The following is a 54,565-nucleotide window of genomic DNA, read 5'->3' on the forward strand; positions in this document are numbered from 1 at the left end:
AGGCCCTGCTTTCATGCGCTCTCAGCGCCGAGACCACTCCAACGAGAACCCAAGTCCTATAACCCGACGCCAAGTTCGGTATGACAACGGCTTCTGAGAACACCATGCGGCTGGCTGTCCGACGCGGCACTCGCTACTCGGGGTGGCGCCGGGAGTGGGATTTCGGTCCCCGTATCAGCACCGATGCACGGCAGGTAGTCGCTGCGCTAGCGGCCAGGAGCGGTAGCACAAACAAACCGCCCGGACTACCGGCACGCAGGACACACAGCGTTGATGCGCTGTCCGTCTTCCAGGACCTCGGGACTTCCCGATGGCCCTGGTAGGCGGAGAGAGCACCGCGAACCGCGACACCACGTTGCACCAAACCCCCTTCACCTGCCGGGAGTTCACGTGATGAATGCTGCACCTACCACCGTGGCCCGGAAGCGGCCGAAGCGGACCCGTACCAAGAACATCAGCCAGCGCGCCGCGCTCGCTCTGTCGACCGTGGACCCGCACCGGATGGACCTGGACCACCCGACGACACCATCGCTGAAATGCCCGGACTGCAACACCTGGTGCCCGATCACGCCCGTGCGGGGCACCGCGACGTTCGTGCTCGTGCCGCACCACACGGAGCCCGCTGGCTCTCCCGGGCCGCGGACGTGTTGCGGGACCAACCGCCTCCTCGATCTCGACCTGGCCGACTTCGCCACCGCGCTCGAAGTGTGGGAGCGACACCGGGCCGAGTCCGCCCCGACGCAGTCCGGGTGCGACACCCGCGCACTGCACAAGGCCAAGGCGCGGGCCGCCCGGCGCACCCGCACCCCGGAGCCGGCGTACCGGGCCTACACCGCCCACCGCGATGGGTGCGCGACGTGCACCGACACCACGCGGTGCCCGACGGCCCGACCCCTCATCGGTGCGCTCCACTTCGCTTTCGCCGCCGCCGCAGCTCGACAACGCCTGGACGAGGCGATCCCGTCGGCCGGCTCCCGCCGCGCCACGAAGGTGCTGCCCAAGCCCGTGGTCCCGGTGGCCCCGGCCGTGATGCACGTACTTCCGCCCGTACCGAGCGCGGAGGCTGCCCGCGAGACCTACAAGGCCCACCGCCGGCGCTGCGCGGCCTGCACCGGCACCGCCCACTGCATCGACGGCACACGGCTCGCCGCCCTCACCGCCCGCCTGCGGCACGAGGAACCACAGCGCAAGCAGGTCCGCGAGCGGACGGCCAAGCAGGACGCGGCGTTCGACCGGTACCAGGCCAAGATGTTCCCCGAACGCCGCGCGGAGCAGTGGGCCCGGGTCGGGCCGGCCACCCGGCGCGTGGACGACGACCGCGAGCAACTCCCCGCAGGCGGCGCGCCCACCGAGCACGACATCCCGATCGAGCCGCTGGGCATGGCCTACAAGGTCCTCGCCCACCTCGGCCCCGACTGTGAACCGCTGTCCGACGAAGCTCGGTGGCAGGCCCACCGCCGCGGTGGCGCGAGCATGCCGCTGGCCCCCGGCCTGCGCCTGGTCTGGCACGCGGACCCGCAGATTTTCGCCGTCGCGCAGAGCTCAACGCGGATCGAAACCACGATCACCCCCGACACCGTCGGCCAGGTCCTTGCGATCCTCGCCCACCACCAGGCCTGACACCACACTCAGCGACCACGCCCCGCCCGCACTGCACCATGCGGGCGGGGCGTCGCATGCCAACCCGCCACTTCGGCACCGGAGTTGCCGATCGTGTCCCGCCCGCACCGCGCGGGCGGGACACGATCGAGAGCGCCGGACCACCGACGCGCTCAGGACATCACTTGAAAGGGCCGCGCATGACCGAGACCGAGATCGAGACACCCGAGAGCATCCGTCTCACCGCCGACGTCGTCGTCACGACGCCGGACGGCCTGGTGCTGCTCATCGAGCGCGGCTGGGAGCCCTACGCAGGTGCGTGGGCGCTGCCCGGCGGACACGTCGACGAGGGAGAGGACGGCGACGTGGCGGCGGCGAGGGAACTCCTGGAGGAGACCGGCGTGAGGGTGCTTCCCGCCGAACTGCGCGAGGTCCGCGCGTTCCACCGGCCGGGCCGTGACCCGCGCGGCCGGTACGTGACCCTCGCATACGCCGTCATCGTCCCCGCAGGCACCCAGGCCCGGGCCGGGGACGACGCGACCGCCGCCCGCTGGTGGCCCGTCGACGCTCTGCCGCAGCTCGCGTTCGACCACGCGGACATCATCAGCGCCGCCGTCGCCTGACCACACGCCCCGCCCACCGAGCCCCGCCCGCATGCACGACGCGGACGGGGCTCGGCCACGCCCGTCCCGCAGAGAACCAACGTTCGGAGAGGAAGCCCACGATGAACACGCAGACCGTTCCGCAGATTTCGGTCGCCCAACTGGCCCTGGCCCGCGCGGAGGCGGAGTACGGCGACCTCGACGCCGGGTCCCGGCCCGGCACGCTGACTTTGGCCGACTACGTCGAGCGCGCCGTCACCACCCTGACCCACCCGCGCTGCGCCGGCCGCGAGTACGACGTGACCGTGCCGCTGGTCGACGCGTGCGGGCGCTGCTGGACCTGCTGCGGCTGGACCCAGCGCAGCGAACCGCTGATGCGCACCGACGGCCCCTCGTACGGGGCGCCGATCCCGCTCGTCTCGGTGATCGCGGCCTACGGCCCGCTGCACCCCACCGCGTGAGCCCCCAGGTTGCCTGTCGCCCCCGCCTCGAGCGCGGGAGCGGCGGGGAGCCTCGGGACCACCCGCAGGCCCGCCCCTTATAGAGGAGCGGCAACGTGACCACCATCAAGACCCAGACCCTGGCCCGGCTTCACGCCGCGTTGTCCACGGTCCTCGCAACGGCCCGCGACCACGGCCCCGTCCTCACCGGCGGGGCCGGCGGCGCCCTGGTCGGCTACGCCGCGGTCGGCAACCTGCACCCGCCCCTGCTGCTGCGGATCGCGCTCGCCGGCATCACCGGCATCTACTTCGCGATCATCCTCGACGAGGCCTCCATCAGGGCCTCGGCCGCGCTGCACCGCCGACGCTCACGCACCGACCACACCACCTCGGACGAGACCGAACTGACCCAGGCGTGCGTCCGGATGGAAGCAGTCGCCCAAGCCGACGAGAACGTCCGCACGGAGCGCGAGGCGGCCTACGCCGCACACATTCACCTCGACGCCGGCGACGTGTGGCTGGGCAACGCGCATCTGTGGCAGGGCCACCACCAAGGCGCGAGCATGCACCTGGCCCCCGGTATCCGCCTGATCTGGCACGCCGCCGCAAACAGCGCGGCGAACACCTTCACCCTCGCGGTCGCCGAGACCGCGACCGAGATGCCCGTCGCCACCGCCGAGCAACTCAACACGCACCTCGCCCGCCGACGCGCCCGTGCGTTCAGCTCCGAACCGCTGTCGTCCTGGGAACTCCTGGTCTGACCACCCACAACCCCTGCCGGCCGACCTCGGCATGCCTCTCGATTGCGCGCCCGGGCGGTGACCACACCACCCGCCCGGGCGTTGCCCTCGCCACCAATGCCCACGAGAACCGACACCCCGCGCGGGTGCCGGTTGTCGCGGCCGTTCGTGCCGAAACGCAAAGCGGTCGCCGGGATGGACCCCCGACGACCGCGAACAGGCGCCAACTGAAAGGAAGTTGCCTGTGAACCGCATCGTATCGAATGACAACCCCCCGCCCCCTTCCCGGCCTGCCGACAGCTCCCGAGACGGCGGCCGGATCGACTTCGACGAGGCGCTGCGCCGGGTCCGTGAGGACGCCGAGCGCCGCCGGACCGAGAAGCGGTGACGGCCGTGAGCGACGAGGACATGGCCGAGTTGGAGCGTCTGCGCGCCAAGGCCGCGGCGGCCCTGGCCGCCGCCGAACGCGCGGCCGACGCCCTGGCCCGCGCGCAGATGGCCGCCCGCTGAACCGCCCGCCCTCGGGGCCGTGTCACCGGAGTTCGGTGGCACGGCCCCGTGCACGTACCGATCACCGCACCCACGACACAGGCCGCGCCCGCCGCGGCCGGAGAGGTACTCCATGGACTGGCGCCACGTCGCTGCCTGCCGTGACGAAGACCCGGAGCTGTTCTTCCCGCTCGGCAACACCGGCCCCGCCCTGCTCCAGATCGAGGAGGCGAAGGCCGTGTGCCGCCGCTGCCCCGTGATGGAGCAGTGCCTGGGCTGGGCGCTGGAGTCCGGCCAGGACGCGGGCGTGTGGGGAGGGTTGAGCGAGGACGAGCGCCGCGCGCTCAAGCGCCGCGCCGCCCGCAACCGCGCCCGCGCCGCGGCCTGACCCGTCGGCTACCGGCGGCGGCCACCAGGACGACGGCATCGAAAGGGATCCGGCGGCACCGACCGCCGCGCCCCGGCGGTCCGACCCGCCCCGGTCCCTCCCGCCCCGGCGACACGCGCCCACCGACACCCGACCGAAGTACGTCGCGGGCCGGTGACCCAATCACCGACCCGCGACCCGGCGAACACCCCGACACCACTGAGGAGTCACCGTGAACACCCTGCCCGGGCCCGGCGCCCGACGCATCGACGCCCCACCCCCCGCCACCACTCCGGCCGCGATGGCCGGCCGCCTCCAGGCACTGCTCGGCATCCCGATCGAGTTCTTCGAGGGCATGCCCGGCACCGGTACCGAGGGCCGGGCCCGCGACCTGCTCGACGTCGACCCCTACCTCGCCGTCCGCGCCCCCGCCCTGATGAACACCGTGATGCGCGGCCGCGAACCGGCCCTGGACACGGCTCTGATCATCGTCGCCTCGCCCGAACTGAGTACCGATCACATGGACCGTGCCGCGTGAGCGCCGACGTCGTGTTCGCGATCGTCTGGGCCGTGATCGTCGTGGCCATGCTCGTGAGCATCCCCTTCATCCTCTACGCCCCCGTCGATCGCAACGACGAGGAGCAGGGCTGAACCCCAACACCGCGCATCGGCCCCTCGGCCGACGGCTGCCCACGCCGCTGTGCCCCCGCCACGTCGGGCGTCGCAGCGGCATGGAGAACCGGAGCGCACAACCCCTTGAGGTGGACGTCCGGCCGCCCACCGAAACCACCAGAATGGTCCGCACACTCGACGTCGTCGTGACCCCCCGCACCCTCACCACCCGCCAATTCCTCGACCTGGAACTGATCGACCACCGCGAGGACCGCGCCCGCGTCGAGGTCGACAAGAACGGCGCCGCAACCATCTCCGCCGGCGAGATCTGGAGCATCCCGCCCGCCGCCGCCCGCCTCCTCCTCGACCGTGGGTGGCTCTCCCGCACCCCGCACGCCAACGACGTGTGGATCTCGGCCGCCGGCCGCATGGCGCCCGCCTGGCACTGGCACCGCGAGCAGAACCTCCCCGCGCGCCTCCTCAAGGGCCTCTACCTCGACGCCGCGCTCACCGCCGCCGACACCGCCCACCGCCGCCTCGAACACCACGCCCGGCCGCGCCCGGCCTGACCCACCCCCGGGCGTGCCCGACCCCCACCGGGCACGCCCACCCCCGCAGCCACGCCGAAACGAGGACCCGTGGCCACCGACCACCGGGCCACCCACCTGACCCCCGAACAGATCACCGCCCTACACGACCGCGCACGCCACGAGGCCGGCCCGTTCGTGAACCCCCGGATCCTGAACGAGCCGATCCCCAACGCCGAATGGGTCGCCGCCATCCTCGGCCGCCCGTACACCGGCCCCCGCTCGATCACCTGGACCGAGCGCTACACGCTCCACCTCGCCGCTCAGGCCGAGCCGACACCGCCCGAGCCCCCGAGGGCCGCCGCGGCTCTGGCCCGGTACCGGGCGCAGGAGGACGCACGCCGCACCGCCGCCGCCGTGGAACACGCCCGCCTCGCCCAGGACTGGGCGACCGCCGCCGGCGTGATGCTCGACCGCCACGGTGTCCGGGTCGAGGCCCGCCACAACTACACCTCACACCGACACCTCGACGGCTACCGGCAAGGCGTCGACCACGTGTACCTCCTCGACCCCCTCACCGCCGGCCGGCTCCACCGGGACGCCCGCCGCGTCCTGTGCTGGACCCCCAGCCGAGCCGCAGACCTCCAGGTGTTCGACGACGTCGACAGCGGCGACCCGCCCACCTGCCAAGCGTGCCTGCGCTTCCTGCGCCGGCTCACCGCCCGACCCGACGCCACCCACGGAGCCCCCAAGACCCGACACACCCTCCCCGCCGACGATCTGGCCAGGAGTAGCCATGGCACAGCCCACCATCCGCCGGATCACCATCGTGCACCCCGACGGCCGCAAGGAGTACAAGCCCTACAGCGACGGCGCGCGCGATCAGGACGCCGCGCTCGGTCTCTTGGTGAGGATCCGCGACGGGAAGCTGCCGGTGCACACGTTCCACTGCCTGATGTCCGACGGCAGTACCCGCTAGGCACACGACCCGACCCGCTGCGCCCCGGCCCGGCGGATGCCGAGGACTGGGCCGGGCCGGGATGGTCCCGGCCGACCAGGACGCCCGGTGTACGGGGCGAAGATCGCGGGCCCGGCGACCGACCAAGGACGCACCGGGCCCGCGCGGCGAACACCACCGTAATCAGAGGAGATCACCGTGGACACCAGCATGCCCGCTTCCCGACACATCGATACCCCGCTCCCCGCCACCACTCCGGCCGCGATGGCCGGCCGTCTCCAGGCGTTGCTCGGTATCCCGATCGAGTTCTTCGAGGGCATGCCCGGCGCCGGTACCGAGGGCCGGGCCCGCGACACGCGCCGGGCCGTGTGACCTCCGCCCTGCCGCCGCGTGCCACCCATCCACCGTCGATCCCGACCGGAGAAGAACACCGATGACCTACGTCCTGATCGCCCTGATGTGGCTGTTCCTCGCCACTGGCCTGTGGTTCGTCGTGTGGGTGCTGTTCGGCTGCCCCGTCTCTCGAGACCGCCCCGACACCGACACACCGGACGCCACCTGCCGCTGCGGCCGCACCTCGCCGCACTACCCGTGCGGCGACCACCCCCACCCCTCCGCCACCGATTGCGCTGCGCGGCTCCCGCGCCGCGCCGCCCGCTGACCACGCAGCCCACGGCTGACGGTTGCCCGATCCGCCGCGCCCCCGGTTCCCGGGTCGCGGCGGTGAGGAGAGCCGGCCAAACCGGGAGCTTCCGGCTCCACCGGTCCACCCATTTTCTCGTCCTCGGAAACGGAGTACGTCATGCTCACCCCCACCACTACCCCGGTACCCGATCCGCTCCCGGACCGGGAGAAGAAGGGCAAGAGGCGGCCGAAGCCGTTCTCGCGCGGCGAGAGATGGCTGCTGGTCCTGTGTGTCACGCTCGCGGGCGGGGTGTCCGGGCTCGGTCTGGTCTCCTCCTACAGCGCCGTGGAGGCCAAGGCCGCCGCGCCGCTGTCCGAGGGCGGCTGGGCGTTCACCGACCCGTGGATGCTGCCGATCGGCATCGACCTGAGCATCCTCGGCTTCTCCCTGGTCAACCTGCTGCTGATCCGCTCCGGGCGGCGACTGGCATGGGTGGCGTGGGTGCCGCGCGCGGGTGCGGGGGTGACGATCTGGCTGAACTGGGCGTCGTCGGTGTCGCTGCCCGCGCAGCTGGGCCACGCGGTCCTCGCGAGCCTGTGGGTCGTCTTCTCCGAGATCGCAGCCCACCTGTACGCCTCGCACATCGGCGAGGCGGACGAGCGCGAACGCATGGAGGGCGTGCGGCTGTCCCGCCGTCTGCTCTCGCCGATCGCCTCGGCGCGGATCGCGCGGCAGATGACGCTGTGGGAGATCCCCTCCTACGAGATGGCGCTGCGACGCGACCAGGAGCGCCTGGTCTATCGGCAGATGCTCCGCAAGGAACACGGCAAGAAGTGGCGCCGCACGGCACCTTCGGACGCGCTCCTGCCGATTCGCCTCGCGCGCTTCGGACTTTCGGTCGACGAGGCCTTGGACGTGCCGGCCGACGCGGCCGAGCGCGAGCGCCTTCGGGCCGAGCGTGAACGCTTTCGGCAAGCCGAGAGCGAGCTTCGCCGAGTCGAAAGCGAGGCCCGGATCCGCACCGCGCACCTGGAGGCGGAAGCCGCCGCGATCCGCGCGGAAGGACAGCTCGCCCTCACGCGAACCGAGGCGCAGAACGCGACTTCGGCCGAGCTTCGGCGAGCCGAGGAGGAGCTTCGCCTGCGGGAAGCCCGGGCTCAGGCGGACGTCGCGCGGATCGCGGCGGAGGCCGAGGCGGAGGCCGCCCGTACGCGCCGTGAGGCGGAGGAAGAGCAGCTCAGGTGGGACGCCGACAGGCTGCGCGCCGAACTGGAGGCGAAGGCGCTGGAGTCGGCGGAGGCCGCCGAGGCCCGCGCCCGTGAGGCAGCCGCCGAGGCGGAGCGCGAGCGGGCCGAGGCCGAGGCGGCGAAGGCGGCCGAGGAGGCTGCCGAAAGCCGGGCGCGGGCCGCCGAAAGCGAACGTGCCGAGGCCGAAAGCAGGGCGAAGGCCGCCGACAGCGAGGCCGAGTGGGCAGCCGCGCAACTGCGGATCGCCCGCGACCGCCAGGACGCCGCGGCGGCCGAGGCGAAAGCCGCGGAGCTCGAAGCCGAAGCCCGCATGACGCCGACCGAAAGGGACGTCCGCCGGGTCGCCGACATGATCCGCGAACTCGGCGACGACGCGCTCACGTTGGAGGCCATCGCCGAAAGCCTCGGCGTGTCCGTCACCACCGCGCACGACCGCCGCAAGCGCGCCCGAAAGCTCCTCGGACTCTCCGAAACGGTCCCGGCCTGACCCGAAGAACGCGTTGCCGACGGTTCCGCCGGCCCCCGAGACGCAGCTATCGCCTCGGGGGCGGGCGAAGGCGCCGTGCGCCGCACCAAGCCTTTCATCCGAACACCGAATCCGGCAGCGGCCCGAGCCGTGTGCCGTTCATCCGATCCACCGAGAAGGGGACTCTTCCCATGGCTGACGACCAGCCCTACTGGACCTCCGACGTGCTGCTGCAGCCGGGGGGCATGGCGGTCTACACCGAGCAGGTACGGCTGATCTTTCGGGCGCACAAGGGCGAGTTCCGCAGCCTGGCGGCCGAGGTGTACGGCGACCTGGTCGCCGATCCGATGCCCGGCGACAACGCGGCGCAGACCCGGTTCCATGCCTGGCAGGTTGCGCGACTCCTGCGAGGGATGGAGCGTCACACGCAGGCGGTGGTGGCCCTGGCCAAGCAGCTGGACGCCACCCACCGGCGCGTATACGTCGAACTCCCCAAGGCCCGCGCGGAAAAGGCGGCGCAGCGGGCGGCGGCGAAGGAACTGCACACCGCGCGACGCGCCCAGCGGCCGTCGGTCGAGCAGGCGCCCGGGCGTCCGGTGCGGGAGGAACTCGCCTCGCCGGACGCCGAGGTCCCCGCGTTCGACCTGTTCCCGCAGGGGTCGAAATGAGCCGTACGGAGGAGCAGCAGCGGGTGCGGCGGGCCGAGCACTGGAACGGCCGGCAGAAGGCCGCGAAGAGCGACAAGGAACTCGCCGAGGTGATGATCGACCGCGCGAAGTCGGCCGGCGTCAAGGCCGAGGAACGCGGCGACAAACAGGTCTGGTACTCGCTCGCGCGGGCCCTCGACACCTGGTGCCGCGAACACGAGGCGTGACGAGAGAACGTCAACGACAACGTCAACGACAACCCCCCGGCTCCGGTTTCCCGGGGCCCAACCTGCGCGCGCGACGTGCGCGCGCGAGGCTCTCACACCGGTCACTGTCCGTCAACTTCGAGAGGAGGGGAAATGAGCGACTCCGACGACCGGGACACCCCTGCCGAACCCCCCGGCGCGGGCGTTCCCAACAACGTCGTCAACTTCCCACAGATCGGTCTGCGGCCCTCGATCGACACGCCCCCGACGCCGTCGTCCGAACCCGCCGACACCCCGCCCGAGCCCCCCGAACCGGAGGCGCGGGTATGGCCGATGCTGCGCGGCGGTGGCCGGTTGATGCGGCAGCCCGCCGTGCTGCCCACTCCCCTGCCCACCGGCACGGGACCGGCGGAATCCTCCGCCGGCGCGGCCGCACCCGGCGCCGCGGATTCGTCCGGGAGCCTGGGCGAGGCGGGGCGTGACCTGGCGGCGATGTCGGTGGTCACCGTCGCCGGGGTCTCGGTCGCCGCGCTGCGCGGCACCTATCACGTCACCGGGTGGCTGAAGGCCAAGACCGAGGAGCGGCGCGAGGCCAAGGCCAACGCCAGGAACGACGGCAAGGCCGACGGCAAGGCGAAGAGCCTGCTCTCCCCCGCGTCGTTGGCGGCGAAGCTCAAGCGTCGCGAAGCCGGTGGCGGTGGGTCGGCGCGGCGGCCGTCGGGGACCGGCGGTCCTTCGACTTCCCGCTCCGGCGGGCCTGCGTCGGGCCCGGGACGCAAGCCCCCGGGACGGGGCATCGGCGGGACGTCGGGCCCCGGAGGCTTGGGGAACCCGGGCCGGGCTCCCGGATCGAAATCGGGCTCGCCGGTCGGAGCCAAGACCGGGCGTGCGACCAAGCCGGGGCCCGGCGGCCGCGTTTCCGGTTCCGGGGCCGCCTCGGGCGCCGCGACCGGCGGCAGGTCGGGCCCGGGGCCGGGGAAGCCGGGCGGGCCCGGCGGCCCGCGCGGGAGCCGGAGTTCCGGTCCGCGCGCTGCCCTCGGCGGCCCGGTCCGCAAACCCAAGCCGCCCAAAGACCCCCCGGACAAGGCCCCCAAGGCCTCGGCCGGCAAGGACCCCGCGAACGGCACGCCCAAGAAAGCCGATGCGGCCGGACCCGGGCGCGGGAGCGGCGGTCGCGGGCGCGATCGCGTACGCCCGAAGTCCGGTCCCTCGCTCGGGAAGTCCCGGGTCAAGGGCGCGACGAACACCCAGGGCGGGGACCGCCCCGGCGCGAACCCGCCGAAGGCAGCGAAGCCGAAGACGGCGCAGGCCTCGAAGGGACGGCCGCCGCGCAGGCCACCGACCCCGAAGACCCGGGGCCGGCACCGGGAGGGGCCCGACGAGCCCGTGCGCAACTCCCCCAAGGGGGCGCCCAAGAGCCGCAGGGCGAAGCAGGCCGCCGCGCTCCGGGAGCGCGCGGCGAAGCGGTACCGCGGGTGGACCGGCGGCCTGGCAGTCGAGAGCAGGTACCGGCGACGGCTGGGCGTGCCCGAGGGCGAGATGGCCCCGAATCCCCCGAAGGGTTCGCGCAGGGCTCGCGGCAGGGCCCGGTGGGCCAGGTCGATCGTGGGCAAGGCCGCCCGAAGGAGCCGGCAGCGCGCCGCAGACGTCGCCCCGCGCGGGTGGCCCCGGTGGGCGCGGATCAAGGCCCGCGTACGCGCCCTGCGCACCCGGACCGCGACCGACCGCCCCGGCGGCGGCGCGACCGCCATGAACCGGGGCCTCAGGGACCGGCCGACCAAGTACGCGGCCGCGCGGGCCCACGAACCCAAGTACCCGATCCCCGGGAAGCGGGGCGCCGAGAACACCCCACCGAGGGTGGACCTGGCGGGGGTGGTGCCGCCGAGAAGGCAACGCCCACCCAGGCAGGCCCCGAAACCGAAGCCCAAGGAGGCCCCGAAGAGCACGCCGCCGCCCAAGCCGGCGACGCAAGCCGAGAACCCCCGACCCGAACACGAACCGACCGAAGCGACACCGACCCAGGAGGAACACGCGCGGCTGTTCGACGAGACCGACGCCCCCTTCGAGGAGCCCGAGCGGCCGTACCGAAACCCCTTCCGGGACGGCCCCACCCGGGGCCGCCCCACCCAGGGCGGCCCCACCCGGCAGCGGCCGGGACGGCAGAGCACCCCGGGGATGGTCGTGCCGCCCGGCCTGCGCCGCTACCACGAGATGGCCCTCGAGCGCCTGTGGGACCCACCGCCTCCGCCTCCCGCGCCGACCGCTCGAGCGGCCATCGCCACCGCGCCGGCCAGGGCGGCCATCACCGCCGGCCCGGCCAGGAAAGGAACTGCCCCCATGCCCGTGCCCGCCACACGCTCGACCGCCGTCGCCGCCCCGGGCGGCGACTCGGACCTGACCATCCACGAGCTGATCGACGCCGACCGCGACACCGCCAGGGAAATCCTCGACCGCGTCCCGGAGGCGCGTGAGGTGGTCAAGTTCGCCGAGGAGCTGCACCGCTGCCTGGAGCGCCTCAAGACCGTCGTGAAGGCCCGCAAGGTCCCCGGCTCGCTCGCCGCGAACGTGCACCGGCTCCTCGAACTGGCCGAGCAACTCGAATCGACGGCGGACGAGTTGACGGCCGCGCTGCCCCGCGCGTCGGAAGCGATCGGCACCGCCGGCGACAACGCCGCCGCCCGCCACCGCGCCCCCGCCGACCGGACCCGCGACCTGGGACACAGCGCGCCCGCCGAGGCCGACTACCACAAGGAGTAGCCCATGTCCGACCTCGTTCCCGTCGCCGCCCAAAGCCTCGCGGCCACCGGCGGCGGCGACGCCACCCGCTACGGCTCGCTCATCGAGCAACTCGAGAACGCCGCCGAGGGCATGCGCCGCGTGTCCGAGGCGATCGACACCGCGTTCGCATCCGTCGGCGACGGCGCAGCGAGCGTGAAGCAACTCGCCGACACCGCCGCCGCATTGCGCGTGGACGCGTCCACCGTCGGCGAGCACCGCGACGCGGCCACCTGCATGAGCGCCGCCCACGGCAAGGCCGAGTCCCTGGTCGCCCAGGCACAGGAGATGTCGACGCAGCTGCGCCGGACCGCCGCCGAACACCGCGCCGACTACGGCCCGGTGACCGAGGCCGTCCAGGCCATGCCCGTCGCGATGGCCGACCGCTCCTTCTACGCCAACCACTGACCCGAACGATCCCCAGGAGAAAGAGTCCCGCCGTGTTCAAGCACGCGATCGACCGGGCCCGCGACCGGGCGGGCCGGGTCGGAACCCTGGCCGGCACCGCCGCCCTGACCGCCGGCATGTGCGACCCGGGCACCGTCGCCTACGGAGCCCCGGCGGTCGCCTGCACGGCCGGCGTCGCGGTCGCGGCGAGCCTGCGCCCGTGGCGCGAGAGCGTCCAGGCCGAGATCACCACCGTCTACCTCACCCCCACCGCGCTCCTCCTCGCCGAGATGGCCGCGTTCCGGTTGATCCCCGGCGTGCACTGGGGCGAGGCGGTCGCGGCCGCCGTCTGGACCGGGCTGACCTGGTGGGCCCGCCCGGCCCGCACCGCCCTGTTCATGATCGACATCCCGCCCACCGGCGGCGAGGCCGAACCGGCCTCCACCGCCCTGGAACTCGCCGCCACCCCCGAGGAGATCCTGGTCGCCTGGTGGGCGGCGGCCGTCTCCCGCGAGGGCGGCGCCGCCCCCGGAACCCACCTCGAATACCCCCAGGTCGACGGCCCCAAGGACTTCGAGGCCGAGATCGTCGCGGACGAACGCGGGATGCCCGTCCCCGACATCCCGGTGGCGAGGATCAGCGCGCTCACCGACATCCCCATGCACCTGATCACAGTCGGCCCCGTGCCCGGCTGCGGCGCCGGCCGCAAACACATCACCGCCGGCGCCGTCCGCCGCGCGCGGGACGACATCAACACCCGATGGGAGCGGCACGTCGCCTCCAAGGCCATGCCCGGCTCGGTCATCACCGACATCCGCTACGGCTCCACCAAAACCCCCGACAACCCCACCGCAGGAGAAATCGCGTCATGACCCTCACCCCCATCCCCGGCGTCCACGCCGACGTCGACCTCGTCGAACTGTCCGTCGAAGTCCCCGCGGGCGGCATCATCACCTACGACCTGCGGCGCCTGTGCTCCGCCCTGGGCGTCACCGACCCCGCCTGCCTGGCCGTCGAGACCGACGGCCTCAACCGCGCCCTGATCACCGTCTACAGGAACCCGCCGCTGGCGAACATGCCGTACGCCGTCGGCGAGGACCTCGTGATGGACGCCCAGGGCTACATCACCGTCGGCCTCTACCACGACGGCCGCCCCGCCCGGATCCGCCTGTACGAACCCGGGTCCGGCGCACAAAGGTCCGTCATGTTCGGCACCACCGGAGCGGGCAAGTCCCGGAGCCTGCAACTGCGCCTGGCCGCCGAGAAACGCTCGGGGATCGTGTCCTGGCTCGCCGACCTCAAGGGCGGCCAATCCGTGCCCGAGGCCAAGGGGCAGGTCGACTGGCACACCACCACCCAGGAGGGAGCGATCCTCATGCTCCTGTCGGCGGTGGCCGTCATCGAGGAACGCACCCGCCGCTACGCGGCCATGGGCCGCTCCTCCTTCGCCATCAACGACCCCGACCCGCTGCTCATCGTCCACATCGACGAAGCGAACCGCCTGCTGGAGAAGGGCGCCCCGTACCGCGACCTGGCCGCTTTCCTCGTCAAGGAACTCGGCCGCACGGGCAGGTCGGTGGGTCTCGGAGAGGACGCGGCGGCGCAGGCCGGACACATCGAGGAACTCGGAGGCAGCGACACGCTGCGCGCCATGTTCAAGGAAGGCGAGGTCGTACTGCTGCGCTGGAGCAGCGGCATGATGGCGTCGCTGGTCTCCGACGGGCTCCTGCCCGCCGGTACCCAACTCGCGGTCATCCCCAAGCGCACCGGACCCCCGCGGCTGCGCAGCCGGTTCGACGTCGACGACGACGCGTCGGCGCCGTCGTCGACCGCCGGCACCGCCTACCTCCTGGGGTCCGACCGGCCCGGCGCCGTCATGCGGTTTTTCCAGGTCGGCAGCCGCGTGCCGGTCGACGGCCTGGACCCGCTCATCGTCGAGTTGTACGGACCGGGCGAGCCCCGCCGCCTCGAACAGGCGTCGTGGGAAGCGGCCGGAGAGGCGTACGAGGCCCGCCACGAGGATGAGATCCCCGCCCACCTGCTCGCCCAACTCAACGGCACCACCGGCGACAACGCCAACGGTGACGGTGACGGTGACGACGCGGAGGACGGCGAAGCCCGGCCCGTGAAGAAGGGCGGCGCGAAGGGCCGGTTGCGGATGCCGAAGGCCGCGCCCGCGACCGCGCCGCCCGCCGTCAAGCCCACCCTGGCCGCGCGCATCCTGCGCGTCCTGGAGGCCGGGCCGCTCACCCGCGCGGACATCCTCGCCGCCGTCAACAACGACGGAGGCGACCAGGTGACCGCTGGCAGCGTCGCCACCAACCTCACCACCCTCACCAAGAACGGCCGCACGGCCAACCCGGAACGCGGCGTCTACACCCTCGCCTGACCCGGACGAACACCTCCGAGGCCCGATCACCGCCCCAGCCCCGAACCCCGGGGACGGCGCGGCGATCGGGCCTCGGCCGCACCACCCACCCGACCCGTACACCCCGTGAAGGAAACCTCGTGACCGACAACGTCCCGAACCCGTTCCACGACGACGACAACGACAGCCAGGAGCAGCCGAGTCCGGCCCGCGAATCCTGGTGGCAGCACGTGCGCCGCCCGGAGGGGCCGCTCGCGGCTCGGCTGCGGGACCTGCGGGAGGCGCCCGACCTGGGCTGGCGGTACATGGCCTCCTGGATTCGCGTCGCCATCGGCACCGTCGGAATCCTGGCCGGCGCCGTGGTCCTGGTCGCGATCGCCGGAGGCATCGGCGACTGGGGACAGGACCACACCCGACCCGGCTCACTCCCCCGCAACCTGCTGCTGACCGTCACCGACCCGGTCCGCCACTACCTCGACACCCACACCCGAAGCCTGCCCCTGGACGCCGCCACCACGTTCTCGCTGTGGGCGTGGACCGGCTTGGTCGCGCTGATCCTGGCCGCCTGGGGATCCACCGGCGGCCGCCTGACCTGGCTCGGATGGGGCGCCGCCACCACCGCGATGACCTGGGCGGGCACCGACGCGCCCGGCCGTGAAATCGCCGCCGCCATCGCCGTCCTCGCCTGGACCCTCGCCTCCGTGATCGCCCTGCAGGGCCTCACACTTCGCCCGATCGTCTTCAACACCGTCACCAACCAGCACCGCCCGGCCGTGACCGCCCCCTCCGCCCCGCCGGCCGATTTCTTCCCGGCGGACACCGACCGGCACCGCACCCGCTTCACCGACTGACCGGCCCTGCCCCCACGGTCCGGCCGCTGCACCCAATACCCGGGCGCAGCGGCCGGCGCCGCGGGCGCACGACCCACCCGACCCCGACCACCCATCCCACCCGGGAGTGATTCCGTCATGCCCAAGAACACCCGAACCCGCTTGGTGCGCGCGGCCGTTGTCATGGCCGGCGCTCTCGTCCTGGCCCTGACTCCGGCCGTTGCGTACGCGGCCGACACCACGGCGCCCGCGACCGCCGGGACCGGCGGCAGCGCGGTGTCCATCACCACCGGCGTGCTCGCCGTCTGCACGGCCCTGTACCTGTCCTGGAAACGCGGTGTGCTCCTGCTGGTCCTGCTCGGGATCGCCGCCGGGGCGATGCTCTCCGGCACCGAGTTCGCCGGGACGCTGTCCGACCTCGTCGACCGCCTCGCGCACGCCGCGATCGACGCCGTGACCGCCGTGTTCGCCTGACCCGGCCGATCCCCATGCCCCCGGAACCCAGGGTCCGGGGCCGTGGAGGACGGCCGGCATCCCACCGCCCGCCCGGCGGCCACCTCGTGTGGTCACACCCTGCCGACCCAGCGACGGAACGGAACACCGCATGGACCGCAAACCGGACCGCAGGCTCGCCGCGGCGATCGAACGCGACAACCGGCTCGAGGACACCGGCATGCACGGCGACGACAGGGCGACCTGCTGGACCCACCAGGCATGGGCCCAGGACTGCGCGGACGACCCGATGCACACCAACCCCAGCGCCCTCCACCGCCCCCGCCCGGCCTGACCACCCGAACCGAAACCGGAGAAAACATGTACGCGACGCCCACGACCAGCTAGGGCTTCGTGCTCACCATCGGCGACGAGTTCGACCTGGACGACGTCCCCCTCTGCTGCGACCAGGACATGCCCGCCGTCGACGGCGACCGCGCCTACCTCACCCGCAGGTGCGGCATCTGCGACACCACCCTCATGGTGACGCGCGGCGACGAGCTGATCTTCGACATCGACTGACCCGCCCGGGCCGCGTCGACCGACCCGGAACCTGCCCCGGGCACCGCGCTCCACCGAGGGGCAGCGACCGGCGCCGCAGGCCCTGGGACGGCGACCACACGAACGACCCGAACCCCACGACGAGGAGGCGCACCCCACGCCTGGACAGCCGGGTGCGCCTCCGTGACCCGCCCCACGACGAGAGGGGATCGCCACCATCATGCCCATCCACACCCCGCAACGACAGCGCTCCCGCGCCCTGTTGCTGACGGCCGCCGCATTACCGCTGGCCCTCGCGGTCGCCGACGACGTCCGCGTGCGCCGTCGCCTCGAGGCAGCCGGACGCGACGAACTCACCGGCATCCCGCGCCGCCAGGCCCTCGTCGACCACGGCAGTCGACTGCTCGCCACCGGCCGCCGCGCCGACGACGTCCTGGTCCTGCTCGTGGACTGCGACCGCTTCAAGCAGATCAACGACCACCACGGACACGACGCCGGGGACCGGGTCCTGGTCACGCTCGCGGGGCGCCTGCACCGCTGGTGCGCCGCCCGCCGCGGCCTGGCCGCACGCCTGGGCGGCGACGAGTTCGGCGCGATCGTCCGCGTACCGCGCACCGACACCGACCGCGAACTCCTCGCCCTGCGCGCCCGGTTGAACAAGCCCGTCCCGCACGCCGACACGCTCCTGGAGGTCTCCTCGTCCGTCGGCGCCACCCACGCCGCCGACCTGCCCGGCCGGCCGTGGACCGCGCTGCTGCGCGCCGCCGACGTCGCGATGTACCGCGTCAAGACCGGCGAGACGGAGTTCCCGTACCTCGGCACGCAGGCCGACGCGGCGACGGCCACCGTCAACGGCCGCCGCCCCGGCCGACCGGGCACGCACCTGGCCGCCGCACCACCCGCCTGATCCCCGACGCACCCACAGGAGACGACCTTTCATGCCCGACATCACCTGGACCCCCGCACGGCGTTCCGCCGAGATCTCCTTCCTGCGCGTCGAGGCCGAACGCTGCGACGCCGCCCGCGAGGACGCCCGCAACACCGCCGACGACCCGAACGCGCGGCCCGCCGACCGGGACTTCTCCCGCCGCGCGATCACCGCCCACCAGGACAACGCCGACCACTACCGCGCCACGGCACACGCGCTCGAAAGCGGCGCCGACCCGGTCGAACTCGGCTACACGTCCTGACCCCACGCGAACATCGCCCACCCGCAACCAGTCACGGCACGCGGGCCCACCGTCCCGACCGGCCCCGACAGGGTCCGGTCCGGGCGGCGGGCGCACGACCACCCGACCCCCACCACCATCCGATTCCCGTCACGGGAGTGATCTCGCATGCCCGAACCCACCCACCACCGCCCGGCACGCGCCGCCGACGACACCGCACCCGACATCACCGCCGACCGGCACGACGACCTCACCCGCTCCCCCGAGTGGATGGCCGGCGAACGCGAGGCCGACGAGCAGATCGCCCGCGGCGAAACCACCTTCTTCGAGGACCTGGACGCGATGCTCGCCCACCTCGACGGCGAACCCGCGCCGACCCCGGGGATCCGGATCGTGTCGTTCGGCTACGGCCACCCCACGCCGCCGCCCGCCGCCGAAATCGTCTGCGACCTTCGCAGGGCGTTCCGCAACCCCCACCACGACCCGGCGATGCGCGGCCGCACCGGACTGGACGAGGACGTCTACCGGCACGTCCTGGCCACCCCCGGCGTCGAGGAACTCACCGCCGCCATCGCCACCGCAGCCCTGAACCTGCACACCGCCATCGGCCCGATCACCGTCGCCACGGGATGCGTCGGCGGCAGGCACCGTGCGGTCGGTGCGGCCCGCAGGATCGCGGAACACATCGTTGCCGCCGCAGTCGCGGTCGACCTGGTCCACCGCGACGTGCACCTCGACGTCCTGCCCACCACCCACCACGCCGACCACGACTCGGCCCCGACGGAAGCCGCGGATACCGAAACCTTCGACCTGCGCGCGCTGTTCAGCATCGATGCCGAACCGATCCCGGTGCAGGACCTGAGCGAGGACCGGCTGCGCTGGGCCCTGACGCTCGCCCGCGAGGAGATCGCCGCCCACACGACGAAGTGGGACGAGATCGAGGACACGTTCGGCGACGAGGTCCAGTGCACGCCCGGCTGCCACGGCTCGCGCCTGACCGACTGCTGCGAGGAATGCGCCGCCGAGACCGACGACGCGTAGCGACAACCCCCGGTCTCCGGGGCGGCCACCGACCATCACGACGCGGCCGCCCCGGAGCCCCACCCACATCCGATCCGTCGATCGAGAAAGGGCACCTCATCGTGAACGCCATAGCCCCCGCACGTCCAGACCCCACCACCGCCACCACACGCACCGACCTCGCCCGCCGCCTCGAACTCGCCGCCCGGCGCGGCGACACCGACGAACACGCCCTGATCCTCACCGGCCTGCGCACCGCCGGCCTGGGCACCCTCGCGGCCGACCTCACCGCCGCCTTCCCGACCGACAAGGAGGCCGGCCGATGACCGCGCCCCGCGACGCCGACAAGCGCGTCGACCACGTCCTGGGCGCGCACGGCGCAGCCGCGCTCGTCAACGCCTGGATCACCGCCCTGATGCTCGACGACCACCTGCCGCGCCCGGTCGCCACCCGCATCGCGTGCGAACGCGTCGCCGACCTGTCCCCCTGGCTGATCGCCGCCCCCGGGCAGACCTGGCGCCTGCGCGAGGAGTTCGAACCCACCAGCGACTTCACCCCGGAGCTGATCCGGATCGTCGCCGCTCGTCGCCCGCACGGCCTCGACGCACGCGCCGGCCAGGCCGGCGTCCTGATGGCCGACGCCGAACACGACCCCCGCGGCACCGTCGGCGGCTGGCTCGACATGGACGACTTCGCGATTTTCTACGCCCTCGAGGACTGGCCCCACCCACGTGTACGCCACATCCGCGACGACGGGATCGTCATCGCCGTCTCCCAACGACGCCCCACGACGGACGCGGACGGGGACGGCGATGGCGATGGCGATGGCTGACGAGTTCAGGGCCGACCTGTACATCACCGACACCACCACCGGCCTCGAGGAATACGGCGACACCGTCTCCCTGTGACGCGCCCCCGCACCCACGCGGCGACGCGCCCGCCCGCACCTGCCCGCACGGTCCCGACCGCGCCGCCGCCCGTATCCCGGTGTCGATGGCGCGGTCCGGGCCGTGGGCGCACGAGCCCACCCCCGACCACCATCCACGAGACGAGGATCGTCGTGATCGAGACCGTGCCCGAACCCACCATCGGCGCCACCGACCCCGCCAGCGACGTCCTGGACGCGGCCGCCCGGGCCACCGAACGATGACCGAGACCACCGAGACCGGGATCGAGGTCTACGCGTACAGGCACGCCCCCTGGTACCTGCTCACCCGCCGCCAGCTGCGCAGGCTCGGTCTCAGCCCCGGCAAGGGCCGTCAGGAGATCGCCGCCGAAATCCGATGGCGACGCGGGCTGCGCGTCGCCTACCTGTTCGACGTCGGACGCGCCGAACGCGTCCGACCGATGACGAAAGCCCAGGCCCGCGCGCTGGACGCCGCCATGCGGGCCCGTCGAACCTGCGCCGGCTGCCGCGTGGTCCAGGACTACTGCATCCCGACCTCACGCGGCATGTGCGTGCCGTGCTTCACCGGCGAAACCGTCGTCGACGACGACACACCCCCGCCCTGGTGACACGCGCCGCTCCCCCGGCCCCTGCCCACACGGTCCCGACCGCGCCCCGCCGCCTCGCGGCGTCGGCGGCGCGGTCCGGGCCGTGGGCGCACGAGCCCACCCCCGACACCACCCACGAGACGAGGACCGTCGTGATCGAGACCCTGCCCGAACCCACCACCACCGCACCCTCCGCCGGCGCGCACGGCCACCCGGCCGACGTCCTGGACGTGGACGCCCTCCTGGCCTGGGGCGCGGCCCAACAGAGCCCGGCGATACGGACGTTGGCCGAACGCGCCGGCAAGGCGCTGTCCGACCTCGCCGCGCGACGCGAGCGCCAGGAAGCCGTCCACGCCGCGCAACGCCGCCTCATCGACGCCGAACTCCTGCTCGCCCAAGCCCAGCGCGACCTGCGCGCCGCCAAGATCGGAACCGGCGCGACGTCGACCACCACCCCGCCCCCGCTCCAAGCGCCCGGGGGCGACCCCGGAACGGCGCAGCGGCGCGAGGAAGGCCGACGGGCCCGGGCGTGGGCCGCACGCGAAGGGATCGCCTGCCCCGATCGAGGCATCGTCCCCAAGCACGTCCTGGAGGCCTACCGCAGGGCCGACCCGGTCGCCGGGGCCGGAGAATGAGCGCCGACGACGCCGGGACACGCCCCGACCCCGTCGTCGACCACGCGGGCTTGATGGCCGCGTCGCGTCGCGGGATCGAGAACCGCGTCGCCGACCGGCGCGCCGCCGACCGGAACGCGGTCCTGCTGCTCGCCGGCATCGGACTGACCGCGCCGGTGCTGTCGACGCTGCCGACCGTCACCGTTGCCCGCAGTGCCGGAGCCGGACTGGCCCTGGCCGTCGTGCTCCTGGTCGCGGTCCTGCTGCCCTGCACCGGCGGATGGCCGCGTCGGGCCGGCGACCCCGACGCCGCGCTGCCATCGATTTGGCCGGGCGAGACACCGCATGGGCTCGAGGCCGAGTACGAGCGCCTGGGCCGGATCACGGCCGCCCAGTACGTGCTGGTCAGGTTGGCGCTGATCGTGCTCGCGCTCACCGCGTCGATCACCGCGATCGCCGCGTCGACCGTGTAGTCGGCCGAGCCCGTTGCCCCCGGGAACCGCCCACGTGGCACCGGGGGTTTCGAGCGCGGCCGAACCCGGCCGGGCAGTCCCTCGCAGACGGGACCCACCACGTGAACAGCTACCGCCTCGACTTCATCTCGGCCGACACCGCTGCGGGCGTCGAACTCGTCGCCGACAGCACCCGGTTCGACGCGACCGACGACACCAAGGCCATGCGCGACGCCACCCGCCTCCTCAAGGCCTGGGGCAAGCCGCGCACCACCACCGAGCGCCGAACCGGCCGCCTGTGGGCGCTGCGCGACCGCAACAAGGTGCTCGTCGGCAACGTCTGGCAATAGCCCGCCCCGGCCGGCCGCCCGACCCGCGCGATCGTCCGCTCCCGCGAACCGACTTGACCGGGCCGGCGGAGTCGAGCGTCCATGGCCGCCACCGCACGGCCGGACACACGCCACCCCGGAAACACCCGCACAACCCCGGAACCGACACCGATCCGAAGGAGATCGCACGATGAACACCCGATACCGGCGCCACGTGGCGGAAGCCGAACGCCTCGCCGGCATGGCCCACCACCACACCTACGGCGACGGTGAGGACGCCACGGTTGGGCAAGCCCTCGCCACCGAAGCGCTCGCGCAGGCCACCCTCGCCCAGACCCTGGTCCTTGCCGCGCTGCTCGAAGCCGTCAACACCTGCCCCCACCTGCCGGCGCGGGTGGGCAAGGTTGTCGGCGCCGGCACCGCCCACCCTGAGGAAGTCGCCGCGCGAGCCCACTCCGACGCGGGCTGACCCGGCCGCGCCCGTTGCCCCCGGACCCGCAGCGGTCCGGGGGTTTCGAGCGCGGCCGAACCCGGCACCGCGCCCGCTCGACCCCGACGACACACCGGCCGCGCGGCCGGTCGCCGAGCTCGCCGCGTGGGCGTCACGCCTGCGAGGCCACGCACTCGTCGTCGCAGGCCTCGACGTCCAGGACCGCCTGCCTGCTCGCCCGCCGTCCGGGGATCCGGCCGGCGGCCCACCGAGCACCGCTTGCCACCGAACGCGAACGCGTCCGCACGGCCCCGAACGCCGGCACCATCCCGCGCTGCGATCCCCGCCGCAGTTCAGGCCACACGAGCACACCCACCCAGCCGCCCGCACTCCACGCCGCCCCGCAATCGCCGCCCCCGCGAACGGACTTGACCGGGCCGGCGGAGTGGAGCGTCCATGGCCCCGCCCGGCCGGACATCCCGCCCGGGCCGTGGCGAACCCACAACCCGACACGATCGAAGGAGTACGCGATGAGCGATGCAACCCGGTACCAGGCCCGGGCCGTACGCCTCACCGAACCGCCCCGCCACGGCGGTCACGGCGACGGCGACGACCCGGCGGCCGCTCGGCCTTCGGTCATCGAGACGGTGACCCGCGCCGTCGCAGGCAGGCGGTGAACGGCCGTGACGCTGACCATGACCGACCTGTTCTGCGGCGCGGGCGGCAGTTCCACGGGTGCCCTGCAGGTCCCGGGGGTGTCCGTGCGGCTGGCCGCGAACCACTGGCGGCTCGCCGTCGAGACCCACAACACCAACCACCCCACGACCGACCACGACTGCGCGGACCTCTCCCAGGTCGACCCGCGCCGCTACCCCACCACGGACATCGGATGGTTCTCCCCCGAGTGCACGAACCACACGAACGCCAAAGGGAAGCGGCGCGCGGCGGCCCAGACGTCGTTGCTGGACGAGCCGCCGCTGCCGGACGAGGCGGCCGTGCGGTCGCGGGCGACGATGTGGGACGTCGTCCGCTTCGCCGAACACCACCGCTACCGCGCGATCGTGGTGGAGAACGTGGTCGAGGTTCGGGACTGGGAACTCTTCGGTGCGTGGCGCGCCGCCCTGCAGGCGCTCGGGTACTGCGTGCACCAGGTGTTCATGAACAGCATGTTCGCCGCCGCGCTCGGCCCGGCCGCCCCGCAGTCCCGGGACCGCTGGTACGCCGTCGCCCACCACGGGCCGTCCCCGTGCCCGGACCTGGACAGGTGGACCCGACCGACCGCGCACTGCCCCGCGTGTGACCGGCCGGTCCGGGCGGTGCAGGCGTGGAAGCGCCACGACCGCCCCGGCGGCAAGTACCGCGCCCAGTACGTGTGGCGGTGCCCGACCGCGCGCTGCCACGTCGAGGTCCACCCCGCGGTGCGGCCGGCGGCCGACGCGATCGACTGGACGGTGCCGGGTCAACGCATCGGCGACCGCCCGCGCCCGCTCGCCGCCAAGACGCTCGCCCGGATCCGGGCGGGGCTTGCCAAGTACGCCCGCCCGATCACCCTCGAAGCCTCGGGCCACACGTTCGAGCGCAGGCCGGGGGTCCGGACGCGTCCGGTGGACGCGCCCCTGACGACGCAGACCACGAGCATCACGAAGGCACTGGCGTACGGGCCGCCCGCCGCCGAACCCCGGGGCGGCGGTGACCACGGGCCGCTGAGCTCGCCGGTGCCCACGGAGCACACATTCGGGAGGCCCCTCCGGCCGGTCACCGCAGCCGAACACACGCTCGTCATGCGCAACAACACCCCGCGCGGCGACGCGGCCCAGATGTGTACTCCCGCGACCGAACCCCTGCGCACCCTCACCACCGCCGGGCATCAATCCCTGATCACCTGGCCGCCGTTGCTCATTCCCTCGGGCGGAACGTGGAACGAGGCCGCGCTACCGGTCGACGAGCCGATGCGCACCCGCACCACCAGCGAGACCGACGCGCTGCTCGTGCCCTACTACGGCAACGGCAAAGCGCGGCCGATCGGCGAACCCGCCTCGACCGTCACCACCATCGAACGCCACGCCCTCGTCGTCGCGGACCTCGACGTCCAGGACTGCCTGTTCCGGATGCTCGCCGTCCCCGAGATCCAGGCCGCCATGGCCTTCCCCGACGAGTACGTACTCCTCGGCACCAAACGCGAACGCGTCCGCATGGCCGGAAACGCCGTCACCCCACCCAGCGCCCGCGACCTGATCGCCGCAGTCGTCCACGCCCTCACGAGCTGACACACCCGCCCCGAACCCCCAGCCCCCGCGCGCCCGCACGACGCGACCGGGCCGGCGGAGCCGACCACGGCCAGCCCCGGAACCGCCGCACACCCCGGAGCGCCCCGCACGACCACAACCCGACACCGGACCGAAGGAGCAACAGCGATGAGCAGCGGAGCCCGCCACTACGTCGAGGCCGAACGCCTGGCGAAGATCGCCCACCAGTACAACCAGGGCAACGACCCGGTGAAGGGCCGGGCGTGGGCCACCGAGGCGCTCGTGCACGCCACGCTCGCCAACGCCGCCGCCGAGGCCGCGCGGATCACGCCGGACGACGTCGACCCGGGTACCTGGACGGACTGGCACCGGGTGATCGACGACCGGCTCGCCCACCCCGAGCCGATGGCCATGCGGGACCACTGCGACCAGGGCTGACCCGGCCGCGCCCGTTGCCCCCGGAACCGAAGCGTTCGGGTCCGGGGGTTTCGAGCACGGCCGAACCCGGCCGTCGCATCCCGTCGAACCTCGGGAGTCACGTTGACCACCACCCTCGAACGCACCGTCCCCGCCCGGGCCGCCGAGCCCGAGCGGCCGCACATCGTGTGCCTGTGCGGATCCCTCCGGTTCACGGCCGAGTTGGCCCGGGAGAACGCGCGACTGACCGCCCAGGGCCACTTCGTCCTCGCCCCGGCCGCCGTCGGCCTGGACCGGCCCTCACCCCTGTGGGCCACCCCCGACGCGGTCACCGCCCTCAAGGAACGCCTGGGCCGCGTCCACCGCGCCAAGATCGAATTCGCGCACGAAGTGGTCGTCGTCTGCCCCGACGGGTACATCGGCGACGACACCCTGAAGGAGATCGCCCACGCGAAGAGCCTGGGCAAGCCGATCACCTACCGCGACACCCGCGCGCCCGCCGGTACCGTCCGGCCGCCCCGGCCGGAACCGGCCTCGTCGGCGCCGGTGTTCGCCGCCGACTTCGTCCAAGCGCTGCGCGAGGTCCGCCCACACTGCGGCGAGGACGTGACACTGGAACTCACCCGCGGGATCCGGCTGCAGGCGCGCGGCGACCGGCTCTACGTCGTCGCCTCCGGCCTGTACACCCTGGGCGCCACCGTGATCGACACCCCCGGCATCGGCACCTGGGACGCGCACGTGCCCCGCACGGCCGTCGACGCCCTGACCACCCTGGCCACCACCGACGACGCGTACCTGGAACACGTCCCCGCCGAAACCGACCGGGACGGCACCTCCGCCCTCGTCGTCCACCTCGGCGCACAGCAATACACCGTCGAACACCACTACATCGGCGACTACCCGAACTGGCAGCCCCTGGTCGCCGAGGCGATCGCCGCCGGCCCCGCCCTCGACCGCGAGGTCGTGCTGTACGCCAACCAGCTCGCCAAGTTCACCCTCGACGAGTTCCTGCCGCTGGTGATGTGGGGCGGCAGCGACCCGGCACAACCCCTCGCCGTCACACGCGGCACCCACCACGTCGGCCTGATCAAACCCCAGCGCCGCGTATACGCCCCGGGCCCGGACGAGATCCGCGACGCCTGGCGGCACATCCTCACCGACACGGGCACCGCCCGATGATCCGCGCCGACGACACCGACCTCGGCGACCGCACCAGCCTGAACCTGCTCGCCGCCGAAGCCGCGATGTACTCGCGCGGCCCCGGAGTCACCGTCCTGCACACCCTCGCCGCCGGCCGAGGCCGCCTCACCGAGGGCGACGTCGACCAGGCGCTGGCCACCCTCGACGAACTCGCCGCCAACATCGCCGCCCGCGACGGCGTCCGCGGCCACGCCCACGCCCACGCACTGCGTACCCGCCTCGCCGACGTGCGCGGCGCGACACCGATCGACCTGACCACCTGAATCCGCCCCGGGGCGACCGCACGCCGCGACCAAACGAGCGCGGCCGCCCCGGGCCCAACCCCGCCCCCACGAAAGGGGGGCGGATGGAGGGACCCATCGTGACCGCCACCACCACCCACCGTCCACCCACACCCACGTCCGCCACCGAATCCGACCCGACCGAGCCCCTCTACCGCGAACGCGCCCACCTGGTGGCCGACCTCGCCGCCCGCTGGCGCTCCGTCCTCGTCGAACGCGCACCCGACCTGCCCCAGTTCGCCATCGTCTACATCCACACCGTCGCCGGCCAGATGAGCTGGCACATCAACCCCACACACCTCGACCTGTTCGGGCACGTCCGCGTCGTCGACGCCGACCACCCGCTCGCCCAATGGGACGGCCACACCACCACGCAGAAATACGCCAGGCTGCGAGCCCTGCGCAGCACCCTGCCCAGCGCCCCGCCCGCAGTCGTCGGCGAGCGGGTCTCGTACAGGGACGGCCGAGGCCACACGTGGATCACCACCGACAACGACCACGGCCGGCTGCGGTCGCGCACGCCCGACCACGCACCGGACCGCCACGACACCCTCACCGCGGTCCTCGCCGCCACCGGAACGCTCGTCGCGTTGGGCAACGCCCAATGACCGCGCCCGCGCCTCGGCGTCACCGACGATCGCGCCGACACGGCACCGTGTCCTGCGCCTCCACCAACTGCCCCCACCCCGCCTGCCGGACCGCCATGTACCACTACGACAAGCGCCGCGCGCTCGCCCGCGCCCGCGGCGAATGGCAATCGTTCGTCGACAGCGACCCCACACGCACACACCTGGAATCCCTTCGCGCCGCAGGCCTGCCCAAGACCCGCATCGCCGCCCTCGCCGGCGTGAACATCAAAACCGTGAACCGGGCCCTGGACCCACACCGGCCCCGCCTGCACCACGACACCGCACAGCGACTGCTCGCCGTCACCGTCCCCACCGACCCCGTCCTGGGCACCCGGCCCGAAAGCGTCGTCGACGCCACCGGCACCCGCCGCCGCCTCCAAGCACTGATCGCCCTGGGCTGGTCCCGACCAGCCCTCGCCGAACACACCCCCCGCTCCGCCGAGATGCTCGGCATCCTCGCCCGGGCACGACACGTCGAGGCCCGATCCGCGCTCGACATCCGCGACCTGTACAACCGCCTGTCCATGACCCCCGGCCCCAGCCGCCGCGCCCGCGCCGAGGGCGTGCAACGCGGCTGGCCCACTCCCCTGGCCTGGGACGACCACACCATCGACGACCCGGACGCCCGCCCCGTCGGACACCCCGCCCACGAACCCGACACCGAAAGGTAGGGCTCCCATGACCACGACCATCGATCGCACCGAGACCCCCTTCACCGGTCGGTCCTGGTGCGGCCCTCTTCGCGAGGCCGCCCGTACCCGTCGCGATCTTGCCGGGGGCCGGTGATGAGTACGTCGACGAAGATCGAGTGGACGCGGGGCGACGACGGATCCGCCGGCGCGACCTGGAACGCGGTCACCGGATGCACCGAGGTGCCCGAGGGCTGCGACCACTGCTACGCGAGGACGTTCGCCGAGCGTTGGCGCGGTGTCCCGGGGCACCCGTTCACGCAGGGCTTCGACGTCCGGTTGTGGCCGGACCGGCTGAGCAAGCCGCTGTCGTGGCGCAAGCCGCGGCGGGTGTTCGTGAACTCGATGTCCGACCTGTTCCACGACCGGATCCCGACCGAGTTCATCGCCCGCGTGTTCGCGACGATGGCGCTGAGCTCCCGCCACACCTACATGGTGCTGACGAAGCGGGCCGCGCGGATGCGGACGGTCCTGTCGAGCGGCGACTTCCGCGAAGCCGTCGCCGAACACGCCACCGACACCATCGGGAACACCCCGCCCCATCTCGGAGGTTGGCGGCTCGACCTCGGCGGGCACCGGCTCGCCGGCGACTCCGGACACGGCGGCGGCTGGACGGTGACACCCACACCGCACGGTCACCTCTGGTCCCCGCCCTGGCCGCTGCCCAACGTGTGGATCGGCGTGTCCGTGGAGACGCAGAAGTGGGCGGACATCCGGATCCCCCACCTGGCCCGGACACCCGCCGCGGTGCGATTCCTCTCGTGCGAGCCGCTCCTGGGCCCGATCGACCTCTCAGCCGCCGACGTCGACTGGGTCATCGCCGGCGGCGAATCCGGGCCGGGCGCCCGGCCGATGCACCCCGACTGGGCCCGCTCACTACGCGACCGATGCCAAGCCGCGAAGGTGCCGTTCTTCTTCAAACAGTGGGGCGGCCGCACCCCCACGGCCAACGGCCGCGAACTCGACGGCCGGACATGGGACGACCACCCCCGCACCGGAGGCCGACCATGACCCGCACCCGCGCCCGCACCCACGCCTCGAGGAGGACGAACACCCACGACAGCACAACCGGCTGCACCCAGCACTACCGCGGCCGCCGCACCTGCCGACACTGCCGCGCCGCACACACCACGCCCCCCGCAGCCCGGGCCGGCGACGGCCGGTTCGGGCTCGCCCCTCCCCTGGTCCGCACCCTGCGATCGGTCCTCACCGAACACACCACCCCCGACGGTGACCACCTCGTCTGGCACCGCCCCGGCGCCGTGCCGCCACCGCACGTGTCCTGGCAGGGCCGACGCCTGACCATCCTCACCGTCTCCTGGCTCGTCCACCGCCGGCGACCACCCCGAGGACTCCTGCGCCGCGCCTGCAGACGACCCGACTGCGTCGCCCCCGCACACATCACCGACCGCCACGACCGGAACGTGCAAGACGCCGTCCTCGGTCTCCCCATCCGCGACCTCGACCCCGACAGCGTCATGCCGAACACCCGCCTCCCCCACCGGTGGACCCCCTGATGGGAACCGACCGGCCACCCGCCTACACCCTCCCCACCACCTACGAACGCGGCTCCGGACGCATCACCCCACCGCGTGATCGACTCGCCATGGGCGAGGCCGCCTGGTTCTGCAACGACTGCGGCGCCGAACGATCCATCACCACCCGCAGCCCCGACGAGAGCGCCGCGCTCACCGCCCAATGGCACGCCCACACCTGCGACCCGCTCCCCGAACGGTGGATGGTCGCCCCCAGCGACATGCCCTGCGACCTGTGCGGCCGATACACGCGGAGCCGATCCGCGCGCGGCGGAAGGCCGTGCCACCCCGTCTGTGTCGCGCGTCGAACGGCCCGACACGCGGCCACGGCCAGCGCACCCTCGCGTGCGACACCCGAACGCGCGGCCGCTCGGCGGCCGGACCGCACATCCGGGCCACGCGGCGGCACCTGATCCGGCACCGCCCGAGCACCTTGGTAGACACCACCCCAAAAAGGGCCCTCACGCGCGAACACGTGCGTGAGGGCCCTTTTTGTTTGGACCCGATTTCCGTATGCGGTGAACCGCCGGCCGCCCCGGGCCCACCCCAACACCGTCCACCACCCCCAGGCCGCCCTTTCCATCCACGCGGCCGGTAACCACGGCAGTCAGGAGAAGTCCGATGACCGACACAGCGCCCGCCCGCAGCCACGACCACCCCGCCCCGGACGGTCGTCCCGCCCCCGGCGACGGCGGGCACACGGCCGCCGCCCGCGCGAGTCGCGACATCGCCGCACACGCCGCCTGGGGCGTGGCCTACCGAGCGGGCATGACGGCCTGGTCCTGGATTGAGAGGCTGTGGCTCATCCATCACTGACCGATCCCGGGCTCCGCACGCCACCCCGCGCGCCCTGTCGGGCGCCGGGGCGGCCGGCGCACACTGGGGGACGGACCCGAACCGACCCGAGCGGAGGACCACGCCCATGGACGAGCCCGTGCTGCGCACCCACATCGGCGTCGGATTCGTCGAGCTCCCCGGGTCGCTTGCAGGCATCCGTGCCGGACTCCCCGACGACGAGACACGCGAGGCGTTCGATCGCGAGATCTCCCAGGCTCCCCTCGAACACGTTGCGCTGATCGCCGCCGAATGGGGCCTGCCGCAGGAGGCCCGCGACGAGGACGACGCACTGATCGCGCGCATTCGCGCCGGCGACGCGACTGCGGCCCGCGAGCTCACCCCCGAGGAACTCGACTACGAGCCGGCCGAGCCGGGCCGGTGAGCTACCGCGTCCAGTAGGGCGACATCGCCCGCGCCGGCCGCGACGCACTCCCGCCCGACCGCCGCCGCATGTTCGACGCCGGCATGACCGCCCTGGCGAACGACCCCTACGGCTCGGGCTCCCGCGCCGTGCGCGACAACGACACCCGCCAGGCGCTGGTCGGCGGGTGCGTGACGATGTACGTCGTCTCCAGTGGCGTCTTGGTCGTCACCGTCGTCCGACTCCAAGGGCCACCGTGACCCGACACGCCTTCGCGTCGCTGCGGGTTCGAGCCGCCACCCGACAGGGCCGGAATCTCTGTCGGGCTTTGCCCCACCCGACAAGGCCACGGCGAGTGGGTCCCGGCTTGTCGGGTCGATGTCGGGACCCGCGTGGCGGCCGACACGGGGTTGAACACGCCTTCGTCGACTCGACACGGCGCAGCGGCACCCGCCCGCCAAGATCATTTTTGCCCGGTTGGGCAAGGGCGTCTCCGGGTCAACGCGGAGCAGCCGACACGGCCGGGGGGATGACGTGGCGATCGGACTGTGTCGGAGTGCGGCCGACACCGACCCGACACGTCTCCTCGGTCACCGATACGAGACGTACGGCTGGTGGCCGCCGTCTCGGTCGACCGGTTGGAAGTGCGCGTAGGTTGGCGGCCACGCAGGACCGGTTGACGGTGGTGTTTGCGATGCCGCTTGAGCGGTGCACCTCTCGAGCGGTACCGGACATGACGGGCCCGACACGAGGCGATCGAGACGGCCCGCCATGTTCGACCGTGTCGCGGCTGGGGCGGGTCCGCGCCTTCGTGTCGGGTGGGGCGCGGCCTCGGACGTTGTGTCGGGTACCTCCCGACACGGTTTGGCGGCTTGGCCCATCGGACTTGTCGTGCAGTCCTGTGGCGGCCGCGACCCGACACCGGATGTCGCCCCGACACGCATCGGACGCCAGCATGTCCATGTACCCGGAGCGACGGCCTTAACCGGGTTAAGGGTCGACATCGGTTGACGACTCGAGGGCGCGTGACGGGTCCGGCGATCCTCACATGTCGTGTCGCCGGCCTTAACCCGGTTAAGGCCGACACGGGTTCGTCGGAGCCTTAACCGGGTTAACGCCGCAGTTCAGACGCGGGCCATGAGTCGGTCGGTCAGGGCCAGGAGGGTGTCGTGCGGGAGGTGATCCACGATGGCGTCGGCCAAGGTGGCGGAGTCGCCCGCGAGCCGGAGGGCGTCGTACAGCACGGCCGCCAGCTGTTCCCCGGCGCCGGTGACCGGCGGAGGGGTTCGAAGCGGGGATCGGCGACGCGGCCTTAACCGGGTTAAGGCCCTCCGCCCTGTCGTCCTGTGTCTTCCTGGCTCGGGGGGCCTTAACCCGGTTAAGGGCCTTGGCGACCTATTGCGCGGAATGCGCAGACCGTAGAAGCCCAGTCTTGCCTGGCACGGCGCAGCAGTTGTCGGACGATGCCTGGCGGCGATGACCGTGTTGCCGACGGGGTCCTTGCCGGTTGCCCTGATGGCGGTGGCGCTTCGGTTCTTCGACCGAAGAACGGCGAGCCCGGGTCGGGGTATTGGGCCGAGATCGGCCGACTACGACGAGCCCGTGGCCAATGGCGCTACGGGTAGAAGATCTGGTTCACCGATACGACGACGTTGTCCTTCACCTCCACGTGAAAGTGCTTCGGCGCGTCCGGACGGATGTAGTCACGCACTTTCTCGGCCGTCGACGGGCAGGCCGGTGTGACGGGGTTGCCCTTGCGGAGCGGGCAGTAGGTGTCGTGCGCGGTAGTGAAATTCGCCTTGGCCGTGAAGGTGAGCCGGAACCTGGTCTTGTCGGGATTGATCCAGTAGTACTCGTTGCACCAACCCCCGCTCTCGGAGAGCGTCTCCCCGGCCTTGATGCACGCCGCCCGCGCCTCCTCGCCCCAGAGAACCTTCAAGGGGTCGACCATGATGGTCCGGCCGGCCGGGTCGACGGAGGCGAGCAGGACGTCGTGGACTCCGTCGGGGAGCGTCGGGGCGTAGGAGACCACGGCGCTCGGCGCCTTGCCTTCACCGAGCTCATGCAGCAGGTCGGCGACTTCGAAGACCGACTTGGCGGAGTTGAGCATGCCTTTCAAGGTGTTGACCGCGAAGGCCGCAGTCTCCCGGCCGATCCGGTCCAGGCCCATGGCCACGCACTCGCGGACCAGGTTCGCCAGCCGCCGGCCGCTGCGTTCCTCGAGGGTCGACCAGATGCGTTTGGCGCATCCCATGGCGTCCAGCAGGCCGTTTGCCGCGGTGAACAGGTCCGACTGGCCGGGTTCCGCGAACTGCCGGTCCTCCAGCATGCGGCGGGCCCGGACGAGGAAGTCGTCCGCGCTGTGCCCACCGACCGGCACCAGTTCCGCGAAGATCCTGGCCAGGACCTTGGCGCCGTCGTCGACCGACTTCGCGGCGGACATCAACCCGAAGATGACGTCGAATGTGGTGGTGAGCGCGGCGAACTCAAGGTCGACCCGGGCGGCGGCTGGAGTTTTGTCGGTGAAGGGCAACTCCGCGCTGCTCAGGCGGGGCACCATGCTGTCGCCCGCGAGGGACTCGAGGTAGCGGGCGAGCATCACGTGTGCGTCGTCGATCCTGCGTGCGTCGTACAATGACCAGCTCACGTCGAAGAGGCCGTTCGCCTCGACGGCGAGGGGGAACTTGCGCGGGTTCTCGATGCGCAACGCCCGGCGGGTCGGCTTCTTGTCCTCCTTGATGTCAACGACGCAGGCGCGGATCCAGCTCTTGTCGGGTGTGACGGCGATGTCCTTCACGCGGGTGACGGTCACGCCGGCCTTGGTCGAGGGGCTGCCGTCCGCGTTCCCGCGCCGAGAGCAGCGAGAAGTGCGGCGCCGTGGCGACCAGTTCGTGTGTGGTCCCGTCGTAACGGGTCTCCAAGGGGAACCACAGGCCCAGCGCGCCCTCCCAGATGGCGATGTAGGCGTTGGCCAGTGTGGAGGGCTGTTCGCCGGTGCCGTTGGGAAGATCCCGCTCGGGCTCGAACGAGAATCGGACCTCCGCTGCGGTCAGCGGGACGGAGGGCGTGATGTCGACGACTGGGCCGATGCGGACGGTTCCCGGCAGCATGCCGTCGAGCGGCGTCGCGTCCGGGAGGTCGGTACGCATCCGCACCTGCCCGGCATCCAGTCCGGGCTTGGCAATCCGCACCCCCAACCCCACGGAAGATGCCCAACCGTCCCGCCATCGGACAGTCTCGTCCCCAGACGGTCGTGCCCCGGCCGCAGGCGGCGATCCACGGGTGCCGCCCGAAGGCGCCGGACTCTTCCTCGGTTTCGCGCCCCCGTCGGTGCATGCGACGAGCAGCAGCAACAACGTCAGCGCGAGCACCCCGCCACGGGCACCCCACCCTGGTCTCCGAACCGCCATTGCCGCCCCCCGGCAAGAGTTCCGAGTTCCCCGAGTCTTCCCAACCCCCACCCACGAGTCTGACCCCGCGAGGTTCCCGAAGACCAGGGCCGAAACGTGCTCCCAATGGCGCGAAACGTTTCCTTTGCGAAAATACCGGCGCTCGCCATCCGACGGTCGAACAGACTGCCGACCACCTCGCCCACCCCAGTCCGCGCGAAGCACCGTGCCACTCCGGCACGCTCCCCGCGCACGTCGCCCGAGTCTGCGTGTGGCGGCCCCGGTCGTGTCCTGACCGGCGCCGAGCGTTAACCGGGTTAAGGGGTCGAGTCGAAGGGCGCGGCCACCGTGGCCTTAACCCGGTTAATGGTTCGTCGACGCTAGATGTGGGTCATCAGGCTGTTCGTCAGGGCGACGACCACGTCCCTGGGGAGGCGGTCGACGAGAACCTCGGCGAGCGCGTCGGGATCCCGGGTGATTCCGAGAACCTCGTCGAGGGCTTCGGCCAGGCGGACGTCACCGGGGGCGGGAGCCTGCGGGGTGTCCTCGGACGACGGCTCCTCGACCTGCCGGGGCGGCGGGGCCTGAGGACGAGGCTGCGCGGCCTGGGGCTGCGGACGGGCGGCCTTAACCGGGTTAAGGGCCTTCGCCGCCTCGGTGTGTTGCTGCTGGGCGGGCAGGCGTCCGATCCGCCGCCCGTCCTTGACCTTGAGCTCTCCGCTCTCCACCTTCTCCTGGAGGTCCTGGGGGAGTTGGAGGAGGGCCAGCCGTTGGGACACCCAGGCGCCGCTCTTGCTGAGCCGGCGGGCGACCTTCTCCTGCGATCCGTGGATCTTCAGCAGGTCACGGATCGCTTTGGCCTCGTCCAGCGGCGGGACCTCGGCGCGGTGCAGGTTGGCGACGAGCGCGTTCTCGAGGATGTCGGCCGCGCTCGCGGCGAGCGCGTCGTTGACGTCGATGCGCAGTTCGTCCAGGCCCGCCAGGTGTGCGGCGGCCAGGCGCCGGTTGCCGTCGAGCACGACCCAGCGGGCCGGGGCGAGCGTGTCGCCGTGGTCGGGGTGGGCTGCCTCGAACGCGGCGCGGGTGACGACGGTGAGCGCAACCAACTGCCCCCTCTCGCGGAGGGAGGCGATGGTCTCGTCGAGTTCGACGAGTTCTTCACGCGGGTTGTACGGGTTGTGCGTGAGTTCCGCGAGAGGGACACGTGCGGGCGCGCGTCCCTCGCCGTTCATGATCTCGCTGCGGGTGCGGACCCGGCGGGGCGCGGGAGGCGCCTCGACATCCTCGTCCTCGACGCTGAAGCCCGAGGTGACGCGCGCTGACTTCGGACTCATACCGCCAACTCCTTCGCCAGCTCACGCATGACGCGGGCGTGTTCGCTGTCGGGCGCGTACTCCAGCAGCGGGATGTTGCCGTCCGAGGCCTCCCGGCCCTCCTTGAGGTCGCCGATGACGGCGAGCACACCGGGGTTGGTGCTCTTCTCCCACTGTTCCTTGTTGGCCTTCACTAGCGTGCCTCGGCGCCCGTCGTAGGCGTTGACGATTAGACCCAGATAGTCGATGTCCGTGCGGGCCTTCTGGCACAGGTCGTTGATCTGGGCCTTCAGCAGCTTGAACGCGCGGTGCGAGGCCCCGTTGGCCCACACGGGGGTGAGAACTCCCGAACGGTCGGCGCGTTCGCCGTCACGGCGGCGCACGTAGTACAGGGCGGTGTCCATGCTCAGACCGAGGCTGGGCGGCCCGTCGATGACGATGACGTCGTAGTCGCTCTCCAGCGGTTCGAGGGCACGCTCCAGAGCCGACTCGCTGAACCGGATCTTGACCATCTTGGCGTCCATGAGGAACGCGTCGTCACACGCCGGGAGCACGTGGAGTCGGTGCCCGAACCGCTCCTGATCCAGGGCGACCAGCAAGTCCCTTATGTCGCCGCGGGCTTCCTCGGCCATGTGGGACAGCAGACTGTCCTCGCCGTCCGGGATCTCGTCGAGGCCGAGTTCGGCGGTCAGGTGGCCCTGCGGGTCGTAGTCGACGAGCAGCACCCGCAGCCCGCTCTCGGCGAGGGCCTGGGCCATGCCGGAGGCGATGAACGTCTTGCCGACGCCGCCTTTCTGGTTGGCGACGATCACCCGCAGGACGGGTTGCGCCGTCAACGGGGCGGTGGGGGAGGGGTGGTTGCCCAGCCACAGGGTGACCGCCTGGGCGAGGCCTTGGACGTAGGTGATGCCGCGCTGTCCGCATTCGGTCTTGAACCGGTCCGGCTCGCCTACGGGCAGGAACGTGCCCCAGGTCTTCGCCCCGGTGGTGTCGACCTCGGGCGGCGACTCGGTCGAGTACCAGGCCCGGACGGCGTGTTCGGCCGCGTCCTGGATGTCCAGGCCGTGTTCGAATGCGCGGATCTTCAACAGTTGGCGCAACTGTGGAGCGAGAGCGGTGATTAGCTTCTCTCGGTCCTCACGCTGGTTTGGGATGCTCACGGCACCGAACATTACTAGGTCGCGCGGCGGACACAACGGAGGTAAAGCGGTATGTCGGCCAACCCGCGAACTCCGCCCGGCCATGCGATTGGTGAGCGGCGGCGGCGCCCGGTCGCGGCAGAGGCCGATGCCGGACGGTCGGGCGCGGATGGCGTCGGCGAAGGAACGGGCCGCACGAGGGCCGAAAACATTGCATCGGGCGTGGGTGCGGCCCTCGGCGTGGCGATCCGTCTCCCCTTCCAGCGGGGCGATTTCGCAAGGCCCCGGCCGTGTGTTGCTCATGTCGACTGCGAGAACTGTGCACCGGGGAGAGCCTGACCGGACGTGAGATCGCCCACCGCCTGAGTCGGACCTCCCCCTGATCTCGAAGCAGGGGACGGGGTGACGATCCCGAACCTGCCAACCTCGATGCCTGTCCCGTTCGGTCGACTCGTCCCCACGTCGCACGCGAACTCAAAGCCGACGGACGGACTGGGTGGTCGGTGGGGTGGGTGGTCGGCAGACGCAGGAACGGGGGAGGGGAGTGGCGCTCGACGAGGGGTGCGTCACCCATCATCGGGGAGCTTGGCGGGCCGTGAAGTCCTGCCCCCGTTGGAAGCCCGATTTCCCTCCGGCGCTCGCGTCGACGCGATGACGCGCTCTGGTGGTCAGTCGATTGGTTGTGCGCCGTGTGCCGGTGCGACGGCTTCGATGCGGCGGGCGAGTTCGAGGTCGTGTTCCGCGACGTGTCCGCCGAGGTCGCTGGAGCTGATGCTGATGTGGAGGGTCTTGTAGCCGAGGGTCGCGTCGGAGTGGTGGCCCCAGGCGTCCTGGATGGCGGCGATGTGCATGACGAACGCCGCTCCGGCGATGTGCGGGATCCCGTATGTGCGCTCGATGCGGCGCCCGTCCGTGGCCCATCCCGGGAGGTCGGCGGCGAGTGCCTTCTCGATCTGCGACAGGGTCAGGGCTTCGGCCATGGTCACGCCTCCAGGGTCAATGGTGCGAGCAGGGCGGCCAGTTCACGGCCGATCGAATGATCGTGCCATGCCTGCATCTCCCTCTCCAGGGCGGCGAGTTCACGAGCGGCCCGGACGCTGCCGGTGCCCAGGGCCGCGTCGACCGCCACCCGCGCGGACTGCAGCGCCGCCTCGGGTTCGCCCAGGCCCGCGCGTGCCCGCGCCTGGCGTGCGCTCCACACTCCGACGTCGCGGCGCGCGGATCCGCCGGATGCGGGGATGACCTGCTGCCAGAGCCGATTCGCGTCCGCGTGCAGACCCAGGCGGCCGTAGCAGGTGGCGCGTTGCACTTGTACGTAGTGGGGTGTGCGCAAGCATGCGGTGCCCCAGACTTCCTCGTCGACGTTGCCGACGAGGTGCTCGGCCCGGTCGAGGAGTCGGTCCGTCCGGGTGCGGTCGCCCAGGAGCGAGGCGCCGTGCGCCTGTTGTTGCAACGCGAAGACGCGCAGCTCCGTGGGCAGTCTGCGCCCGACGGTGAGGACGTTGGCGCACAGGTCGACTGCGGCGGCGCCCGCTCCGGCGTCGGTGTGCGCCATGGCCCGGTCCACGAGGGAACAGGCCACCGCGTGGGCGTTTCCGGAACGGTGCGCGAGTTCGGTGGCCACGCCGTGCCACTGTGCGGCGAGAGCGGTGTCGCCCGCGTCGAGGTGGAGCCAGCCGGCGAAGGCGGCGTATGCGCTGCCGGTCCCGGACAGGCGTCGGCGAACGGCCGACTCCGCCTCCTTGAGGAGGTTGCCGATCAGGTGCAACTGCGAGGTGACCGTCCCTATGAGCGCACGCGGCCCCAGCATCATGTCCGCCCGATAGTGGCCGGCCAATTGCTCCTCGAAGTAGTCGACCAGGGCCGGATCCACGCGCCGCGGTTGCGCCGCTCGCGCTGTCCCGGGCCACGCGCCCGCGGAGATCGCGAGCGCGCCGCCGCCGACCGACCGTCGGCGATCCACCGACTCGCCTACGGGTGTCGGAGGTGGATCGTTCACCGGCGCCGGGGAGTCGACCGGCCCGATTCCCAGCTCCGCCTCGGACATCGCCGTGAGTGCGACGAGGAGGCGCCGGTACATGGGCCGCGGGCGAGCGGTCTCTCCGTCCTCCCAGCGCGCGATCAGCCTGGCGTCGACAGAGGCATGGCGCTCGCCGAGCTCGTCCGCCTTCGCCTGGAGCGCGAGGGCGAACTCGGACCGGGACTGCTTCCACCGCTCCTCGCGGACAGCGCGGAGGCGGGTGTTCGGTGTGCGACGGATCGCCATGCGGTCCCCCTGTGCGCGGCGGCGGTGCCCCACGCTACCCCCGCGACGGAACAACCACCGTGCATCGGGCTTGAATTGCCATCGGTTCGCCATCGACAACGCCATCGTTCCGCCGCCTGCCGCCCGGTGATGATCGTCGCGAGCGGGTCCGGCGGCGAGCCCGGCCACCCTCCGACTCGTATGCCGTACACGGCGATGCCGGGCCCGCTCCCGAACCTTCTCGACGGCCGCTCGGCCCGACCCTGCCGACGACGAGCAGCCACCACCCGCGCTCACCCACGATGGGAGCCTTCGTGACCGATACCGAGGCGGCGGTCGAGACCGTCACCCTGCCCGCCTGGAGCATCCACCTCGTGCCCGTGGAGCACCCGCGGCCGTGGCGGCTCACGGTCGTCTCGGCGGGGATGCACGCACCGGCCGTGCAACTCGAACGCGTCGCTGTGCACGTCACCGATGTCGAGGTGGCCGCGTTCGCGGAGACCCTGCTGCGTCCTCGGCATCCGCAGGAGCCGCAGCCCGGCAGGGCGCGCGTGGTCCGGGACGGGTTCGGCCTTCTCCTGCGGGTCGTCGTCCACCCGATCGACCTTGAACCGGGCGTGGTCGCGCACATCGAGGAACACCACCGGCGGATCCTCCTCGACGACATCGGCCGGCACCGCCCCGATCTGATTCCCGCCGGCACACCGCTCGAACCTCGGTTGTGCCTCGACCCGACGCCGGTGACCGGACTGACCATCGACCAGGTCGCCGAGCTGCACGGGCGCCTCGGCCGATGGCTCGCCAGCGAGGGCATCCGCGCCGCCATCGCCGACCGAACCGTCCGCCGCAGGGTCCCCGACCCGGAGAGCAACGGATGATCGGCGATATCGGTGACCGTTTCGCCGCCGAGGGAGCCGCCCTCGAGCACCTCGCCACCCCGTGTCCTTCCGGACATCGTCTCGGCCGAGGACTGCCGCACCCACCGTCGCGACACCCGTGCGGCATGTCACGCCCTTCGTGCTTCCGCAGTGCTCGACGCACATCGCACCGAAGTACGCGAGACGGCGAGCACCACGACGGCACATGTCGACCTGCAATGAACGGCTTCCTCGCCACCCATCACGAACTGACACCGGAACGGTATCGACGCTCTCCGAGCCTGATCGTCGCCCGGCGCACATGGGCCCTCGACTCGATGGCGTGGTGAGCGAGCACGGGACGGCGCACCCGACGACGCACCGGAGGATCCCCGACGTCCACGCGCTCGGCGCCACCACACCACGCTCAATCTTGTCGTCGATATCAAGCTGGTGTGGACTACAAGGATCGAGACGCACGATCGAAACGCTACGTGCCTGACCGGTGCTGAAGCGAACCGCAATCGACATGCGCGCGCCCGGCGCAATGAGTGTCGGGTAGTTCGATGTACGCGGACGGAGCCATGCTTCGAGTTCGAATCACTTCTCCAGGAACGAACGTGCGCGTGAGGCCGATTTGGCCCTGAACGCTCCCCGACCCCCGGTCGCGCGTTCCGACCGGCGGAGATCTCGCAGTTCGTATCGCTGATCCTGAACCGAGTCGCTTTGGTCGCTCCTTCCGGTGACACGGGCCCATGGCCCGGCGCAACGAGGATGTTGAATCACGACTTCGTCAGGCGTGGTTGCGGCGGTGCAGGCGTACGGCCTTGACCATCGCGACGGCCGCCGCGGTGGACAGCACGGCGCGGATGCCGTTCCAGATGTTCCAGGTGGTCTCGAAGTCGGCGCGGGTCTTGCCCGGGTCGACGCTGCCGGCGCCGGCGAGCATCTCGTTGAGCGGGACGTTGATGCCCAAGGTGGTCAGGACCGTGGTCGTGTAGAGCGCAAGGGCGGCGATCGCCCACCGGTACGTTGAGCCGCCGCCGCGCTTGCGGAGCTTCCAGGCGGCGATCGCGGGTGTGGCGAGTGCCGCGGTGAAGACGGCGAAGAACAGCGGGTTCTCGATGTTGGTGTTGATGTGCTGCATCGAGTGCACGAAGTCGGCGTCGTCCTTGGTGCCGAGCAGCGGCATGACGACAGTGGAGAAGGCGACGTAGGTGCCGGCCATGAGGGTGTTGGTCACGGCACCGGCGGTGAGCCAGCGACCGACGGTGTCGCGGGTGCCGGCGATCGAGCGGGCGGGGGCGGTGAGGGTGTGCTCGATGACGGCCATGGTGAACTCCCTGGGAACGAGGATGTGGGGGCGGGGGGTTTCGCGATCTCCGCGTCGGCCGCTCCGCTCTCGGCATCTCAAGGCTCGCGTTTGCGCCGACTCAGAACAACGGTGGTTCAGGCAACCACGGTTAACCCCGGAGTTACCGATGAGCGCCGACCGACGATCGGCCGGTTGGGCCGACAGCGTTCCGAGACGATGAGGCACCCTCGATGGTGACCCCTGGGCGCGCGGACATGCAGTGCCACGGCTGGTGCGGCCGGGAACGTCCGCCTCGGGGTGCTCGAAAGTTTTTGCGGTTTGGGTTGGACGCGGCCGTCCTCTCGTACGGGATACCCAGTGAAGGCAACTCGCGCGCCCCTCACGCTCCCGGCTCCCTCTCCGCGCATTCGGGGGCGCGCATTTCCACACTTCGGAAGGATCGCCGTCTTGAATGGCATCTTCGGGCCCGACGGCGCCAGAGATTTCTGGCTGGGCATAGGTGTGCTCGTCATCGCGGACGTGCCCACCGTCGTTCGTCCACCGCGTCCGGTCGCGGTGCGCCGCCGGACACACCCCGCCGCCCCCGGTGGCCGGCCCACGCCTGTGGTGGGCGAGCACGCAGGGGGACGACGATGAGCGAGTCGCCCGAGCGGCTGGACGACCCGTACGATCCGACCGACGCGGAGATGGCCGAGTTGGGCATCAGCGCGATCGAGGTACTGGACGCGTTCGAGGACTTCGACCCGGACTGTCTCCTCACCACGTTCCACCCTGCGGACCCCGAACGATCCTCGGGCGCCCCGTCGGCCGCGGACGCCGCGGAAGAGGAAAGCGACGGGATCGACCTGACCCAGGTGTTGCCCGACGACTTCGTCGTGTTCCTCCACGACCACATGCATCGCCTCACCCGGTTCGCGCTCGGCTACCTGGACTCGCGCAAGGACGCGGAACAGACCGTGTCCGATGTCATGTTGGAGGTGTCCCAACACTGGGAGGAACTCCCGGAGCAGGCCCACCAACTCGCCTTCCGTCTCCTGCTGGGTCGCCTGGACGACCAGGCAGGCCGGCGTGCTCGGGCCCGTCGGGCCGTGGCACCCCACCGCCCGGAGCCCGAACGCCCGGAGATCCGGGCCGCGTTGCCGTGGACGGACGCGTTCGTCGAGTTCGCCGGCGCCTACCGGCCCGCGCTGATCCGCCACGCGCGCCGACGACTGGGGGCACTGCACCAGGACGCCGAGGACGTCGTCCCCGAGGTCATGCTCGCCATGTACATGCGCTGGGACCTCATCACCGAGCACCGCAGCCCGCCACAGGCACTCGCGTACCGCATCGTGCGGGGCAAGGCCGTCGACTGGCAGCGCCGCCGCCGGCACACGCGCGAGATCAGCGTCGACTTCACCTCCGCCCACGCCCCTGACGGCCCGGCCGCCGCCACACACGACGACCCCGGCCGATTCGTCCCCGAACGCGACCCCCTCGCCCGCGCGTTCGCGCTCCTGCCCCTCAAACGCGGAGCCTGCGCCTGGCTGCACCTGGTGATGCAGGTGCCGCTCTGCGACATCGCCGACTACCTGGGGGTCACCATCTCCACCGTCCGCTCCCACCTGCATCTCGCCCGCCGGGACCTCGCCGCCACATTGCGCGAGACCCTCCCCGTCGACCCCGTCCGGCCCCATCCACCCCAGGGGAAGAACATATGAACCCTCTAGATCACGCACTGCAGCAGCGTCGTCGTGCCCTCGAAGAAGCTTTCGCCGACTACGACCCCGCCGCCGCCACCCAACGTCTGGCCTCGCGCATCGTCCAGGAAAACCTCGCGGCCTCACTGATAAGGCCACGGCCGGTCCCCGACCCGGACGGCTCCGGCCCGGACACGAAAGAGAACGCCGCCCGCAACCGCGCCGCCGCCGAGATCGAACACCTGTGCCGCCTGGTGATCGCCCGCCCCGACACCTCCCGCCTGCTGGGCGAGTTCGTCGGCAACCGCGCCCCGGCCGGCGCCGTCGTATTCGCGTGCCTGCTCTACCTCACCGGCCGATGGGAACCGGCCGCGTTCTGGTGGCGATTCGCCGCCGGCGCGGAACAGGGCGAGGCGATGCGGTTCCTGGTTCTGCACCACCGCGCCGAGGGCGAGTCCGGCGACGCCCAGTGCTGGACCGACCGCATTCCCGACGACACCGCCCCCACCCCGTCCGCAGCCCCCAGCGGTCGGCGGACGAGCGAAGCGGAGACCTACGTCTCGCGCGCCGAATCCGCGATACGGGCCGTCGAGCACCCCGACTTCGGAGAGGTCTGCGTACCCCAACCCTCGCTTCCCTGCCGCGTCACCGTCGCCGGACACTGCTAGAACACCCACCACCGACAAGCAGCGATCCCACCGCTCGCCCAGCCGACCACCGATACCCGCACCCCACCCCGACCACGACCACGCCGGCTGCCCATCCTCGCCGGGCGCAGCCGATACGGCGCCGTTCCCCACCCCGGGAGCGGCGCCGTTGCGCATGTCGCCGACGGGTGTCGCCGGCATCGTGCGAGCTCACACGCCAATCCGATGCCCTTTCAAAGACGTTGCGGAAATTTTCGCCGCCCACACTTGGACAGATCGGGCCCGCCGTTCGGGATACGGGTGAAGGCCAAGCGCTCGCGACGCCCCGGCGCGCCGAGCGCCCCCGGGGACGCAGCGCCCCCACTCACTCCGGAAGGACCGCCGTCTTGAATGGCAACATCGGGCCCGACCGGGCCAGAGAACTCTGGCTCGTCATAGGCGTGCTCGTCGTGGTCCTGCGCGCGTTCGTCGGCGCCCAGCGGCGACGCGCGATCGCGGTGGTCGAAACCGGCCGCACTCTCGGCCGATCCCACCACTCGGCACGATCCGCGCGCGGGAGGGGACGATGAACGAACGCCCCGACCAGGTCGTGCCCGACAGGGCCCTCGACGACCCGATCGACCTCACCGATCTCCTGCCCAACGACTTCATCGCGTTCGTGCAGACCCACCAAGTCACCATGACCCGATACGCCTACCAACACCTGGGCTCCCTCGAGGACGCCGAAGGCGCGGTCGCGGACGTCATGGTGACGCTCTTCGAGCAGTGGGACGACCTGCTGCGAAACCCCGCCCCACCGATCCGACTCGCCTTCCATCTCCTGACCCGGCGTATCGAGAACCACCCCGCACCACCCGTCCCCACGCCTCGCCCCGCCGACCTCCGACCATCCGATCCGTTCGCGAACCCGGAGCGCCCGGACTTCGCAGAGTTCGCCCGCGCCCAACAGCCGGCGCTCACCCGCTACGCGCGGCAACGGCTGAGGTCGTCCCACGACGCCGACGACGTCGTCTCCGAGGCCATGCTCAGCCTGTACACGCGCTGGAACAGCCTCGACCACACCAACCCGCCCCGGGCACTCGCGTTCCGCGTGCTCCAGGGGAAGATCGTCGACTGGAGAAGGCGGCGATACATCCGCTCCGAGGTCTACGTCGACTACACCGCGCCGGACGCGCCCGACGTCGAAGCCATCGGGCACGCCCTGGGCGATCCCGCGGCCTTCGTTCCCGAACGCACCACCTTGGAAGACATCGTCGTGGGTGCCATCGCGGCCATGCCGAGCAAGCGGGCCGCCTGCGCGCGACTGCACCTGGTGATGCAGATTCCGGTACCCGACGTCGCCGACTACCTGGGGGTCACCATCTCCACCGTCCGATCCCACGTGCACACCGCCCGCAGGCAACTCGCCGCCGTCCTCGACGCAAGTGTCGCCTTGGATTCGGCCCGGCCCCTCCCTCCCCGGGGGATGACCGCATGAACACCCTCGACCGCGCTCTCCAACAGCAACGCCGAACCCTCGACGAGGCCTTCGCGGACTACGACCCCGCGGCCGCCACTCAACGCCTGGTCTCGCGCATCGTCCAGGAAGGCCTGACCGCCGCACTCGCCCGATCGGGCCCCGTGCCACCCCCGACCGGTGGTACCGCGCTGACGGACACGACCACCGACCAACACCGGGCCGCCGCCGAACTCGAGCGCCTGTGCCGCCACGTGATCGGCCGCCCGAACACAGGCCAGCTGTTGACCGGATTCGTCAACGAGCGCGTTCCCGCCGGGGCCGTGGTGTTCTCGTGCCTGCTCTACCTGACCGGGCGCTCGGAACCCGCCGCCTTCTGGTGGCGGTTCGCCGCCGGCGCCGACGAAGACGAAGCCGTGCGGTTCCTGATGCTGCACCACCGCGTGCAGGGCGAACCCCGCGACGAGCAACGCTGGGCCGCGAGCATCCCTGCCGCACTCCCGTCCACCGCGACCGATACGCATCCCGCCGATACGGCGTCCCGACCTGCCAAGGACACCGAGCGATACGTGGTGAGGGCCGAACCCGGGATCGAGGAAGTCGAAGACCCCGACTTCGGCGAGGTCTGCCTCCCGCGAACCTGGCTCCCCACCCGCATGATGCTCGCCGGAGGAACCTGCTGATCCCCGTCGATAGCGGTGGCCCCGACGACACTCCGTCGAGGCCACCGCTTGCTTGTCCAGGCCATTTGCCACCACTCCCGGGGAGCCGCTGGAGGAGTACCTGCGCCGGCGCGGCCTGGCGGGCCGGATCGGGCAGGCGCTGCCCCAGCAGATGCAGACGGCGATGTCCGAGGTCGCCCAGGCGCTGCTGCTGCCCGGCGCGGTCGGGTCCGTGATCGGCCAGGTGACCACCGGCCTGGTGGGGGCGTTACGAGAGCGCCAGCAGACGGTGCGCTCGCTCGCCGGGTGCCGCCGGCTCGCCGCCGACCTCCTGGAGGCCGAGCCTGACCTGGACGCCCTCTCCTTCCATCCGCACCTGCTCGCGTGGGAACTCGCCCGCCTTCCGGCCGACAAGCGCGTCACGCCGGTGGTGCGGGAGGAGGAGGCGACAAGCCTGTACGCACTCCTGGAGAAGACCAGTCTCAGCAGCATCATCCGGGCCTCCTCGAAAATCACCGCCCGCCTCGAGTTCCTCACCGCCCTCGAACATCTGATCTTCGACGAGGACGCCTCTCGACACGTCAACGAGAGGGATCACCTCCACAAGATCATCGAGCGCGGGCTGTGGCTCTTCGGCGAAGAGTTCAACATGATGACCAGCAGCGAGATCGGTCTCACCAAGGTGCTGGAGCACCACCGCCGTGTCGTCGGACTGGACACCCCCGCCGACGGATCGGTGCGGACCGAGGACGGGCGGCTCGCCCGCGTCGACCTCATGCTCAGCGCCAGCACTCAAGAACACGACCGAGTGCGACACCTGATCGTCGAACTCAAAGCACCCAATGTGAAGGCAACCGACGTCGAAGTCGGCAGTGTCTCGACCGGAGTGCCGTGGTGTTCCTCGGAAGGGTCGATTGCGGGGGCAGGGCAGGGCAGGACGCGGTCAAGGAAGTCACTGCGAGTGCGGGTGTCGAGTTTCCCGTCGGGCGACCCACTCCCGGTATGCCGCCGCAAAGCCGAGCGCGATCTCAAAGGCCAACTCCGCAGGCGCGCTTGGGCCTGAGCCCGTCCGGCTCGTCCACCGGTTCGACCCGGAGTCCCACCTTGCCTGCTCTGGGGCCGACGTCGGTCTACCCGTCGACGGGTGACATGTCGTCCTCGGCGTCGAGACCACATCGGAGCAACGCGCGCAGGCGCTCTGCGCTGTTGCGGTTGCCTGTCTCCTCTCGCAGCTCAGCCAGCCGCTTTAGCGCGTGGGTGTCTCCGGCGTCGGCGGCTTCGCAAGCCAGGTGTTCGGCGCCGTCGTGATCACCCGCATCTTCCTGCAACTCGGCGAGCCGCAGCAGTGCTTCGGTGTCCCCGGCATCGATGGCCTGGCGGTAGAGACTTGCGGCGCCCTTGTGATCACCCACCTCCTGTCGCAGGTCGGCCAGATACCCCAGCGCTATGAGGGACCCAGCGTCGGCGGCTTGGCGGTACAGGCGTTCGGCGCCGTGATGATCACCAGCCGCTCGTCGCAGGTCGGCCAGCCACTCCAGTGCGAAGCAATTCCCGGCGTCGGCGGCTTCGCGAGCCAGGTGTTCGGCGCCGTCGTGATCACCCGCGTCCTTCCGCAACTCGGCCAGCCACGCCAGTGCATACATGCGCCCGGCGTCGGCGGCTTGGCGGTACAGCTGTTCGGCGCCGTCGTGATCACCCACGTCGTCCCGCATCCGAGCCAGCCATTCCAGTGCGAAAGAGTCTCCGGCGTCGGCGGCTTGGCGGTACAGCCGTTCGGCGCCGTCGTGATCACCTGCCTCGCGCCGCATCCGAGCCAGCTGCCTTAGCGCGTGGGTGTCTCCGGTGTCGGCGGCCTGGCGGTACAGGCGCTCGGCGTCGTCGCGGTCACCGGCGGATTCCCGCGTTGCGGCTAGCCACGTCAGCGCGTGAGGGTGCCCTGTTTCGACCGCTTCGCGGGCCAGGCGCTCGGCGGCGTCGCGGTCACCGGCGGTTTCCCGCAGCTTGGCCAGTCCTAGCAACGCGCCTGGTTTGCCAGCGACGATTGCTCTGCCAAAGAGGCGTTCGGCGTGGCGCAGCCGCAATCTTTCCCGGGCGGCTCCGGCGAGGTTGAGAGAGTCGGCGGGCGTGTGGGCGTGGTCGTGCGCAGCGTCCCAAAACGAAGTGCCGGGGCATCCGGCGCTGCGGGTGCGTCGTGCGTGTTGTTCGAGGTAGTCGGCCAGGCGGTAGGTGAGTCCGTCATTGCCGGTGGTGTCGCGGGTGCGTCGGCGGGGGCGGATGCGGGTCAGGGGCGCGACCGCGCCTTGGACACGGGTGGTGGCGTAGGCGAGGGCTTGTTCGAACCAGTCGTCGTCGAGGGCGTCGGATTCGTGGTCGGTGAGGTAGGCGTCGGCGGCGTCCTCGAGGAACGCTTGGCGCAGGACGGGTCCGTGTCCTAGGCGGCGTGCGTCCATGGCGGCCTCGAGGACCGCCCGGGCGTGGGTCGGGGCGAGTTCGAAGCGTTTGAGCAGGGCGAGCGCGCCCGCCAGGAACTGGGTGATGCGTCCGTTGCCCCCACTCGTGAGGGCCTTGGCCAACCGCAGGTCCTCACCCGCCCGAGCGCGCACCGCGTCCAGATCGTCACCGGCGAACACCTCAGGCACGCGCAGGTCGGTGCCCGTGAGCAGGGCCCGCGCCTGTGCGTGCGGGTCCGGGGCACCAGCGGGGGGCCTGGTGGTGAGGGTGGTCCAGAAGGGGTCCGGCCACAGTGTCGCCAGGATCAGGACCGGTCCGCGCCGCAGGTCGTGGAGCAGTTCGCGCAGGCCGGTGGCGATCCGCTGCCCGGCCCCGGCGGGTTCGAGGTAGGTCTGGGCCTCGTTGAGGCAGACCACCGTGCGAGGCCCCACCCCGGCCAGGCCGGCCTCGGCCTGGCCCGGGTGCAGGGGATGCCACAACCGCCACCCGTCCGGCACGCCTTGGAGCGCTTCCCAGCACGCGCGGGTCTTTCCGGTGGACGACCCGGCGACCAACGTGACCATCGCGCTCTCCCCTGCCGCCGCGCATTCCACCGCCTCGCGCAGCACCAGGTCGTGGGTGCGGGCCACGTACACCGGCAGCACCGGCATTTCGGCTCGGGCGTGTTCGGGGGCGTCGATGGCGTGGTGCACCTCCAGCGCGAACGGATCCGTGAACTCCCGAACCGGCCGACCCACGAACCCTGTGTCGGCGGAGGAAGGTTCGCCGCTGTGGGGTGTGTGGGGTCGTCCGGTGGGTCGGCGTTCGCGTACGGCCTCGCTCCGCAGACGTTCCCACGCCGCGGTCGGTGTCGCGACGTACGCATGGTCGAGGCGGGCGGCCTCGTGCTCCAGCCACGTCACCAGGAACGCGAACCGGCCCGGATCGGCCGGCACACCGCGCCCGTTGAACCAGTCGCTGAACACGGAGGCCTTCAACACCACCGGCGGATGCTGTTCGGCGCCCTGTCGGACCAGCTTCGCGTACGTGGGGGATCCGGCCCGTTCGTGCAACTCCTTTAGCGCCCGCGCCAGTTTCGCGGCCTTCGCCCTGCCGCCCGCATCGCCCGCATCGCCCGCCACGAACGCCCACCTCGATTCGTCCGGTCCGGATCCGGTCCGGACTACCGCCGGAATACCCGCGCTGTGCAACCCAGCAGCCTAGAGACGGACACCCGCCCCCCGGGGCGGTCGCCGGAAGAACCTCCGTAATAGCCCGATGGGACGACACGAACCCGACCGGGGTTCGCACCCACACGGGGAGACCATCGTGAACGAGGACCAGCCCACTACCAATCCTGCCGCAGCAGTTCGAGGCCGTCTGGTGCGCGCCGCCCGATCCTTTCTCGTAAACGCGGTGCGCGGCTTGGCCGCCGGCGCCGGAAGCGCCGCTGGCGGCTGGATCGTGTGGTGGATCACCCACCACTGACACCGGCGTGAGGCGCGGCCCCGCGTGGTACCGGCCGCCCATGACGATCATCGTCCCGCCCGAGCCGATACTGGCCGCCCCGGTCGAATCCCTGCCACACGCGGGGGTGTTCGAGCCGAAGTGGGACGGGTTCCGTTCCTGGGTGGCCCGCCCGGCCGGCGGCCCGGCGCGGGTCGTGTCCCGCCGGGGGACCGACCTGTCGGACGCGTTCGCGGACATCGCCCGAGCCGCCGACCGGGACCTGCCCGACGTGGACGTGCTCTTGGACGGCGAGCTCGTGGTCTGGCACGACGGGAAGCTGGCGTTCGACCTGCTCCAGCGCCGGATGAACCGCACCCGCGCCGCCGCGCTGCGCGCCGCCCGCGAACACCCGGCCAATTTTGTGGCGTTCGACGTGCTGCGCCTGGGGGACCGGGACTTGACCGCATTGCCGTACACCACCCGCCGCGCCGTGTTGGAGGACCTCTTTGCCGAACACGCCCTGGGCCCGCCGTGGGCGCTGTGCCCCTCCACCACCGACCGTGCCCTGGCCGAGCGGTGGATGCGGGAATGGGCGCCGGCGGGCCTCGAAGGCCTGATGATCAAGGACCCGGCCTTGCGTTATCTGCCGGGGGAGCGTCGGTGGCGCAAGTACCGAACGCGAGACACGACGGAAGCGGTGGTCGGGGCGGTCGCCGGGAGCCCGGCGAATCCGACCACCGTCCTGTTCGGCCGGTTCGACGAGGCAGGCCTGCTGCGGTTCGTGGGCCGCAGCACCGTCCTGGACCCCCGCGTCCACGCCGCACTGGTGAAGCGCCTGACACCGGCCGCGCCCGACCACCCTTGGCACGGTCGCTCGTTCTCGCCGTCCTGGGGCTCCCGCGAAAGACACCCCATGATCCCGGTCGCCCCCGAACTCGTCGCGGAGATCGCGGTCGACTCCGCTTTCGAGGACGGCAAGTGGCGTCACCCGATCCGACTGTTGCGTCTGCGCGAGGACGTGGTCCCGGCGGACGTGCCGGTGTTCGGCGAGGGTGCTCGGCCGGCTGCGGGCTGACGCCGGCCCGGGCGGTGGTATCGGGGTTCACCCGGTCGGGCGCGTGCGGGTCGTTGCGGGTGGGGCAGGCATGGTGGCGCGCTGTTCCCCCTGTTTCCCGACCGGCGAGGGATGGCTTGTGGTGGGTGGGCGTCTCCTTCCGGCGGGGGAGGAGGCGCCCGATCACACGCTCGGGCGCCGCGCGCGCTCGGTGCCGCGTCTCGCGGGGTGGTCAGGATTCGCGGCCGCGGAGTTGCGAGACCCGGTCGGCGGAGACGATCACGACGAACGGGTGGCCGTCGACCGGGCTCTCTTCGTCCGGGTACAGGACCCCCTCGGTGCCCTCGGGCAGGACCGGGCCGTCGTCGACGACCGCGGTCCAGGCCACCGGTATGGCGCTGCGCGGGTCGGGCCAGTCGAACAGGTCGAGGGTGACCTCGGCGCCGGTGCCGTCGGCGAGTTCGAGGTAGGCGTGTACTCCGGGCCGGTCCACCCGTCGATTCTGCGACGAGCGCCCGCGTCCCGCGCGCCGGCGTTCGATCAGGTCGAGGTGCCCTCGTCGGCGAGGACGGCTATGGCGGCCTTCTTGAGGGCGTCGCGGTCCTCGGCGCCGGCTGCGCCGGCTTCCTTGCGGGCGGCGATCAGTGCCCACATGGCGGTCGTCCGCGCGGCCCGGGCCCGTTCCAGGGCCTCGGTGTCGTCGGTGGCCGCGATGCGTAGGCATTCGAGGTGGGTGTGTTCGAACGCGAGCTGGTGGTCGAGCAGGGGACGCAGACGTTCGGGCAATGCTTCGGACATGCGTTCGATGGTATGTACGGCGCCCCGCTCGCTGCCGCGACGCCCCGGCGGGCCGGCTTGATTTCGCTCGGACGGATCACCCGGCGGGCACCGTCGGCATTGGTGAGGCGGGAGAGGACACGCCGACGGCGTGCCTTTTCGGCCGGCGAAACCGATAATCGAACATATGTACGGTGGCGACGATGACGATGGCGACGACTCCCCGGCGTGGGAGCGCCCGAGTCGTTTCGCCCGCGTCCTCGCCGAGCAGGGAGCCCCGGCGAAGCCGCAGGGCCGGGTCGGCGTTGCGCCGCCGGGGTGGCCGCCCGTGGTGCGGCCGCCGGGTGTCGAGGGCTGGGAGGCGACGGCTGTGACCTGGTTGTTCGACCTGTGCCCGCCCGGCTATCGGGACCACGCTCTGCTGCGCAGGTATCCGGTGGTGCTGGCGCGGATGGCGCGTCAGCATGTGTCGGCGGCGTTGGCGGCTGCGCGTCACGGGTACGGCACCGCCCGCGAGGAGCTGGGCCCGGTTGTGCCGGCCTCGGTGGTGGGGGCGGTGTTGCGGATGTACGAGGTCGAGGGTGCGCGTGCTTCGGCGACCGAGCGCGCGGTTCGCCTGGTGGAGGAGGCTTTGGGCGGGGAGCGGTGGGAGCCGCGTCTGTGATGCCGAACGCGGGACCGGCCGACGTGCTCGAGGCGCCTCGTCGAACGTGGTGCTGCCGGTCTGTGGGAGGAAGATCCGGGCCGAGCGACGACGGATCGGCGTTCGCGGTCGGGGTGGTCGGCGCCGGCGTCGCGCAACCGGCGCCGACCGTTCCCGCTTCCCGGTGGCCTCGGGGGATGGGCCCTCGGGTGTGGTGCGGGCCCGGCGACGGGGGGACGCCGGACCTTCACGGTCGGCACAACGAGCCACCCGGCCCCGGGTGACGGCACGTGCCGCCGACCCGACGGGCGCCTTGCCCCTTCCCGAGCACCGGTGCCACGCCCATCGGTTCCCGCCGGCGCCCCGACGGAGGGTCTCGTGTCGGGGCGGGCGGGTAATGTCCGCGGCCACCGGCGGCCTCTCCTCCCCGAGAGACGTTCGGTGGTTGTGGTCGGCCCGCCCTTCCCCACGCGGCACCCCCCTCGGGACGGCGGGCCGCCCCACGTTGCTGCGGCCCACGCGGGGGTGGGGCCGCGCGGCAACCGCCTGCCCACCCCCGGGTGGGTCCGCCACGGCCTGGACTACGGGCGCGGCTCGGCAGCGGGGAATGATCCCGGGGTGGCGCCGGTTGTGCTTCTCGTCGGTGAGGGTGTGCCCCCGGGCCCAACCATTGCCTCCGTGGAATACCGGTTCGGCTGGAGCCACGGTGTGCCTTCCGCCGTGAGGCGGCAACGCTCACCGACCTTCGACGTGTCGCGGCGCCACCCCGAACCTTCGGGGCGGCGCCGTTTCGCATGTCTTGCTATGGGCCGGGCGGGTCGTTGCGGTGGTGGTCCGGTTGGGTCAGCCCTGTTGGAGTTTGTAGAGCTCGTTGAAGAGGCCGCCGGCGTGGGCGAGTTCGTCGAAGGTGCCGGTCTCGACGATGCGTCCGGTGTTCATGACGATGATGCGGTCGGCGGTGCGGACGTTGGCGAGGCGGTGGGTGACGAAGACGGTGGTGCGGCCTGCGGCGAGGGCGCGCAGGCGGGTGAAGACGTGGTGTTCGGCGCGGGCGTCGAGGGCTGCGGTGGGCTCGTCCAGGACGAGGAGGGCGCCGTCGCGGTGGAAGGCGCGGGCGATGGCGATGCGTTGCCATTGGCCGCCGGAGAGGTCGTGTCCGCCCCACCAGGAACGGGCCAGGCTGGTGTCCAGGCCGTCGGGGAGGGCGGCCACAGCGGTGTCGGCGCCGGCGGCTTCGGCCGCCTCGTGGACGGCCCGGTCGCCGCGGGGTGCGGGTTGCCCCAGGTCGATGTTGTTGCGGGCGTTCATGGGCCATCGGGTGTAGTCCTGCGGTACGGACGCCACGTGTGCCCACAGCTGTTCGGGGTCGGTGTCGGCGGTGTTCACCCCGTCCCAGGTGACGGTGCCGGTGTCGGGGAGGTAGAGCCCGAGGAGGAGTTTGACCAGGGTGGTCTTGCCGCAGCCGTTCTCGCCGACCAGCGCGACGACCTCGCCTTGCCGCAGTTCCAGGGACAGGTCCGCGACGGCGGGGGTGTCACGCCCGGGGTAGGTGAAGGAGACCGCCTCGGCCCGCACGAGAGCGGGGCCCGCGGTAGGGAGGGCCGTGGTTCCTCGGGTGGTGCGCCATTGTTCGGCGTCGGCCAGGAACGTGCGCCAGTCGTCGACGTACAGGCCGGTGTGGAAGACCTTCGCGGCGGCCCGGACCATGCTGTCGACGGCCGCGGACGCGACGCGGATGCCGACCACGGCGGCGCCGGCGGCGGCGAGGGAGACGCGGCCGCTCGCGGCGAGCCACACCAGCGCCGCCCAGGTGGCGCCGGTCAGCAGTCCGGCGATCGCGTCGCCGGTCATCCGCACCCGCAGGGACGCCACGGCCAGGCGCACCGCCTGGTGTTCGAGGCGTTCGGCGACCTGCTCGTACTGGCCGATCAGGAACGGGCGCATCGTGGCGGTGCGGACCTCGGGGGCGGTGGTGCGGGCGGTGATGTAGGAGCGCAGGGTGTTGCGCAGTCGGGTGTCGGAGCGGGTGGCGTGCGCGGTCGTGTGGGTGATCCGCGCGGTGCGTATCGCCGCCCAACCGCGCGGGGCCGCGGCGAGCAGCAGCAGCGGCACCAGGGCCGGATGCAGCAATCCCAGCACGCCGGCGGTGGCGGTCAGGGTCAGGGCGGCGGCGGTGAGGTCGACGGTATCGGCGAGGAGGTTGCGCACGTTCGCCGCGCCGGTGTCGGCCGCGTCCAACGCGTCCTCGAAGCCGGGGCTCTCGTAGGCGATCGCCTCCACCGCGGTGGCGGCCTCGATGACGCGAACCTCGGCGACGCGGCCGAGCCTGGGCGCGAGCCGGGCCTGGACCGCGACCGCTCCCGACGTGAGCAGCGACCGGACGATCAACGCCGCGATCAGGGCGAGCAGACCGGGTGCCGTGTCGCGCAGTCGGTCGGTGGTGGGGGTGGTGGCGAGGAGGCCGGTAAGGGCACTGGTGGTGGCGGCGAGGCCGAAAGCCGCGCACAACGCCGCGCCGAGCTGACACGCGAGGAGGGTGACCAGCGCTCGGGGGTCCGCGGTCCAGGCGAGGCGGAAGGTGGTGGCGATCAGGCGGGGCAGGCGTGCGGCGAGATGTCTGCTGGTGAGGTCCGCCACGGCTTGGTCGTGGCGTCCGGTGACCAGTTGCATTTGTGGGGGAGCGGCGGACGGGTGCGCGGCGGCGCTGGAATCGGTCACGGGTTCATGGCAGCGGCCCGCCTCGGCGGGCCGCTACCGATTAACTCGAACGAGTGAAGACAAGGCGCCTAGTTCGATGCTTTTCGAGCCGGGGTGTGCAGGATCGGCAACCAGGGTCGTTCGTCCTCGGTGGTGATGCCCAACGCGCCGTCGGGGGTCAGGATCCAGGCGTGCGCGGCCCACGGCAGGGGGCGAGCGCCCAGGACCAGCG

67 protein-coding genes (1 of these 67 cut by a window edge) are annotated in these 54,565 nt (G+C 72.0%); 54 read left to right on the forward strand and 13 right to left on the reverse strand.

Going from position 1 to position 54,565, the window contains the following annotated elements; all coding sequences use genetic code 11:
* Positions 1 to 393: 393 nt before the first annotated feature.
* The 8 genes from ACIRL2_RS45710 to ACIRL2_RS45745 all read left to right on the forward strand — a co-directional run bounded on the left by ACIRL2_RS45710 (position 394) and on the right by ACIRL2_RS45745 (position 5,418).
* On the forward strand, positions 394 to 1,620 hold the full coding sequence (locus ACIRL2_RS45710) for a hypothetical protein (protein ID WP_402240756.1): 1,227 nt from the start codon (positions 394 to 396) through the stop codon (positions 1,618 to 1,620).
* Positions 1,621 to 1,799: 179 nt separating this feature from the next.
* The gene (locus ACIRL2_RS45715; RefSeq protein WP_402240758.1) at positions 1,800 to 2,222 is read left to right on the forward strand and encodes an NUDIX domain-containing protein; all 423 of its coding nucleotides are present in this window, start codon (positions 1,800 to 1,802) and stop codon (positions 2,220 to 2,222) included.
* Between the two features lie 101 nt (positions 2,223 to 2,323).
* A complete protein-coding gene (locus ACIRL2_RS45720) occupies positions 2,324 to 2,662 on the forward strand; it encodes a phiSA1p31-related protein (protein ID WP_402240760.1) in 339 nt (112 codons plus the stop codon).
* A gap of 95 nt (positions 2,663 to 2,757) precedes the next feature.
* The gene (locus tag ACIRL2_RS45725) at positions 2,758 to 3,402 is read left to right on the forward strand and encodes a hypothetical protein (protein WP_402240762.1); all 645 of its coding nucleotides are present in this window, start codon (positions 2,758 to 2,760) and stop codon (positions 3,400 to 3,402) included.
* Positions 3,403 to 3,625: 223 nt separating this feature from the next.
* Positions 3,626 to 3,769: a hypothetical protein gene (locus tag ACIRL2_RS45730; RefSeq protein ID WP_402240763.1), complete on the forward strand. Its 144-nt coding sequence runs from the start codon at positions 3,626 to 3,628 to the stop codon at positions 3,767 to 3,769.
* 234 nt (positions 3,770 to 4,003) lie between these two features.
* Positions 4,004 to 4,258 (forward strand): WhiB family transcriptional regulator, encoded by a 255-nt coding sequence (locus ACIRL2_RS45735; RefSeq protein WP_402240765.1) that lies wholly within the window; start codon positions 4,004 to 4,006, stop codon positions 4,256 to 4,258.
* A 211-nt stretch (positions 4,259 to 4,469) separates the two neighbouring features.
* A complete protein-coding gene (locus ACIRL2_RS45740; protein WP_402240766.1) occupies positions 4,470 to 4,775 on the forward strand; it encodes a hypothetical protein in 306 nt (101 codons plus the stop codon).
* Positions 4,776 to 5,031: 256 nt separating this feature from the next.
* The gene (locus ACIRL2_RS45745) at positions 5,032 to 5,418 is read left to right on the forward strand and encodes a hypothetical protein (protein ID WP_402240768.1); all 387 of its coding nucleotides are present in this window, start codon (positions 5,032 to 5,034) and stop codon (positions 5,416 to 5,418) included.
* 471 nt (positions 5,419 to 5,889) lie between these two features.
* On the opposite strand, the gene ACIRL2_RS45750 is transcribed toward ACIRL2_RS45745, so the two are convergent.
* A complete protein-coding gene (locus ACIRL2_RS45750; protein WP_402240770.1) occupies positions 5,890 to 6,174 on the reverse strand; it encodes a hypothetical protein in 285 nt (94 codons plus the stop codon).
* Between ACIRL2_RS45750 and ACIRL2_RS45755 the strand changes: the two genes are divergently transcribed.
* From ACIRL2_RS45755 to ACIRL2_RS45935, 37 genes are all read left to right on the forward strand, one after another.
* The gene (locus tag ACIRL2_RS45755; RefSeq protein ID WP_402240772.1) at positions 6,173 to 6,355 is read left to right on the forward strand and encodes a hypothetical protein; all 183 of its coding nucleotides are present in this window, start codon (positions 6,173 to 6,175) and stop codon (positions 6,353 to 6,355) included. The two genes, ACIRL2_RS45750 and ACIRL2_RS45755, sit on opposite strands and share 2 nt — an antisense overlap.
* Before the next feature lie 177 nt (positions 6,356 to 6,532).
* Complete coding sequence (locus tag ACIRL2_RS45760; protein WP_402240775.1) at positions 6,533 to 6,706, forward strand: hypothetical protein; 174 nt, start codon at positions 6,533 to 6,535, stop codon at positions 6,704 to 6,706.
* A gap of 61 nt (positions 6,707 to 6,767) precedes the next feature.
* Positions 6,768 to 6,995, forward strand: a complete 228-nt coding sequence (locus ACIRL2_RS45765; RefSeq protein WP_402240778.1) for a hypothetical protein — start codon at positions 6,768 to 6,770, stop codon at positions 6,993 to 6,995.
* A gap of 141 nt (positions 6,996 to 7,136) precedes the next feature.
* Positions 7,137 to 8,693 (forward strand): DUF2637 domain-containing protein, encoded by a 1,557-nt coding sequence (locus tag ACIRL2_RS45770; protein WP_402240779.1) that lies wholly within the window; start codon positions 7,137 to 7,139, stop codon positions 8,691 to 8,693.
* Positions 8,694 to 8,863: 170 nt separating this feature from the next.
* Positions 8,864 to 9,340: a hypothetical protein gene (locus ACIRL2_RS45775; RefSeq protein WP_402240782.1), complete on the forward strand. Its 477-nt coding sequence runs from the start codon at positions 8,864 to 8,866 to the stop codon at positions 9,338 to 9,340.
* Positions 9,337 to 9,546 carry a hypothetical protein gene (locus tag ACIRL2_RS45780; protein WP_402240785.1) on the forward strand — a complete coding sequence of 70 codons (210 nt, stop codon included), beginning with the start codon at positions 9,337 to 9,339 and terminating at the stop codon, positions 9,544 to 9,546. The genes ACIRL2_RS45775 and ACIRL2_RS45780 overlap by 4 nt, the downstream gene beginning before the upstream one ends.
* Positions 9,547 to 9,678: 132 nt before the next feature.
* The gene (locus tag ACIRL2_RS45785) at positions 9,679 to 12,282 is read left to right on the forward strand and encodes a hypothetical protein (protein WP_402240788.1); all 2,604 of its coding nucleotides are present in this window, start codon (positions 9,679 to 9,681) and stop codon (positions 12,280 to 12,282) included.
* A gap of 3 nt (positions 12,283 to 12,285) precedes the next feature.
* Positions 12,286 to 12,708: a hypothetical protein gene (locus ACIRL2_RS45790; RefSeq protein WP_402240790.1), complete on the forward strand. Its 423-nt coding sequence runs from the start codon at positions 12,286 to 12,288 to the stop codon at positions 12,706 to 12,708.
* A 32-nt stretch (positions 12,709 to 12,740) separates the two neighbouring features.
* Entirely contained in the window at positions 12,741 to 13,559 is an 819-nt protein-coding gene (locus tag ACIRL2_RS45795; protein WP_402240792.1) for a hypothetical protein, read from the forward strand.
* Positions 13,556 to 15,076: a transfer protein gene (locus ACIRL2_RS45800; RefSeq protein WP_402240795.1), complete on the forward strand. Its 1,521-nt coding sequence runs from the start codon at positions 13,556 to 13,558 to the stop codon at positions 15,074 to 15,076. The genes ACIRL2_RS45795 and ACIRL2_RS45800 overlap by 4 nt, the downstream gene beginning before the upstream one ends.
* A gap of 119 nt (positions 15,077 to 15,195) precedes the next feature.
* Positions 15,196 to 15,906 carry a hypothetical protein gene (locus ACIRL2_RS45805; protein ID WP_402240796.1) on the forward strand — a complete coding sequence of 237 codons (711 nt, stop codon included), beginning with the start codon at positions 15,196 to 15,198 and terminating at the stop codon, positions 15,904 to 15,906.
* A 117-nt stretch (positions 15,907 to 16,023) separates the two neighbouring features.
* A complete protein-coding gene (locus tag ACIRL2_RS45810) occupies positions 16,024 to 16,359 on the forward strand; it encodes a hypothetical protein (RefSeq protein WP_402240797.1) in 336 nt (111 codons plus the stop codon).
* Between the two features lie 130 nt (positions 16,360 to 16,489).
* Positions 16,490 to 16,672, forward strand: coding sequence for a hypothetical protein (locus ACIRL2_RS45815; protein WP_402240800.1), 183 nt, complete (start codon positions 16,490 to 16,492; stop codon positions 16,670 to 16,672).
* A 59-nt stretch (positions 16,673 to 16,731) separates the two neighbouring features.
* Positions 16,732 to 16,899 (forward strand): hypothetical protein, encoded by a 168-nt coding sequence (locus tag ACIRL2_RS45820; protein WP_402240803.1) that lies wholly within the window; start codon positions 16,732 to 16,734, stop codon positions 16,897 to 16,899.
* A 199-nt stretch (positions 16,900 to 17,098) separates the two neighbouring features.
* A complete protein-coding gene (locus tag ACIRL2_RS45825; RefSeq protein ID WP_402240806.1) occupies positions 17,099 to 17,785 on the forward strand; it encodes a GGDEF domain-containing protein in 687 nt (228 codons plus the stop codon).
* 31 nt (positions 17,786 to 17,816) lie between these two features.
* On the forward strand, positions 17,817 to 18,068 hold the full coding sequence (locus ACIRL2_RS45830) for a hypothetical protein (protein ID WP_402240808.1): 252 nt from the start codon (positions 17,817 to 17,819) through the stop codon (positions 18,066 to 18,068).
* A 147-nt stretch (positions 18,069 to 18,215) separates the two neighbouring features.
* Positions 18,216 to 19,088 carry a hypothetical protein gene (locus tag ACIRL2_RS45835; protein ID WP_402240811.1) on the forward strand — a complete coding sequence of 291 codons (873 nt, stop codon included), beginning with the start codon at positions 18,216 to 18,218 and terminating at the stop codon, positions 19,086 to 19,088.
* A 101-nt stretch (positions 19,089 to 19,189) separates the two neighbouring features.
* On the forward strand, positions 19,190 to 19,393 hold the full coding sequence (locus tag ACIRL2_RS45840) for a hypothetical protein (RefSeq protein WP_402240814.1): 204 nt from the start codon (positions 19,190 to 19,192) through the stop codon (positions 19,391 to 19,393).
* Complete coding sequence (locus ACIRL2_RS45845; protein ID WP_402240815.1) at positions 19,390 to 19,899, forward strand: hypothetical protein; 510 nt, start codon at positions 19,390 to 19,392, stop codon at positions 19,897 to 19,899. Before ACIRL2_RS45840 ends, ACIRL2_RS45845 begins: the two co-directional genes overlap by 4 nt.
* 314 nt (positions 19,900 to 20,213) lie before the next feature.
* A complete protein-coding gene (locus ACIRL2_RS45850) occupies positions 20,214 to 20,582 on the forward strand; it encodes an RRQRL motif-containing zinc-binding protein (RefSeq protein ID WP_402240818.1) in 369 nt (122 codons plus the stop codon).
* Positions 20,583 to 20,713: 131 nt separating this feature from the next.
* Positions 20,714 to 21,196, forward strand: coding sequence for a hypothetical protein (locus ACIRL2_RS45855; protein ID WP_402240821.1), 483 nt, complete (start codon positions 20,714 to 20,716; stop codon positions 21,194 to 21,196).
* Positions 21,193 to 21,648 carry a hypothetical protein gene (locus ACIRL2_RS45860; protein ID WP_402240822.1) on the forward strand — a complete coding sequence of 152 codons (456 nt, stop codon included), beginning with the start codon at positions 21,193 to 21,195 and terminating at the stop codon, positions 21,646 to 21,648. The genes ACIRL2_RS45855 and ACIRL2_RS45860 overlap by 4 nt, the downstream gene beginning before the upstream one ends.
* A 101-nt stretch (positions 21,649 to 21,749) precedes the next feature.
* Positions 21,750 to 21,977, forward strand: coding sequence for a hypothetical protein (locus tag ACIRL2_RS45865; protein WP_402240825.1), 228 nt, complete (start codon positions 21,750 to 21,752; stop codon positions 21,975 to 21,977).
* A gap of 169 nt (positions 21,978 to 22,146) precedes the next feature.
* Positions 22,147 to 22,425, forward strand: a complete 279-nt coding sequence (locus ACIRL2_RS45870; protein WP_402240826.1) for a hypothetical protein — start codon at positions 22,147 to 22,149, stop codon at positions 22,423 to 22,425.
* Positions 22,426 to 22,916: 491 nt separating this feature from the next.
* The gene (locus tag ACIRL2_RS45875; RefSeq protein WP_402240828.1) at positions 22,917 to 23,063 is read left to right on the forward strand and encodes a hypothetical protein; all 147 of its coding nucleotides are present in this window, start codon (positions 22,917 to 22,919) and stop codon (positions 23,061 to 23,063) included.
* Positions 23,064 to 23,069: 6 nt separating this feature from the next.
* The gene (locus ACIRL2_RS45880; protein WP_402240831.1) at positions 23,070 to 24,653 is read left to right on the forward strand and encodes a DNA cytosine methyltransferase; all 1,584 of its coding nucleotides are present in this window, start codon (positions 23,070 to 23,072) and stop codon (positions 24,651 to 24,653) included.
* A 147-nt stretch (positions 24,654 to 24,800) separates the two neighbouring features.
* The gene (locus ACIRL2_RS45885; protein WP_402240834.1) at positions 24,801 to 25,070 is read left to right on the forward strand and encodes a hypothetical protein; all 270 of its coding nucleotides are present in this window, start codon (positions 24,801 to 24,803) and stop codon (positions 25,068 to 25,070) included.
* Between the two features lie 102 nt (positions 25,071 to 25,172).
* Positions 25,173 to 26,228 (forward strand): hypothetical protein, encoded by a 1,056-nt coding sequence (locus ACIRL2_RS45890; RefSeq protein WP_402240836.1) that lies wholly within the window; start codon positions 25,173 to 25,175, stop codon positions 26,226 to 26,228.
* Positions 26,225 to 26,512, forward strand: a complete 288-nt coding sequence (locus ACIRL2_RS45895) for a hypothetical protein (RefSeq protein ID WP_402240838.1) — start codon at positions 26,225 to 26,227, stop codon at positions 26,510 to 26,512. The genes ACIRL2_RS45890 and ACIRL2_RS45895 overlap by 4 nt, the downstream gene beginning before the upstream one ends.
* 83 nt (positions 26,513 to 26,595) lie before the next feature.
* Positions 26,596 to 27,138 (forward strand): hypothetical protein, encoded by a 543-nt coding sequence (locus ACIRL2_RS45900; RefSeq protein ID WP_402240840.1) that lies wholly within the window; start codon positions 26,596 to 26,598, stop codon positions 27,136 to 27,138.
* Positions 27,139 to 27,233: 95 nt separating this feature from the next.
* Positions 27,234 to 27,830, forward strand: a complete 597-nt coding sequence (locus ACIRL2_RS45905) for a hypothetical protein (protein WP_402240842.1) — start codon at positions 27,234 to 27,236, stop codon at positions 27,828 to 27,830.
* Positions 27,831 to 27,944: 114 nt separating this feature from the next.
* Entirely contained in the window at positions 27,945 to 28,859 is a 915-nt protein-coding gene (locus tag ACIRL2_RS45910; protein WP_402240843.1) for a DUF5131 family protein, read from the forward strand.
* Positions 28,856 to 29,365 (forward strand): hypothetical protein, encoded by a 510-nt coding sequence (locus ACIRL2_RS45915; protein ID WP_402240845.1) that lies wholly within the window; start codon positions 28,856 to 28,858, stop codon positions 29,363 to 29,365. Before ACIRL2_RS45910 ends, ACIRL2_RS45915 begins: the two co-directional genes overlap by 4 nt.
* Positions 29,365 to 29,796: a hypothetical protein gene (locus tag ACIRL2_RS45920; RefSeq protein WP_402240848.1), complete on the forward strand. Its 432-nt coding sequence runs from the start codon at positions 29,365 to 29,367 to the stop codon at positions 29,794 to 29,796. The genes ACIRL2_RS45915 and ACIRL2_RS45920 overlap by 1 nt, the downstream gene beginning before the upstream one ends.
* 208 nt (positions 29,797 to 30,004) lie before the next feature.
* Complete coding sequence (locus ACIRL2_RS45925; protein WP_402240851.1) at positions 30,005 to 30,199, forward strand: hypothetical protein; 195 nt, start codon at positions 30,005 to 30,007, stop codon at positions 30,197 to 30,199.
* A 106-nt stretch (positions 30,200 to 30,305) separates the two neighbouring features.
* Entirely contained in the window at positions 30,306 to 30,602 is a 297-nt protein-coding gene (locus ACIRL2_RS45930) for a hypothetical protein (RefSeq protein ID WP_402240854.1), read from the forward strand.
* Between the two features lie 68 nt (positions 30,603 to 30,670).
* Positions 30,671 to 30,841 carry a hypothetical protein gene (locus ACIRL2_RS45935; RefSeq protein ID WP_402240857.1) on the forward strand — a complete coding sequence of 57 codons (171 nt, stop codon included), beginning with the start codon at positions 30,671 to 30,673 and terminating at the stop codon, positions 30,839 to 30,841.
* A gap of 1,355 nt (positions 30,842 to 32,196) precedes the next feature.
* On the opposite strand, the gene ACIRL2_RS45940 is transcribed toward ACIRL2_RS45935, so the two are convergent.
* The 6 genes from ACIRL2_RS45940 to ACIRL2_RS45965 form a co-directional block, all read right to left on the reverse strand.
* Positions 32,197 to 33,378, reverse strand: a complete 1,182-nt coding sequence (locus ACIRL2_RS45940) for a hypothetical protein (RefSeq protein WP_402240859.1) — start codon at positions 33,376 to 33,378, stop codon at positions 32,197 to 32,199.
* Positions 33,323 to 33,772: a hypothetical protein gene (locus ACIRL2_RS45945; protein ID WP_402240861.1), complete on the reverse strand. Its 450-nt coding sequence runs from the start codon at positions 33,770 to 33,772 to the stop codon at positions 33,323 to 33,325. Before ACIRL2_RS45945 ends, ACIRL2_RS45940 begins: the two co-directional genes overlap by 56 nt.
* 578 nt (positions 33,773 to 34,350) lie before the next feature.
* A complete protein-coding gene (locus ACIRL2_RS45950) occupies positions 34,351 to 35,304 on the reverse strand; it encodes a ParB/RepB/Spo0J family partition protein (RefSeq protein WP_402240864.1) in 954 nt (317 codons plus the stop codon).
* A complete protein-coding gene (locus tag ACIRL2_RS45955) occupies positions 35,301 to 36,443 on the reverse strand; it encodes a ParA family protein (RefSeq protein ID WP_402240867.1) in 1,143 nt (380 codons plus the stop codon). The genes ACIRL2_RS45950 and ACIRL2_RS45955 overlap by 4 nt, the downstream gene beginning before the upstream one ends.
* A gap of 647 nt (positions 36,444 to 37,090) precedes the next feature.
* Entirely contained in the window at positions 37,091 to 37,402 is a 312-nt protein-coding gene (locus tag ACIRL2_RS45960) for a 4a-hydroxytetrahydrobiopterin dehydratase (RefSeq protein WP_402240962.1), read from the reverse strand.
* A 2-nt stretch (positions 37,403 to 37,404) separates the two neighbouring features.
* On the reverse strand, positions 37,405 to 38,688 hold the full coding sequence (locus ACIRL2_RS45965) for a Twin-arginine translocation pathway signal (protein ID WP_402240870.1): 1,284 nt from the start codon (positions 38,686 to 38,688) through the stop codon (positions 37,405 to 37,407).
* Between the two features lie 293 nt (positions 38,689 to 38,981).
* Between ACIRL2_RS45965 and ACIRL2_RS45970 the strand changes: the two genes are divergently transcribed.
* Complete coding sequence (locus ACIRL2_RS45970; RefSeq protein ID WP_402240872.1) at positions 38,982 to 39,545, forward strand: hypothetical protein; 564 nt, start codon at positions 38,982 to 38,984, stop codon at positions 39,543 to 39,545.
* 772 nt (positions 39,546 to 40,317) lie between these two features.
* Here the strand turns inward: ACIRL2_RS45970 and ACIRL2_RS45975 are convergent.
* On the reverse strand, positions 40,318 to 40,857 hold the full coding sequence (locus ACIRL2_RS45975; protein WP_402240875.1) for a DUF1772 domain-containing protein: 540 nt from the start codon (positions 40,855 to 40,857) through the stop codon (positions 40,318 to 40,320).
* A 614-nt stretch (positions 40,858 to 41,471) separates the two neighbouring features.
* On the opposite strand from ACIRL2_RS45975, the gene ACIRL2_RS45980 reads away from it, so the two are divergent.
* From ACIRL2_RS45980 to ACIRL2_RS46005, 6 genes are all read left to right on the forward strand, one after another.
* Entirely contained in the window at positions 41,472 to 42,539 is a 1,068-nt protein-coding gene (locus ACIRL2_RS45980) for an RNA polymerase sigma factor (RefSeq protein ID WP_402240878.1), read from the forward strand.
* Positions 42,536 to 43,186, forward strand: coding sequence for a hypothetical protein (locus tag ACIRL2_RS45985; RefSeq protein WP_402240880.1), 651 nt, complete (start codon positions 42,536 to 42,538; stop codon positions 43,184 to 43,186). Before ACIRL2_RS45980 ends, ACIRL2_RS45985 begins: the two co-directional genes overlap by 4 nt.
* Positions 43,187 to 43,551: 365 nt before the next feature.
* Positions 43,552 to 43,734, forward strand: a complete 183-nt coding sequence (locus ACIRL2_RS45990) for a hypothetical protein (RefSeq protein ID WP_402240883.1) — start codon at positions 43,552 to 43,554, stop codon at positions 43,732 to 43,734.
* Positions 43,731 to 44,642: an RNA polymerase sigma factor gene (locus ACIRL2_RS45995; RefSeq protein WP_402240885.1), complete on the forward strand. Its 912-nt coding sequence runs from the start codon at positions 43,731 to 43,733 to the stop codon at positions 44,640 to 44,642. Before ACIRL2_RS45990 ends, ACIRL2_RS45995 begins: the two co-directional genes overlap by 4 nt.
* A complete protein-coding gene (locus ACIRL2_RS46000; RefSeq protein WP_402240886.1) occupies positions 44,639 to 45,304 on the forward strand; it encodes a hypothetical protein in 666 nt (221 codons plus the stop codon). The genes ACIRL2_RS45995 and ACIRL2_RS46000 overlap by 4 nt, the downstream gene beginning before the upstream one ends.
* Before the next feature lie 52 nt (positions 45,305 to 45,356).
* Complete coding sequence (locus ACIRL2_RS46005; RefSeq protein ID WP_402240889.1) at positions 45,357 to 46,346, forward strand: hypothetical protein; 990 nt, start codon at positions 45,357 to 45,359, stop codon at positions 46,344 to 46,346.
* A 67-nt stretch (positions 46,347 to 46,413) separates the two neighbouring features.
* Here the strand turns inward: ACIRL2_RS46005 and ACIRL2_RS46010 are convergent, their stop codons facing one another.
* Positions 46,414 to 48,855 (reverse strand): hypothetical protein, encoded by a 2,442-nt coding sequence (locus ACIRL2_RS46010; protein WP_402240892.1) that lies wholly within the window; start codon positions 48,853 to 48,855, stop codon positions 46,414 to 46,416.
* Between the two features lie 386 nt (positions 48,856 to 49,241).
* Between ACIRL2_RS46010 and ACIRL2_RS46015 the strand changes: the two genes are divergently transcribed.
* A complete protein-coding gene (locus tag ACIRL2_RS46015) occupies positions 49,242 to 50,237 on the forward strand; it encodes an ATP-dependent DNA ligase (protein WP_402240894.1) in 996 nt (331 codons plus the stop codon).
* A gap of 211 nt (positions 50,238 to 50,448) precedes the next feature.
* Here ACIRL2_RS46015 and ACIRL2_RS46020 read toward each other — a convergent pair whose 3' ends face one another.
* Positions 50,449 to 50,709 (reverse strand): hypothetical protein, encoded by a 261-nt coding sequence (locus ACIRL2_RS46020; RefSeq protein WP_402240896.1) that lies wholly within the window; start codon positions 50,707 to 50,709, stop codon positions 50,449 to 50,451.
* A 47-nt stretch (positions 50,710 to 50,756) separates the two neighbouring features.
* Positions 50,757 to 51,014: a hypothetical protein gene (locus ACIRL2_RS46025; RefSeq protein WP_402240898.1), complete on the reverse strand. Its 258-nt coding sequence runs from the start codon at positions 51,012 to 51,014 to the stop codon at positions 50,757 to 50,759.
* A gap of 166 nt (positions 51,015 to 51,180) precedes the next feature.
* Between ACIRL2_RS46025 and ACIRL2_RS46030 the strand changes: the two genes are divergently transcribed.
* Positions 51,181 to 51,657, forward strand: coding sequence for a hypothetical protein (locus ACIRL2_RS46030; RefSeq protein ID WP_402240900.1), 477 nt, complete (start codon positions 51,181 to 51,183; stop codon positions 51,655 to 51,657).
* Positions 51,658 to 52,479: 822 nt separating this feature from the next.
* Here the strand turns inward: ACIRL2_RS46030 and ACIRL2_RS46035 are convergent.
* Together ACIRL2_RS46035 and ACIRL2_RS46040 are read right to left on the reverse strand one after the other, a co-directional pair.
* On the reverse strand, positions 52,480 to 54,354 hold the full coding sequence (locus ACIRL2_RS46035; protein WP_402240903.1) for an ATP-binding cassette domain-containing protein: 1,875 nt from the start codon (positions 54,352 to 54,354) through the stop codon (positions 52,480 to 52,482).
* Positions 54,355 to 54,422: 68 nt separating this feature from the next.
* Positions 54,423 to 54,565, reverse strand: the final stretch of a protein-coding gene (locus ACIRL2_RS46040) for a lasso peptide biosynthesis B2 protein (RefSeq protein WP_402240906.1). The gene runs 292 nt beyond the window's last position; only the last 143 of its 435 coding nucleotides appear in the window; the start codon falls outside the window, past its right edge; the stop codon is at positions 54,423 to 54,425.

Origin of the sequence: Embleya sp. NPDC127516 (genome assembly GCF_044765325.1) — a bacterium.
Classification (GTDB): domain Bacteria; phylum Actinomycetota; class Actinomycetes; order Streptomycetales; family Streptomycetaceae; genus Embleya.

Bases quoted from the DNA above. Each gene is read 5' to 3' on its own strand.
- ACIRL2_RS45710 (WP_402240756.1), top strand. From the start codon at position 394: ATGAATGCTGCACCTACCACCGTGGCCCGGAAGCGGCCGAAGCGGACC.
- ACIRL2_RS45715 (WP_402240758.1), top strand. From the start codon at position 1,800: ATGACCGAGACCGAGATCGAGACACCCGAGAGCATCCGTCTCACCGCC.
- ACIRL2_RS45720 (WP_402240760.1), top strand. From the start codon at position 2,324: ATGAACACGCAGACCGTTCCGCAGATTTCGGTCGCCCAACTGGCCCTG.
- ACIRL2_RS45735 (WP_402240765.1), top strand. From the start codon at position 4,004: ATGGACTGGCGCCACGTCGCTGCCTGCCGTGACGAAGACCCGGAGCTG.
- ACIRL2_RS45745 (WP_402240768.1), top strand. From the start codon at position 5,032: ATGGTCCGCACACTCGACGTCGTCGTGACCCCCCGCACCCTCACCACC.
- ACIRL2_RS45755 (WP_402240772.1), top strand. From the start codon at position 6,173: ATGGCACAGCCCACCATCCGCCGGATCACCATCGTGCACCCCGACGGC.
- ACIRL2_RS45750 (WP_402240770.1), bottom strand. From the start codon at position 6,174: ATGGCTACTCCTGGCCAGATCGTCGGCGGGGAGGGTGTGTCGGGTCTT.
- ACIRL2_RS45765 (WP_402240778.1), top strand. From the start codon at position 6,768: ATGACCTACGTCCTGATCGCCCTGATGTGGCTGTTCCTCGCCACTGGC.
- ACIRL2_RS45770 (WP_402240779.1), top strand. From the start codon at position 7,137: ATGCTCACCCCCACCACTACCCCGGTACCCGATCCGCTCCCGGACCGG.
- ACIRL2_RS45775 (WP_402240782.1), top strand. From the start codon at position 8,864: ATGGCTGACGACCAGCCCTACTGGACCTCCGACGTGCTGCTGCAGCCG.
- ACIRL2_RS45780 (WP_402240785.1), top strand. From the start codon at position 9,337: ATGAGCCGTACGGAGGAGCAGCAGCGGGTGCGGCGGGCCGAGCACTGG.
- ACIRL2_RS45785 (WP_402240788.1), top strand. From the start codon at position 9,679: ATGAGCGACTCCGACGACCGGGACACCCCTGCCGAACCCCCCGGCGCG.
- ACIRL2_RS45790 (WP_402240790.1), top strand. From the start codon at position 12,286: ATGTCCGACCTCGTTCCCGTCGCCGCCCAAAGCCTCGCGGCCACCGGC.
- ACIRL2_RS45800 (WP_402240795.1), top strand. From the start codon at position 13,556: ATGACCCTCACCCCCATCCCCGGCGTCCACGCCGACGTCGACCTCGTC.
- ACIRL2_RS45810 (WP_402240797.1), top strand. From the start codon at position 16,024: ATGCCCAAGAACACCCGAACCCGCTTGGTGCGCGCGGCCGTTGTCATG.
- ACIRL2_RS45815 (WP_402240800.1), top strand. From the start codon at position 16,490: ATGGACCGCAAACCGGACCGCAGGCTCGCCGCGGCGATCGAACGCGAC.
- ACIRL2_RS45825 (WP_402240806.1), top strand. From the start codon at position 17,099: ATGCCCATCCACACCCCGCAACGACAGCGCTCCCGCGCCCTGTTGCTG.
- ACIRL2_RS45830 (WP_402240808.1), top strand. From the start codon at position 17,817: ATGCCCGACATCACCTGGACCCCCGCACGGCGTTCCGCCGAGATCTCC.
- ACIRL2_RS45835 (WP_402240811.1), top strand. From the start codon at position 18,216: ATGCCCGAACCCACCCACCACCGCCCGGCACGCGCCGCCGACGACACC.
- ACIRL2_RS45845 (WP_402240815.1), top strand. From the start codon at position 19,390: ATGACCGCGCCCCGCGACGCCGACAAGCGCGTCGACCACGTCCTGGGC.
- ACIRL2_RS45850 (WP_402240818.1), top strand. From the start codon at position 20,214: ATGACCGAGACCACCGAGACCGGGATCGAGGTCTACGCGTACAGGCAC.
- ACIRL2_RS45860 (WP_402240822.1), top strand. From the start codon at position 21,193: ATGAGCGCCGACGACGCCGGGACACGCCCCGACCCCGTCGTCGACCAC.
- ACIRL2_RS45870 (WP_402240826.1), top strand. From the start codon at position 22,147: ATGAACACCCGATACCGGCGCCACGTGGCGGAAGCCGAACGCCTCGCC.
- ACIRL2_RS45875 (WP_402240828.1), top strand. From the start codon at position 22,917: ATGAGCGATGCAACCCGGTACCAGGCCCGGGCCGTACGCCTCACCGAA.
- ACIRL2_RS45885 (WP_402240834.1), top strand. From the start codon at position 24,801: ATGAGCAGCGGAGCCCGCCACTACGTCGAGGCCGAACGCCTGGCGAAG.
- ACIRL2_RS45895 (WP_402240838.1), top strand. From the start codon at position 26,225: ATGATCCGCGCCGACGACACCGACCTCGGCGACCGCACCAGCCTGAAC.
- ACIRL2_RS45900 (WP_402240840.1), top strand. From the start codon at position 26,596: ATGGAGGGACCCATCGTGACCGCCACCACCACCCACCGTCCACCCACA.
- ACIRL2_RS45905 (WP_402240842.1), top strand. From the start codon at position 27,234: ATGTACCACTACGACAAGCGCCGCGCGCTCGCCCGCGCCCGCGGCGAA.
- ACIRL2_RS45910 (WP_402240843.1), top strand. From the start codon at position 27,945: ATGAGTACGTCGACGAAGATCGAGTGGACGCGGGGCGACGACGGATCC.
- ACIRL2_RS45915 (WP_402240845.1), top strand. From the start codon at position 28,856: ATGACCCGCACCCGCGCCCGCACCCACGCCTCGAGGAGGACGAACACC.
- ACIRL2_RS45920 (WP_402240848.1), top strand. From the start codon at position 29,365: ATGGGAACCGACCGGCCACCCGCCTACACCCTCCCCACCACCTACGAA.
- ACIRL2_RS45925 (WP_402240851.1), top strand. From the start codon at position 30,005: ATGACCGACACAGCGCCCGCCCGCAGCCACGACCACCCCGCCCCGGAC.
- ACIRL2_RS45930 (WP_402240854.1), top strand. From the start codon at position 30,306: ATGGACGAGCCCGTGCTGCGCACCCACATCGGCGTCGGATTCGTCGAG.
- ACIRL2_RS45935 (WP_402240857.1), top strand. From the start codon at position 30,671: ATGTTCGACGCCGGCATGACCGCCCTGGCGAACGACCCCTACGGCTCG.
- ACIRL2_RS45950 (WP_402240864.1), bottom strand. From the start codon at position 35,304: ATGAGTCCGAAGTCAGCGCGCGTCACCTCGGGCTTCAGCGTCGAGGAC.
- ACIRL2_RS45960 (WP_402240962.1), bottom strand. From the start codon at position 37,402: ATGGCCGAAGCCCTGACCCTGTCGCAGATCGAGAAGGCACTCGCCGCC.
- ACIRL2_RS45965 (WP_402240870.1), bottom strand. From the start codon at position 38,688: ATGGCGATCCGTCGCACACCGAACACCCGCCTCCGCGCTGTCCGCGAG.
- ACIRL2_RS45975 (WP_402240875.1), bottom strand. From the start codon at position 40,857: ATGGCCGTCATCGAGCACACCCTCACCGCCCCCGCCCGCTCGATCGCC.
- ACIRL2_RS45980 (WP_402240878.1), top strand. From the start codon at position 41,472: ATGAGCGAGTCGCCCGAGCGGCTGGACGACCCGTACGATCCGACCGAC.
- ACIRL2_RS45985 (WP_402240880.1), top strand. From the start codon at position 42,536: ATGAACCCTCTAGATCACGCACTGCAGCAGCGTCGTCGTGCCCTCGAA.
- ACIRL2_RS45995 (WP_402240885.1), top strand. From the start codon at position 43,731: ATGAACGAACGCCCCGACCAGGTCGTGCCCGACAGGGCCCTCGACGAC.
- ACIRL2_RS46000 (WP_402240886.1), top strand. From the start codon at position 44,639: ATGAACACCCTCGACCGCGCTCTCCAACAGCAACGCCGAACCCTCGAC.
- ACIRL2_RS46015 (WP_402240894.1), top strand. From the start codon at position 49,242: ATGACGATCATCGTCCCGCCCGAGCCGATACTGGCCGCCCCGGTCGAA.
- ACIRL2_RS46025 (WP_402240898.1), bottom strand. From the start codon at position 51,014: ATGTCCGAAGCATTGCCCGAACGTCTGCGTCCCCTGCTCGACCACCAG.
- ACIRL2_RS46030 (WP_402240900.1), top strand. From the start codon at position 51,181: ATGTACGGTGGCGACGATGACGATGGCGACGACTCCCCGGCGTGGGAG.